This window comes from Candidatus Microthrix parvicella Bio17-1 (assembly GCF_000299415.1).
Taxonomy (GTDB): Bacteria; Actinomycetota; Acidimicrobiia; order Acidimicrobiales; family Microtrichaceae; genus Microthrix; species Microthrix parvicella.
Genome location: NZ_AMPG01000002.1, coordinates 970836 through 1028506, shown reverse-complemented (window position 1 = coordinate 1028506; position 57671 = coordinate 970836). Strand labels below are relative to the sequence as shown.

Annotated in this window: 55 protein-coding genes and 1 pseudogene (1 of these 56 only partly in view); 29 read left to right on the top strand and 27 right to left on the bottom strand. The window is 65.1% G+C overall.

All coding sequences use genetic code 11. From position 1 onward, the window contains the following. The first annotated feature begins 3 nt into the window (after nt 1-3). Nucleotides 4-252 (top strand): hypothetical protein, encoded by a 249-nt coding sequence (locus MPARV_RS0112990; protein ID WP_020378569.1) that lies wholly within the window; start codon nt 4-6, stop codon nt 250-252. Between the two features lie 357 nt (nt 253-609). On the opposite strand, the gene MPARV_RS0112985 is transcribed toward MPARV_RS0112990, so the two are convergent. From MPARV_RS0112985 to MPARV_RS0112950, 8 genes are all read right to left on the bottom strand, one after another. After that, complete coding sequence (locus MPARV_RS0112985; protein ID WP_020378568.1) at nt 610-1215, bottom strand: TlpA family protein disulfide reductase; 606 nt, start codon at nt 1213-1215, stop codon at nt 610-612. Then, entirely contained in the window at nt 1215-1793 is a 579-nt protein-coding gene (locus tag MPARV_RS0112980; RefSeq protein ID WP_020378567.1) for a MauE/DoxX family redox-associated membrane protein, read from the bottom strand. Before MPARV_RS0112980 ends, MPARV_RS0112985 begins: the two co-directional genes overlap by 1 nt. Continuing rightward, a complete protein-coding gene (locus MPARV_RS25580) occupies nt 1790-2596 on the bottom strand; it encodes a phosphoenolpyruvate carboxykinase (ATP) (protein WP_238538862.1) in 807 nt (268 codons plus the stop codon). The genes MPARV_RS0112980 and MPARV_RS25580 overlap by 4 nt, the downstream gene beginning before the upstream one ends. 137 nt (nt 2597-2733) lie before the next feature. After that, a complete protein-coding gene (locus tag MPARV_RS0112970; RefSeq protein WP_157789619.1) occupies nt 2734-3252 on the bottom strand; it encodes a hypothetical protein in 519 nt (172 codons plus the stop codon). Between the two features lie 46 nt (nt 3253-3298). Further along, nucleotides 3299-3853 carry a prolyl hydroxylase family protein gene (locus tag MPARV_RS22830; protein ID WP_020378564.1) on the bottom strand — a complete coding sequence of 185 codons (555 nt, stop codon included), beginning with the start codon at nt 3851-3853 and terminating at the stop codon, nt 3299-3301. A gap of 38 nt (nt 3854-3891) precedes the next feature. Beyond that, nucleotides 3892-4515, bottom strand: coding sequence for a hypothetical protein (locus MPARV_RS22825; protein ID WP_020378563.1), 624 nt, complete (start codon nt 4513-4515; stop codon nt 3892-3894). Then, complete coding sequence (locus MPARV_RS0112955) at nt 4508-5701, bottom strand: JmjC domain-containing protein (protein ID WP_020378562.1); 1194 nt, start codon at nt 5699-5701, stop codon at nt 4508-4510. Before MPARV_RS0112955 ends, MPARV_RS22825 begins: the two co-directional genes overlap by 8 nt. Beyond that, nucleotides 5692-6195, bottom strand: coding sequence for a hypothetical protein (locus tag MPARV_RS0112950; RefSeq protein ID WP_020378561.1), 504 nt, complete (start codon nt 6193-6195; stop codon nt 5692-5694). Before MPARV_RS0112950 ends, MPARV_RS0112955 begins: the two co-directional genes overlap by 10 nt. A 348-nt stretch (nt 6196-6543) precedes the next feature. On the opposite strand from MPARV_RS0112950, the gene MPARV_RS0112945 reads away from it, so the two are divergent. Together MPARV_RS0112945 and MPARV_RS0112940 are read left to right on the top strand one after the other, a co-directional pair. Further along, nucleotides 6544-7722 carry a hypothetical protein gene (locus MPARV_RS0112945; protein ID WP_157789617.1) on the top strand — a complete coding sequence of 393 codons (1179 nt, stop codon included), beginning with the start codon at nt 6544-6546 and terminating at the stop codon, nt 7720-7722. After that, nucleotides 7719-8951: a hypothetical protein gene (locus tag MPARV_RS0112940; protein ID WP_020378559.1), complete on the top strand. Its 1233-nt coding sequence runs from the start codon at nt 7719-7721 to the stop codon at nt 8949-8951. The genes MPARV_RS0112945 and MPARV_RS0112940 overlap by 4 nt, the downstream gene beginning before the upstream one ends. 27 nt (nt 8952-8978) lie before the next feature. Here MPARV_RS0112940 and MPARV_RS0112935 read toward each other — a convergent pair whose 3' ends face one another. After that, nucleotides 8979-10043 (bottom strand): glycosyltransferase, encoded by a 1065-nt coding sequence (locus tag MPARV_RS0112935; RefSeq protein WP_157789616.1) that lies wholly within the window; start codon nt 10041-10043, stop codon nt 8979-8981. Between the two features lie 231 nt (nt 10044-10274). Here MPARV_RS0112935 and MPARV_RS22820 point away from each other — a divergent pair, with 231 nt between their 5' ends. From MPARV_RS22820 to MPARV_RS0112915, 3 genes are read left to right on the top strand one after another with little or no spacing between them, the layout of a single operon-like run. Beyond that, the gene (locus MPARV_RS22820) at nt 10275-11429 is read left to right on the top strand and encodes a glycosyltransferase family 4 protein (protein WP_157789615.1); all 1155 of its coding nucleotides are present in this window, start codon (nt 10275-10277) and stop codon (nt 11427-11429) included. Next, on the top strand, nt 11429-12340 hold the full coding sequence (locus tag MPARV_RS0112920; protein ID WP_020378556.1) for a polysaccharide deacetylase family protein: 912 nt from the start codon (nt 11429-11431) through the stop codon (nt 12338-12340). The genes MPARV_RS22820 and MPARV_RS0112920 overlap by 1 nt, the downstream gene beginning before the upstream one ends. 34 nt (nt 12341-12374) lie before the next feature. Beyond that, a complete protein-coding gene (locus tag MPARV_RS0112915) occupies nt 12375-13388 on the top strand; it encodes a GNAT family N-acetyltransferase (RefSeq protein ID WP_020378555.1) in 1014 nt (337 codons plus the stop codon). Nucleotides 13389-13396: 8 nt separating this feature from the next. On the opposite strand, the gene MPARV_RS0112910 is transcribed toward MPARV_RS0112915, so the two are convergent. After that, entirely contained in the window at nt 13397-14464 is a 1068-nt protein-coding gene (locus tag MPARV_RS0112910) for a glycosyltransferase (protein ID WP_020378554.1), read from the bottom strand. Nucleotides 14465-14626: 162 nt separating this feature from the next. Here MPARV_RS0112910 and asnB point away from each other — a divergent pair, with 162 nt between their 5' ends. After that, a complete protein-coding gene (gene asnB, locus MPARV_RS0112905) occupies nt 14627-16561 on the top strand; it encodes an asparagine synthase (glutamine-hydrolyzing) (protein WP_020378553.1) in 1935 nt (644 codons plus the stop codon). 19 nt (nt 16562-16580) lie between these two features. Here asnB and MPARV_RS0112900 read toward each other — a convergent pair whose 3' ends face one another. After that, entirely contained in the window at nt 16581-17414 is an 834-nt protein-coding gene (locus MPARV_RS0112900) for a class I SAM-dependent methyltransferase (protein ID WP_020378552.1), read from the bottom strand. 244 nt (nt 17415-17658) lie between these two features. Between MPARV_RS0112900 and MPARV_RS0112895 the strand changes: the two genes are divergently transcribed. Continuing rightward, nucleotides 17659-18801 carry a glycosyltransferase gene (locus tag MPARV_RS0112895; protein ID WP_031278550.1) on the top strand — a complete coding sequence of 381 codons (1143 nt, stop codon included), beginning with the start codon at nt 17659-17661 and terminating at the stop codon, nt 18799-18801. A 9-nt stretch (nt 18802-18810) separates the two neighbouring features. Here MPARV_RS0112895 and MPARV_RS0112890 read toward each other — a convergent pair whose 3' ends face one another. From MPARV_RS0112890 to MPARV_RS0112880, 3 genes are all read right to left on the bottom strand, one after another. Beyond that, nucleotides 18811-19476 (bottom strand): FkbM family methyltransferase, encoded by a 666-nt coding sequence (locus tag MPARV_RS0112890; RefSeq protein WP_031278548.1) that lies wholly within the window; start codon nt 19474-19476, stop codon nt 18811-18813. A 426-nt stretch (nt 19477-19902) separates the two neighbouring features. After that, nucleotides 19903-21501: an FkbM family methyltransferase gene (locus tag MPARV_RS0112885; RefSeq protein WP_238538869.1), complete on the bottom strand. Its 1599-nt coding sequence runs from the start codon at nt 21499-21501 to the stop codon at nt 19903-19905. Nucleotides 21502-21990: 489 nt separating this feature from the next. Continuing rightward, on the bottom strand, nt 21991-23706 hold the full coding sequence (locus MPARV_RS0112880; RefSeq protein ID WP_157789612.1) for an ABC transporter ATP-binding protein: 1716 nt from the start codon (nt 23704-23706) through the stop codon (nt 21991-21993). 294 nt (nt 23707-24000) lie between these two features. On the opposite strand from MPARV_RS0112880, the gene MPARV_RS24820 reads away from it, so the two are divergent. The 12 genes and pseudogenes from MPARV_RS24820 to MPARV_RS25575 all read left to right on the top strand — a co-directional run bounded on the left by MPARV_RS24820 (nt 24001) and on the right by MPARV_RS25575 (nt 37698). After that, the gene (locus tag MPARV_RS24820) at nt 24001-24570 is read left to right on the top strand and encodes a GNAT family N-acetyltransferase (RefSeq protein WP_157789611.1); all 570 of its coding nucleotides are present in this window, start codon (nt 24001-24003) and stop codon (nt 24568-24570) included. Beyond that, on the top strand, nt 24567-25772 hold the full coding sequence (locus MPARV_RS0112870) for an ATP-binding protein (RefSeq protein ID WP_020378546.1): 1206 nt from the start codon (nt 24567-24569) through the stop codon (nt 25770-25772). Before MPARV_RS24820 ends, MPARV_RS0112870 begins: the two co-directional genes overlap by 4 nt. After that, on the top strand, nt 25769-26917 hold the full coding sequence (locus MPARV_RS0112865; RefSeq protein ID WP_020378545.1) for a glycosyltransferase family 4 protein: 1149 nt from the start codon (nt 25769-25771) through the stop codon (nt 26915-26917). Before MPARV_RS0112870 ends, MPARV_RS0112865 begins: the two co-directional genes overlap by 4 nt. Nucleotides 26918-26923: 6 nt before the next feature. Next, on the top strand, nt 26924-28045 hold the full coding sequence (locus MPARV_RS0112860) for a glycosyltransferase (RefSeq protein ID WP_020378544.1): 1122 nt from the start codon (nt 26924-26926) through the stop codon (nt 28043-28045). A 118-nt stretch (nt 28046-28163) separates the two neighbouring features. Continuing rightward, entirely contained in the window at nt 28164-29678 is a 1515-nt protein-coding gene (locus tag MPARV_RS0112855; protein ID WP_020378543.1) for a hypothetical protein, read from the top strand. After that, nucleotides 29675-31480 carry a polysaccharide biosynthesis tyrosine autokinase gene (locus MPARV_RS0112850; RefSeq protein WP_020378542.1) on the top strand — a complete coding sequence of 602 codons (1806 nt, stop codon included), beginning with the start codon at nt 29675-29677 and terminating at the stop codon, nt 31478-31480. Before MPARV_RS0112855 ends, MPARV_RS0112850 begins: the two co-directional genes overlap by 4 nt. 68 nt (nt 31481-31548) lie before the next feature. After that, on the top strand, nt 31549-32307 hold the full coding sequence (locus tag MPARV_RS21335) for a polysaccharide deacetylase family protein (RefSeq protein ID WP_157789610.1): 759 nt from the start codon (nt 31549-31551) through the stop codon (nt 32305-32307). After that, entirely contained in the window at nt 32304-33473 is a 1170-nt protein-coding gene (locus MPARV_RS0112840) for a glycosyltransferase family 4 protein (protein WP_020378540.1), read from the top strand. Before MPARV_RS21335 ends, MPARV_RS0112840 begins: the two co-directional genes overlap by 4 nt. An 11-nt stretch (nt 33474-33484) precedes the next feature. After that, nucleotides 33485-34144: a sugar transferase gene (locus MPARV_RS0112835; protein WP_020378539.1), complete on the top strand. Its 660-nt coding sequence runs from the start codon at nt 33485-33487 to the stop codon at nt 34142-34144. Nucleotides 34145-34463: 319 nt separating this feature from the next. Continuing rightward, on the top strand, nt 34464-35687 hold the full coding sequence (locus MPARV_RS0112830; protein ID WP_020376877.1) for an IS110 family RNA-guided transposase: 1224 nt from the start codon (nt 34464-34466) through the stop codon (nt 35685-35687). A 91-nt stretch (nt 35688-35778) separates the two neighbouring features. Further along, nucleotides 35779-36714 (top strand): annotated as a pseudogene (locus MPARV_RS26095) (acyltransferase family protein); the annotation flags it as partial. A gap of 129 nt (nt 36715-36843) precedes the next feature. Further along, nucleotides 36844-37698 carry an SGNH hydrolase domain-containing protein gene (locus MPARV_RS25575; protein WP_238538861.1) on the top strand — a complete coding sequence of 285 codons (855 nt, stop codon included), beginning with the start codon at nt 36844-36846 and terminating at the stop codon, nt 37696-37698. Nucleotides 37699-37738: 40 nt separating this feature from the next. Here MPARV_RS25575 and MPARV_RS24815 read toward each other — a convergent pair whose 3' ends face one another. Further along, nucleotides 37739-38356 (bottom strand): arsenate reductase/protein-tyrosine-phosphatase family protein, encoded by a 618-nt coding sequence (locus MPARV_RS24815; protein WP_020378537.1) that lies wholly within the window; start codon nt 38354-38356, stop codon nt 37739-37741. A gap of 83 nt (nt 38357-38439) precedes the next feature. Between MPARV_RS24815 and MPARV_RS0112815 the strand changes: the two genes are divergently transcribed. From MPARV_RS0112815 to MPARV_RS22805, 5 genes are all read left to right on the top strand, one after another. Continuing rightward, nucleotides 38440-40866: a DUF4012 domain-containing protein gene (locus MPARV_RS0112815; RefSeq protein ID WP_020378536.1), complete on the top strand. Its 2427-nt coding sequence runs from the start codon at nt 38440-38442 to the stop codon at nt 40864-40866. 9 nt (nt 40867-40875) lie between these two features. Further along, entirely contained in the window at nt 40876-41889 is a 1014-nt protein-coding gene (locus MPARV_RS0112810) for an NAD-dependent epimerase/dehydratase family protein (protein ID WP_051011983.1), read from the top strand. 92 nt (nt 41890-41981) lie between these two features. Next, on the top strand, nt 41982-42767 hold the full coding sequence (locus tag MPARV_RS0112805) for a hypothetical protein (RefSeq protein WP_157789609.1): 786 nt from the start codon (nt 41982-41984) through the stop codon (nt 42765-42767). Nucleotides 42768-42930: 163 nt separating this feature from the next. Next, complete coding sequence (locus MPARV_RS0112800; RefSeq protein ID WP_012231293.1) at nt 42931-44148, top strand: IS4 family transposase; 1218 nt, start codon at nt 42931-42933, stop codon at nt 44146-44148. Between the two features lie 511 nt (nt 44149-44659). Beyond that, nucleotides 44660-44848 carry a helix-turn-helix domain-containing protein gene (locus MPARV_RS22805; protein ID WP_238538868.1) on the top strand — a complete coding sequence of 63 codons (189 nt, stop codon included), beginning with the start codon at nt 44660-44662 and terminating at the stop codon, nt 44846-44848. On the opposite strand, the gene MPARV_RS0112790 is transcribed toward MPARV_RS22805, so the two are convergent. From MPARV_RS0112790 to MPARV_RS0112780, 3 genes are all read right to left on the bottom strand, one after another. Further along, nucleotides 44837-45640 carry a DDE-type integrase/transposase/recombinase gene (locus MPARV_RS0112790; RefSeq protein ID WP_020378532.1) on the bottom strand — a complete coding sequence of 268 codons (804 nt, stop codon included), beginning with the start codon at nt 45638-45640 and terminating at the stop codon, nt 44837-44839. The two genes, MPARV_RS22805 and MPARV_RS0112790, sit on opposite strands and share 12 nt — an antisense overlap. 42 nt (nt 45641-45682) lie before the next feature. Next, the gene (locus tag MPARV_RS0112785; RefSeq protein WP_012229955.1) at nt 45683-46087 is read right to left on the bottom strand and encodes a helix-turn-helix domain-containing protein; all 405 of its coding nucleotides are present in this window, start codon (nt 46085-46087) and stop codon (nt 45683-45685) included. Between the two features lie 545 nt (nt 46088-46632). Further along, a complete protein-coding gene (locus MPARV_RS0112780) occupies nt 46633-46887 on the bottom strand; it encodes a hypothetical protein (protein ID WP_020378531.1) in 255 nt (84 codons plus the stop codon). 3 nt (nt 46888-46890) lie between these two features. Here MPARV_RS0112780 and MPARV_RS24810 point away from each other — a divergent pair, with 3 nt between their 5' ends. Next, the gene (locus tag MPARV_RS24810; RefSeq protein ID WP_157789608.1) at nt 46891-47106 is read left to right on the top strand and encodes a hypothetical protein; all 216 of its coding nucleotides are present in this window, start codon (nt 46891-46893) and stop codon (nt 47104-47106) included. 108 nt (nt 47107-47214) lie between these two features. On the opposite strand, the gene MPARV_RS22800 is transcribed toward MPARV_RS24810, so the two are convergent. The 6 genes from MPARV_RS22800 to MPARV_RS0112730 form a co-directional block, all read right to left on the bottom strand. Further along, nucleotides 47215-48642, bottom strand: a complete 1428-nt coding sequence (locus MPARV_RS22800) for a hypothetical protein (RefSeq protein ID WP_157789607.1) — start codon at nt 48640-48642, stop codon at nt 47215-47217. A 68-nt stretch (nt 48643-48710) separates the two neighbouring features. Then, entirely contained in the window at nt 48711-48845 is a 135-nt protein-coding gene (locus tag MPARV_RS25825) for a hypothetical protein (protein ID WP_020378529.1), read from the bottom strand. Nucleotides 48846-49098: 253 nt separating this feature from the next. Next, complete coding sequence (locus MPARV_RS0112745; RefSeq protein WP_020378527.1) at nt 49099-50295, bottom strand: serine hydrolase domain-containing protein; 1197 nt, start codon at nt 50293-50295, stop codon at nt 49099-49101. 24 nt (nt 50296-50319) lie between these two features. Next, nucleotides 50320-51627 (bottom strand): alpha/beta hydrolase family protein, encoded by a 1308-nt coding sequence (locus MPARV_RS0112740; RefSeq protein WP_012228211.1) that lies wholly within the window; start codon nt 51625-51627, stop codon nt 50320-50322. Next, nucleotides 51620-53041 (bottom strand): WS/DGAT/MGAT family O-acyltransferase, encoded by a 1422-nt coding sequence (locus MPARV_RS0112735; protein WP_031278519.1) that lies wholly within the window; start codon nt 53039-53041, stop codon nt 51620-51622. Before MPARV_RS0112735 ends, MPARV_RS0112740 begins: the two co-directional genes overlap by 8 nt. Further along, entirely contained in the window at nt 53041-54633 is a 1593-nt protein-coding gene (locus MPARV_RS0112730) for an acyl-CoA synthetase (protein ID WP_020378525.1), read from the bottom strand. Before MPARV_RS0112730 ends, MPARV_RS0112735 begins: the two co-directional genes overlap by 1 nt. Nucleotides 54634-54739: 106 nt before the next feature. Here MPARV_RS0112730 and MPARV_RS0112725 point away from each other — a divergent pair, with 106 nt between their 5' ends. After that, the gene (locus MPARV_RS0112725; RefSeq protein WP_157789606.1) at nt 54740-56149 is read left to right on the top strand and encodes a wax ester/triacylglycerol synthase family O-acyltransferase; all 1410 of its coding nucleotides are present in this window, start codon (nt 54740-54742) and stop codon (nt 56147-56149) included. Nucleotides 56150-56193: 44 nt separating this feature from the next. Here the strand turns inward: MPARV_RS0112725 and MPARV_RS21325 are convergent, their stop codons facing one another. Next, complete coding sequence (locus tag MPARV_RS21325; protein WP_012228199.1) at nt 56194-56538, bottom strand: TSUP family transporter; 345 nt, start codon at nt 56536-56538, stop codon at nt 56194-56196. Between the two features lie 21 nt (nt 56539-56559). Here MPARV_RS21325 and MPARV_RS0112720 point away from each other — a divergent pair, with 21 nt between their 5' ends. Further along, entirely contained in the window at nt 56560-56934 is a 375-nt protein-coding gene (locus tag MPARV_RS0112720; RefSeq protein ID WP_020378523.1) for a UTRA domain-containing protein, read from the top strand. A 29-nt stretch (nt 56935-56963) separates the two neighbouring features. Here MPARV_RS0112720 and MPARV_RS0112715 read toward each other — a convergent pair whose 3' ends face one another. Then, the gene (locus MPARV_RS0112715; protein ID WP_012228195.1) at nt 56964-57341 is read right to left on the bottom strand and encodes a PIN domain-containing protein; all 378 of its coding nucleotides are present in this window, start codon (nt 57339-57341) and stop codon (nt 56964-56966) included. After that, nucleotides 57338-57565, bottom strand: coding sequence for a ribbon-helix-helix domain-containing protein (locus MPARV_RS0112710; RefSeq protein ID WP_020378522.1), 228 nt, complete (start codon nt 57563-57565; stop codon nt 57338-57340). Before MPARV_RS0112710 ends, MPARV_RS0112715 begins: the two co-directional genes overlap by 4 nt. A 103-nt stretch (nt 57566-57668) precedes the next feature. On the opposite strand from MPARV_RS0112710, the gene MPARV_RS0112705 reads away from it, so the two are divergent. After that, on the top strand, nt 57669-57671 hold the beginning of the coding sequence (locus tag MPARV_RS0112705; RefSeq protein WP_020378521.1) for a type II toxin-antitoxin system Phd/YefM family antitoxin. Its footprint extends 237 nt past the window's final position; the window shows 3 of its 240 coding nt (coding positions 1-3); its start codon is at nt 57669-57671; its stop codon lies off the right edge, out of view.

The following is a 57671-nucleotide window of genomic DNA, read 5'->3' as shown; positions in this document are numbered from 1 at the left end:
CTGATGGACCGCACCGAACGACTCCGCACCGACGCACTCACCGCCACCGTCCACGCCGCATCCGCCAAACAGGCTGCCCAACACACCCTCGACACAGCGGTCGCCCGGGCCCTCCACTGGGGCGCCAGCTGGGCCGACATCGGCGACGCTCTCAGCATCACCCGCCAAGCCGCCCACCGCCACTACCGGCATCATCGTTGGGACCCCGACACCCAAACCGTCTGGACCGAACCGCCCCTCCCACTCGGATGAATCTGACCCTCCCCGGACCATCCGGCCGGGGCCAACAGCGGGTCCATCAGCGGCTACACGCCGGGACCGGGACGGCGGTCGAACCGACCCACTCTTGACGTCGACCGCGCCACCCGCCATCATCACCCCGCCGACCTCAACGACCCCTCCCAAGTGGTCCCATGCAGCTGGCGCAGCCCTGGTCCATACGAGCTGGCGCACGACACTCAACGACGGCGCCGTCCTCTGCCACGCCCCACCACCTCGCGAGCTCCATGGGTGCAGGCTACCAAGCCGGTTCCGGCAAGCCTGGGTACTGACCGAACGCGTTACGCCAAAAGGCGTCGGGCACAGCAACAGCGGGGCTGTTGATGGAGATCAATCGCCTACACCGGCACGGCGGAGGAGGTGGTCAAGGTCGGTGGCCGAAACTGCTCGACCTTCGTCGACCACCTGGTTCATAGCGGGATCAACGATGACAAAGTGGGGGCCCACGGGCACATCAAAGTCGTCCCAATAGTCCGATGATCGCAGCAAGGGATAGTGCGGAGCGGCTAGCCCCCGTAGTTGCTCGGCATTGTCCAGGTCTCCGCCATGAGCGATCACGACGAGACTCACGCCGTTCGGCACACCCGACTCCGAAGCGAAGAGGTCCCAGAATCGCGCGCAGGTGGAACACCCAGCGGTAAGAAATGCAAGCAGGATCGGCTGTGAGACATCGATGGCTACGGTGATCGGGCTCCCATTCAAGTCGAGGCCGTCCAGAAAGTACTGCTGCCGGTCTGCGGTGTCGCCATCGTGGGGCGATTGTGGGAGTTCCTCGGCGGAGCGCTGAGCGGAGACCGATTCACCCAGCGCGCCTGGAACGTGATGTGGAGGACTTGGAATGGCATCCAACATCTGCCGCTGCGAGCGGGCGAGGACCGCCACCGCAGCTGTCAACAGGACCACACCGAACGAGAGCGCCCCTACGAGGACCTCCATTAGGACCTCCGCCCTGTCGCAATCGTGGCGTCGCTTGCAAAGCGAAGCCGACGGGCCGAGTCGGAACTCGATGGGGCCAGCACCGTATCAAGCAACATCATCAACGCTACCGCCGATACCACCAGTGCCCCGTACTGAATGCCCCCCAACCTAGCGCTCTCCTGGGCCTGAACTGCAGCGTCGGCGAAGTTGGGCGCCCCAAACCACACAAACAAAAGTGTGGTCGCGAACCCCATACAGTTGAGCCAGAGTTGGATCGAGCCGGGCTTTCCGGACGCGACGCCGAAGCAGCCACACGACACCTGCGGGGACCGAGTACGTAGAAACTGGACAACCACGATGAACGTTCCGTAGAGGAATGCGGCGGCTGTGGCAAACACGCGCCCGCTGATGATGAGCATCCCCGACCCCACGGCAATCTCGAATCCAAGTAGTCCGATCTCAGCAGATCGAGGAGCTGGAATCGACAACGCTCGCAACGCAGACGTAGTTGATCCGAGCCGCGTCAACTTGGAGATCCCGGCGACGATCAGCACAAGCGCGACCGCGTGGAATGGTCCAGCCAAGAAGAACCTCATGTTCCGCACCCGCCGGATCGGTGGGTTAGATTTCGAAGTTGGGTGCATGCCGTATCGAGGAAAACGCCGTAGCCGTCATCGAACCATATGTTGACTCCTGCCTCACTTTCGTCAACAGCAACCGAGTGTGGGTAGTAGTCCGAGCTTCGGACGGCCCGTAGCGCTCGGACGGCCTCATGGCGGTTGCTGTAGCCGAGCCGCACGACCGGCACCGACCCGACAAGTCGGCTGAGTACGGCCAGCGCAGCGGGCCCGTAACGCCGGAGATCGAACGTCTCACCAACTAGAACATGGAGCGCGTCACGCGGGTGGACTGGTTCGGCCTTGCAGCGTCGAAGCGTCGGGTCGTACTTCGGCAGAACGATCAAATGGCAAGCGGTCTCCGGAGCTAGGTCGGAAACAGAACTTGCTGGAAGCGCCGCCCGCCCTGTCGGGGATACCTCAAGTTCCAAGGTGGTCCAGTTTTCTGTGGCCCCTTTGAGTGTCAGTGGTTTCGGGTATCCGCTCAGGGTACCGTCGGTCGACACCGAGACCATCTCGTCGGTGAGGTAACGAGCCCCAGAGCTGATGAGGGTAAAGACGAGACTGGTCTTGCCTGCTTCACGAGGCCCAACGATGAGAACGCCCGATCCGCCGTCTTCAACTGCGCCCGCATGCAAGTGGAGTAGCTCAGGGGTCTCGTCCAGCTCCATCCGGGTGAGCGCCGCAACAAGAACGTCGGTAGCCGCAGAAGGATCCCCAACATTTCGTGCGATCGGAGCGTGCCAGGCGAGTACGCCGCCATCAGCCTTGAGATCGCACACGACCTCCCGATCGGGGGCACGAAGGGGCATCGTCAGGTCCTGGACGGCCCAGCGGGTGGCCGCCGATGCGGCACCGGCCAAGAGCAGTTCGGTTCGCCCAGCATGGACCCTCATCAGCGCGTCGGAGCCACAAGGACCTACCGGAACGATCTGCCGCACGCGTGGGTGACGTACACCTCGACATCTTGCACCCCCGTGATCTCCGATTCGAGAAAGGCGGGCCACACATACACGCTGCCGGGCGTCAGCGGCCGGCGCTTGCCGACAAGAGGCAAGCGTATCGTCGCAGCGTCGGGCAACGCCTCGTCAAGGAGATACATAACGGTGAGCTTGCGGGTCGCCGCATCAGCGGAGAGGACGCTGGTTGGAAGGGGCGTAGCCCCCTGCGGACCGCTGTGCAGGCGTGTGGTCGACGGACCACCGTCCTCGTGCAGTTCGGAGACGTCGAACCTGAAGAACTCGGAGTTCGCCTGAGTGATGATGGTTGCCAGAACCGAGTCGAACTCCGGAACTGAAGCAGCGTCCTCCCGAAGACGTTGATGGAGGGTGGTGATCGAAATTACCCCGGAGTCAGCACCGATCACGGCAGGCAGTCCAGCCTGTGCCAGACCAACCACGTGAGGATTGCCTGCCAACGGCATTCTGTCGACGATCATCCCCGCCATTGCAATGACTCCCGCTGCTCGCGAACCTTGGTTTCTATCACTTGAACGTCGGACCGTGGACCCAGCCGACGACGGCGTACCGGGTGCCCGCAACCACGGGCGTCACGGTGTGACGGAGAAACGTTGGAAACACGATCAGGGTCCCTCGGTCGCGAGGTGCCCTGGTGTTCTCGTCGGGGAAGACGAGGTCCCCGCCGATGTAGGAGTCCGGCGTCGAGAGCTGTACCACGAAGGTGAGCTTCCGCGTCGGTGTGCTGGGGCCGTAATCCCGATGTGGTCGGTAGTGGTCTTGTGCGTCGGATTGGTACCTCAAGATCGAGGTGTCGTCGCCTTCTGCGGTGCCCCACAGATCGAACTCGAACGTCTCGCTGTTCACTTCGGCGACGCCTTGGAGTATGCGATCTCGCAGCCGGTGGAATGGGGCTCCCAAACTGAGTTGCTGCACGCTTCGAACCGTCGGGTCGACCACGCCCGAGCCGTCGCGCCCCGAGACCCCTGCGTGTCGCCACTCAGCGCTGTCCATCGACTGTGCTGTCGTGATTGCATCACTGGCTTCCTGCGGGTTGAGGAGTTCGCGGGTGATCACGGACATCAGCGATGCGTTAGCAGGTGGAAGCAAGGCCCAACGGGTCACGCGTGAGTCTCCGTTTCTCCTCGAGGCACACCGAGCGTCGGGCGACGGTCGAACCTCTCGTCCTTGTGGGGCCCGTCAACATCGACGAAGTGCAAAAAGAGCTGGACACACCAGTCGACCGGGCAATCGTCTCGCCAGTGCGGTCGCTCCACCCCCTTGTAGAGCACACCATCTCCAGGCCGAAGCGCGATCTCTGTGTGTTTGCCGTCACTCAAGGACATGTGAAGCGGCCAGTGCGTGGCCGGGTCTGAGGAGGCCAGGTGCACCGACACGCTGTGCTCGCACGCCGGACGATCAATGTGTTTGTGCAAATTTGAGTTTCTCATGTACAGGCGCACGAAACTGTAGGTTGGGTCAACTCGGCGCCTAGTCAGTGCCCGGACCAGGGGGGCCATCGCGGCGAGGATCGTGTCGAATGCCGGGTCGCCGTACAGGCTGGCTGACCCATCCACCCTGCCGTCGGCCATCAGCCGTCCGGCTTCGCTGAGGGTGTGGACGTAGTTGGTGAGAAACCCCACCAGGTCGGGCGGAACAACTGCCTCCATCAGGGCGTAACCATCGGTCAGATAGCGTTGGCGTTCGCTTGCCAGCGCGGCCTCGTCGCCGAGGTGGTCATCCATCGCGATGGCACTGCACGAGTCCGGCCGCCGACAACACCGCAAGATCGTCGTTGCTGATCGTTGGTCCTTCGGGCGCCGTGTGAGCCTCCGAATAGGCCGTCTCTCCCGCTGCCAAATGGCTGAGTACTGGCAAGTCCGCCTTGGTGAACTGCACCATGCCACCGGGGCCGCCCAACGCTCCGTCGCATCCCGCGCTTTGGTCGGCGTCAGCAAAGATGGCACCACCGGGCAGGTCCATCGTCACCACGCCGTTTCCAGAAAGCGCTGTGGCTGCGGCGACCACGCCGGAGGAGCGGTAGGGAACCAGCTCGCGACGCTTGGCAGCCAGCGCCGACTCGACGTTGATGGGATCGGTGGACCACTCGCCGGGGTCCGAGTTGAAGAGCGCAGGCAGGAGGTCCACCAGCTTCGTACGGTGAATGCCGATGGTGAAATGAGCGGAGACGTCGCCGGTGAATCCCTTGACTGAATGCGGCCAACCTCTCGGAATGTAGAGGGCCTGCGCAGGATGGAGGACTCCGGCCCAGACACTGGCCCCCGACGCTTCCCTGCTGACGAGCCCCTTGGACGGGTTGAGCGCCCCTGGCCAGAAGATCTCCCAATACTTGCTGCCCTTCGCCTGCAAAATGATCACGTCGTGATCGTCCCAATGCTGGCCGAAACCGGGCGCGTCGGCCTCGCTCAGGTACACGTTGACCTGCACTCCGGCAACGAGGGCACGTTGCAGATCATTGCAGATCCCGTGTAGGGAAGCCAGGTCCGCACCAACGTCGTTGAGCGTCAGCGTTGTACCCTCGCTGAGTTCGGCCGCAGCCCGGACCGGGTCGAGCACCGGTTGCCCGCCGCGCCCCCGTTGGCTCATGGCCTCCAAGAGTCCAGGCGCATCGGCGCGGGCGTCCTTCGATGCCCGCACCCGAGGTCCGAGCGCAGCAACCCGTGCCACGAGAGCATCAAACTCGTCCAGCATGGGGCTGGAGTTGGAGTCTCGCCCGATCGTCAGGAGCGCCGCACCGTCGCCGTCAGCGCTGCGGGCGAGTGCGTCAAGGTTGAGCTCCGGAAACCAGGACGCGAGTCGTCTGATCGCCAGTTCCCGGCCAGCGGCCGCTGCGTCACACAGAACCTGTTCAGGATCGGTCGAGGCCGACAAGCGCAGCGGAACGCCGTCGGCTGGCTGCGTCAGTCGCACACGATGGAGATGTCGAGCCTCGCCCAGTCTGGAGTGGTGGGCCCACTGTTCTTGACACCAACAGTTTGAGTAAACGGGCTGGAGGTATTTGGCGTTGTCGTGGTGGTCAGCGGGGTCGACTCAGCCTCAGCGGGGTCACCGCTGGCGCAATCGGTGATGTTTGCGCTCGACACGCGACAGTTGTTGAACGGAGGGTCGACGTTGAACGTGAGAACCACTGCAGTGTTGTTGGCGTCGCCGTCCATCGGCACATCGTCTGGAGTGTTGAACGTGACGCTTCCCGCATTGCCCAGGTTGGCGCTACGAGTGATGATCGCGTTCTCAGCTCGGGCACCGCTCCCGCCGCCCCAACCCGTGTTGAACGAATCGTTGAAAAAGAGGTAGTCGTCGTAGATGGAACAACCGTTTCCATGCGTGCCGTCGTCATAAGCGGCATCAAATCTCAGATTCAACGCTACGTTATTGTCGGTTCCAGCCGACGCATAGTCGGGCACGACCGACAGACCGTCGACCCGGGGGGCGACCCATACAGCGCCTGCCGTCCCGGCGCCGATTGCCGCCTTGCGGATAGCACTCCGGCGATCTACCTGCGTCGAACTATGACTTTCGCCAGTATCTGCGGGTCTAGCCGCCTCATCATTGCTACCCACTGGTCTCCTTCAGCTTGCGTGCGGGGTGCTTCCAGTATGGTACCGGGTGAACATGAACACGCACCAGACGTCAACCCGGAACCAGCTATGACGACGCTCAGGGGAACAGACCCTTCGGTGACATTCGTCGGTTGGTTCGATGACACCCAGCTGACCGTAGGAGCCACGGTACCCAAGTCGTTCACCGCTGCGATGAGCGAGCACAAGCGTATCGCTGAGCGAACGCTCGGTGCGCTTTCCGACGTCCTGTGTCTGGTGTCGACCGGTGCCGGGCCGTCGACCGTCGAGGGTTGTGACGGGGGCGACCTGGCGCAGATGTTGGACGTTGACGTCCAGCGGGCGATGGGCCGGGCAGTGTCGCTGCGGGCTCCCGAGTTGACGCTCTTCTCGGGCAACGAGAGTGGCATCTCCGGCAACCCGATCGTTGAGCGCCACCACATTGAGAACGCGCCTGGACCACATCCGGTGCTTGTGCCCGAGACCCGGGCCGACTCTGCCACCGCCGGTGGGCTCTTGCGCCGGCTGGATGCGTGGTCCTCGATTGCGGACGACCTGTGCGTTGCTGCGTCCGCCCTCCTTGGTTGCGCAGTCACAGTCGTCGGGCTGGTCGGCGTCTCCACGGATCTCCGGCCAGATGAGGTGTCCGTTCCTCGGTTGCTGGTGCCTTTGGGGGGAACGGCCGAAGTGTTCGAAGCGCAGGCATCCAAGCACGGCCACTTCCCCCTGAGCATCGAGGCCGGTACAGCAGTCGTTGTCGACGGCCACGTCCAGATTCAGGGGTCATCGGAGTTCGTCGGGGTCGTCCTTACCCCTCTTCCGCTATCTGAACATGACGCAAAACGGTATGCGGCGCTGAAGGGCGCCCATTCGCCCATGCTGCGCTCCGATGTTCCCTTCGACGTCCACGAACCCGTGTCGCACTACGGGCAGGCGGCCTTGTCGAACACGGTGGAATTCCTGGCAGCGGAACTGGACCGGCTCGACCCTGAGGAAATTCTGTTCGAAGCAGACCTTCAACGTCGGCTGATGTGCTCGGTCGGTGGCTCGGGCCGCTGGGCTACCGTGGCGTTGACGTCGACTGCCGACCAGCTCGACCGACTCGAGTTTGTCGGGACCATTCCCCTGGGAGCTGCGGTGCTTGGTCGTGGCGAGGAGCGGGCACATGTGGCCGGGGACGGCAAGATCCTCAGTGTGCGCAACACCATGATCGAGGCTGTTGCCCTGTTGCTCTCTGGGCGCCGGTTCACGCTGGCGGAGCTTGAAGCACTTGACGACGGTGACGGACGGGATGCCATCACCGCATTCTTGTCGGCTGGCTGGGCCGACGTGGCCCGCCCGGCTCCGCGCCCCAGCGACAACATGTTGCCATGAGCGACGCCTATGGCGACTCGGGTCTGCTCGTAGCTGCACCCGGCTTGGCTGTGGCAACCGTCGATACCCACGCACTCGCGTGGGGGCGCGGCGCGCCCGTGTTGCTGGTGTCCAGCATGACTGCTGCCCTGGTCCCGTACCTGACGGGCACCGTAGCGCTCGCCGAGGTGGCCCGAGACGTGATTGATGAGGCTGGTGAGGGTACCTGGACGCGGTGTCTGAGTGAGCTTGGCCTCATGTTGTCCCGCGGGCTCCTCAGCGGCCACGACCCGGGGGTCGAGACAAACCGCGGGACGGATCTCTCGGCGAACCAGTTCGATACCCGGGTGGGAATAGCCGGGCCTGGCCAATTCACGTTGTCCATTCTGTCGGACCCCGACGCCGAACCCGAGCCCGGCCCTTCGGAGGTCGAACGACGGACCCTGACCACTGAATTCGCTGATTCTGAACGATCACTGGGAGAGTTGGTGGACGCCGACTCGTGTGTGGGCAAGCGGATCGACTCGGCAAGACGCGGTGAGTCGGTCTACATCGATCTCGGGTCGCGAAGCGTCGGTGTTCAAACCAACTCCGCCCGGTTGGCCGCCATGTTGCGGGCATGCGCGCCCATTGGCCGTCCCGAGGGTCCCGTCGAAGTGTTCTCCGTGTGCACCACACGGAACGACGGCTCCGAAGGCAAGACCCGACTCTTTGACGGCGCAGGCGAGCTGTTTGCTCTGGCCGACGATTTCATCGGAGCCGCCGCCAGTATCGACGCCATGCTCACTGCGCTCACTCCGGCGAGAGCCCGTGGTGTGCCCCTCATCGCCAGTGGGTTCGGTTTCGAGAACCGGGTGGTGCTCATTGATCGGGAGGTGGCGGCGAACCCTGCGCTCCTCAGGTCCGCTCGTCGTGCGGGTATCACGCCCTATCCTGCGCGTCGTTACGTGTTGACCGGTGGGCACATAGTTCTACCCGATGTGGGACTTCTCGATCTTACGGTTGTCGAGGCGCCGTTGGAGATTGCAGGTCTCGTGTCGTGGTCACCGGAGCCCGGCTCGTTGGCCAGTTCCACTGCCGCAGGGCTGCTGGGTCACCTTCGCTCCGATGATGACGGTTCTCGTCGTGCTGCGATGGAGTCGGTACTCGGCGTTGTGGGGAGCCATCGTCTGGTCTCTCCTGCTGCCGGCCTTGCGGCAATCGTGGACGACATGTTGGAGTTGCTCGGCCCGCAGTCTGGCGTTGGGTAACCGGATCGCCTCGGCGCCAGGCAGAACCTACGCCAGCCAGTCCGCAAGGAACGGGCGCCAAAGCTCATCGTACAACTCTGAATGGTCGAACCGAAGAGCGAAGTCGACAGCCAACTGTGACGGTGGGGCTGGGCGTTTGTAGGCCTCCAAGAGGGCCGCGCCGATCTCGTTGACGTCCGGGGTGAACTGCCAAGACCCGACGGGTGGAATCCACCGTCGCTGCCCGCCGACGATCCAGCCGTCTCCGACGAGCTCAGGCTGTGCCGAAAAGTCGGAAACGATCACCGGAACACCGCAGGCCTGCGCCTCGATCACGGGAACCCCGAACCCTTCTCCAGCGGACGGAGCCAGAAGCACGTCAAACGATCGGTAGAGCGCGACAAGCTGCTCACTGTCGAATCCCAAACGGTAACGCGCTGGGTTGGTCATTGCGATCGCCCCGCTTGGAATGCCTGCGCTCTCAGCGAGTCGGACAAGATTCATCCCGTCACCCGGGTGTCCATCAAGGCTCGAATGGACGTAGAGGAGGGCGTCGGAGTGGACGCTTCGCAATTCAGCGAAGGCACAGAACGCTTCGGGGAAGCTCTTGCGGCTGGTGATCCATTCGTTGTTGGCCGCCACCATGCCAACCACGAAGGAATCGGCGGGGAGCCCAAGGCGTTCTCGGGCTTGGACCTTTGTTGCAGCGTCAGCTGGCGTGAAGACGGTCGCATCCACGCCGTGGGGCATGTAGCGGCTCTCGACGTCTCGACGAGCGAGGGCGTCCTGGGCCCATTTCGACAAGGCGAGAACGTGGTCAACGCCGCATGCCAGTGCGTCGATGACCTGGTCCGGTACTGGGTCGAAGTTGAATGGCAGCCACCATGCCACCTCAATGTCGGACATGTCGTGGCGCCCCAACCTGAGGGCGTCGGTTAGCGCAATCACGCGTGGAGGGCCGTCGGAACCCTCAAACGCCGCCGTGGCATTCAAGACGAGCGACCTGGCCGACAGGTCGTCCGAGGGCCAGACCCTAAAGGGTCCGTGCTTGAAAACGCCTTGATCCATCGAGCCCGACAGGTCGACTCGATACCCCGACTCCAGCATAGACATTGTGACCAAGGATGCTTGGCCGGAGTAGCCTCCGACACTCCAGGGGGGTGGCGAGTGCCAGAGAACGTCGGGAGGCCCCATCGGTGGAGCGGCCGGGGGATTGGGTCGGGCTTCGGACACTGGTCAAGTGTAGGGCTTTAAATCACCGTAGAAGGTCGGTGTCGATGGCCATGTGGATCTCGGAGAACAGGTACCGTTGAAGTCCATGTTATTTGCCGTCCAGGTCAACCGTTGAGTCGTCGCTCGGGCCCCAACAGGGTGGTGTTGTTGACCTCGTCGCTGGCGCCGTCCGCTGGGTTGGCCCGTTGGTCGCGTGAGTTGGTGCGCGGTCTGGAGATGGTGACCACGTCCGACGAACTCACCATCGACGTGCTGGTGAGATACCGGCTGGACGTCGGTTTGGCGACGGTCGAACAGTTCGGTTTGCGGTGCACGCTCCACGATCTTCCGGACGTGGGAACGTCGATCACCGACCGGCTTCGGTCGGTTCGCCGGGTTGGTCGGCTCATCGCATCGCTTGACGCCGACGTGGTGCACGCACCGATGGGCTGGTTGTGGCTGCTGGGCGATCGCCGTTTTGCTCGACCAAAGGTCGTTGCCACCGCCCACGTGGAACCGTCGCCCGACGCGTTCCACGTTCAGGACCGTCTTCTGGCCCGTATCCTCACCATGCGTAACCGGATTCGGCTGGTCACCAACGTCCCCTCGCTTCGGCTGGCCCTCGACCGGGCAGTTGGCGTGCCAGCGGGCACGTCGCTCTGCATGCCGGTTGCTACAGATCGGACCGGCGTCTCGTTCGCTGACCTCGGGGCGCCGGACCTGCGCGCAGCCTTGGACGTCCAGGCGGACGAGTCCATCGTGATGACGCTGAGTCGTTTGGTGTCGGTGAAACGCCTGGACCTGGTGCTTGAAGTGATCGAGAAGGTGAAGGCTGCGAATCGACCCGTGCGGTTCGTCATTTGCGGAGACGGCCCGGAGTTCGGTGCCCTACTCGCTGATGCTCAACGTCGTGACTTGGAGGGCTGGATTCACTTCCTGGGTCATGTGGGGGATCCAGCGCCGCTGCTTACTGAGGCGGACATAGTGCTCAACACTTCCGACAGCGAAGGAGGCATGCCTCTCGCCCTGATCGAGGCGTTGTTGGCCGGGACGCCCGTCGTTGCGACAGAGGCCGGCGGTGTTGTTGATCTGCTGGAGGACCCCCGCGACGGGCGGTTGGTGCCCAGAGGCAATGTGGAGGCGCTCTTTCATGCGCTGTGCGTCGCGCTTGATGAACCAGTGGAACGAGAGGAACGAGCGGCCAGAGCCCGAGGCCGGTTCGACCTTGAGCGGATGGGGCGGGCGCACCTGGCGTTGGTCAGAGAACTCGTCGGAGACGTGACCTGATGACAACGTTCCAGAGCATCCTCGGAACTCAGCCGATTACTCGTTTCACCGTGAGGTTGACCCGACGGAAGCTGCGAGTGCTCGCCTATCACGGTGTATCCGATCAGGATCATTTCGGGCGTCAGCTGGCCTACCTCACGGAGAGATATGCGCTCGTCAGTGGTGCTGAGGTCGTCACGGCGGTGCGAGGGGGAGCGGAACTCCCAGACCGGGCATTGTGGATCACCTTCGATGACGGACAACGAAGTGTGGTCGAGCACGGCCTCCCAGTGCTGGAGCGGCTCGGAGCGGTGGCGACGATGTTTGTATGCCCGGGGCTCATCGCCGAGTCGCAGCCGTTCTGGTGGTCGGTGGTTGCAGCGGCAGTAGGAAGAAGGTCAGTGAGCTTTCAAGGACGAGCGTGGGTAGATGAGTCACTCGTCCGGCACCTCAAGACGGTCCCTGACGCCGCCCGGCGGGAGTTCGTCGCAACGCTGCCAACGCCGGCACCGGATCCGCTCGACCAGCCCCTCGATGAACCCGGTCTCCGCCGTTGGATCGACGCCGGTATGGAGCTGGGCAATCACACCTGGGACCACCCGATGCTCGACCAGTGCAGCCCCGAATCGCAGCGTACCCAGATCGAGCGTGCCCACCGCTACCTGGAACAGACCCTGGGTGCAGCGCCGACGATGTTCGCTTACCCCAACGGCAACATCGCATCGGCCACCCGCCAGGTACTGAAGGAGCTTGGCTACGAGCTCGCCGTCGAGTTCGACCATCGGTTGGCGGACATCAAGGGCGACCCGTTCAGCATCTCCCGGCTCCGGCTCGACAGCGACGCATCAATCGAGCGCACGGCCGCCATCGCCAGCGGCGCTCACTCGGCCGTCTTTGCTCTCAAGAACCGGTTGATGAGGCGATCGGCCTGAGTCGCCGAACAACCTTCTCCGGTATCCTCGGGCCGTGAACACCCCTAAGGACGCGCCCATCGACCTGCGACTTCGCCGTGCTACAGCCGACGACCGCCCGGCGATCATCGAGCTCTGTCGGCAGTCGCTCGGTTGGAAGGCCGGCGACCCCAACGAAGCGTTCTTCGAGTGGAAGCATGACCACAATCCGTTTGGGCCGTCGCCCACCTGGGTTGCCGAGGATGACAACGGCACGCTGGTTGGGCTGCGCACCTTCCTGCGTTGGCGTTTCCGTCGGCCTGACGGCACCACGATCAACGCCGTGCGTGCCGTCGACACCGCCACTCACCCCGACTGGCAGGGCCGTGGCATCTTCAGCCGGCTGACGCTGGGGGCACTCGACGACCTCCGAGACGACGGCGTGGACTGTGTGTTCAACACGCCCAACGACAAGAGCCGCCCCGGCTACCTCAAGATGGGCTGGCACGAGGTCGGCAAGGTCCCGGTGTCGGTCCGCCTGACCGGGTTGCGGTCGATCCCGAAGCTGGCCGGTGCGCGCACCGCCGCTGCGATGTGGTCGGACGAGTCCTCGGTGGGCCTTCCGGCCGACGAAGTGCTCGCAGATCGCGACGGGGTCGAAGCCCTGCTCACCCGGATTGGTAACGGGTCTCGCATCAGCACCGACCGAACCCCCGAGTTTCTGCACTGGCGCTACCGCTTTGCCGCGCTCCGTTATCGGGCTGTCAGCCTTGGGCGAGGTGTCGAGGACGGCCTGGTGGTGTTCCGGGTTCGACGGCGGGGGACGGCGACCGAAGCCACCATCTGCGAGGTGCTCGTCCCCAAGGGAACGTCCACGAGAACAGCGTGGAAGGCGCTCAAAGGCTCGGGGGTCGACTACCTACTCAAGGGCTCGGCCACTCAAGGGCGGTTGCATCTCGCCGATGCCCGCCAGGGGTTTGTGCCGGTCCCGGCGTTGGGCCCGATCCTCACCTGGCGTCCGGTCGCTCACCCGATGGTGCCGACGTTGGATCAGCTCGCCCTGGGTCTCGGCGACATCGAACTCTTTTAAGGCGGCCGTTACCCGCCGACCTGCAACACCACCTGCTCCCACCGATCGGCCACTGCCTCGATGGCGTGGTGCTCGAGCGCGGCGTCCCGATCGGGCCGGTACCCGCCCGGATCGGCGGCCACGCCTCGAACGGCCGCAACAAAGCCGTCGAAGTCGTCGACTGGAACACAGACGCCGGCACTCATCGTCGTGAGCGCATCACGCACACCGCCAACATCGGTTGCAACGGTCGGAACGCCGACGAGTGCGGCCTCGACCAGCACCCCGGGGATGCCCTCGGTGGCGCTGGGCAGCAGCAGCACGTCGATCGCAGCCAGAAAACGCTGCGGATCCGAAACCGGCCCCAGCAGTCGACACGCCGGCGTGCTCTCTCGTGTGCCGAGCGATCGGGCCCGTTGGTCCAGCTCGGCCCGGAGCGGACCATCCCCGGCCATCAGCAGCGTGGCGTCCTCGAGCGCCTCAACCGTGGCCAGCGCCCACCCCGGACGCTTCTCCTCGGACAGGTTGCCGAGGTAGCCGAGCACGATCTGGGTTGGCGGCAGGCTGAGCTCGGCACGCACCGATCGGCGCTGCGCCGAAGTGGCGGCGGCAAAGCGGTCGACATCGACGGCGTTGGGCGCAACGACCAGCCGCTCGTCTGGCAGTCGGTAGTGCTCCCGCATGTAGTCGGCGGCGTCAGGGTAGAGCGCCACCACCTGCGCGGCGGACCGCAGCGGCGCGCCGATTCGCAGCGCGGCCCCGCGGGACCGTCCCCAAAATGAGGGGTCGCCGATGTTTCGGTACACGAACGGGCGTCGTGCCAGCTTGGCAGCGATGGCCACCGGCAACAGCGTCGAGCCGCCGTGAGCGATCAGCACATCGCACGCCCGTGCCCTGCGGGCCAACTCGAGCACTGCCCGGGGCCCTCGCCCAGGCACCGCTAGCTCTTCGAATGCCAGGCCATGCTCGCCGTTTCGGTGTTCCAACGAGATCGTCGTCACCTCATGGCCGCGTCGACCCAGCTCGGAGCCAAGCTGGGCGGCGAACACCTCGGCGCCCCGTCGAAGGCTGCTGGTGGCGACCTGCAAGATGCGCATCAGGCCAGCCGTTGGGCGCCAGCGGCAGCGATGGAGGGGATAGTTGGCACGATTGCAAAGTCTGTCAGAATCACGGCGGTAGCAACACCGGCTGAGAGGTACGGATTCGTTCATGAGCGCAGGTCAGAGGCCGGGTAGGCGCACCATGCAGAGGTCCGCCTGATGTGCGGGATCGTCGGCGTCCTCGATCCCCGTCGGCGCCGCCCGTCGGAAGATACCGAGCGGCTGCTCGAGTCGATGGCCGAGCCGATGCGTTCTCGCGGTCCTGACGGCTCCGGTTCGTGGGTCGACGAGCAGGCCGGCATTGGCTTCGGCCATCGACGGCTGTCGATCCTCGATCTCAGCGAGCACGGGGCGCAGCCGATGGTCTCCGCCGACGGCAGGTGGACGATCACCTACAACGGCGAGATCTACAACCACCGGGAACTTGCTGCCTACCTGAAGTCGGCCGGGGTGAAGCTCAAGGGGCACTCCGACACCGAGGTGCTCATCGAGGCGATCGCGCGGTGGGGGCTGGACTCAACGCTGGACCGAATCGACGGGATGTACGCGTTTGGGCTGTGGGACCGTGAGGAGCGCACGCTCACCCTGGTACGGGACCGGATGGGGGAGAAGCCCATCTACTACGGCACCATCGGCAACGGAGAGGTGCTGTTCGGCTCCACCCTGGACGTGCTGGCGGCCCATCCAGGCTTCGACCGGCCGGTCGATCGCAACGCCCTGGCGCTGTACTTCCGGCACAAGTACGTGCCGGCGCCGTGGACGATCCGCGAGGGCATCTTCAAGCTGGAACCCGGCTGCACTGTTGAGATCGCACCCGACGGCGCGGTGGGGGAGCCCGAGCAGTACTGGTCCTACTACGACGTTGTCGAGCGTGGTGCAACCTTCGCCGGTACGGCCGAGGAGGCCGTCGACGAGCTGGACCGTCTGCTGCGTCGATCGGTAGAACGGCGCATGGTGGCCGACGTGCCAGTAGGTGCATTCCTGTCCGGAGGGATCGATAGCACCGCGGTCGTCGCCGTCGCCCAGCAGGTCGCTACAAGCCCGGTGAAAACCTTCACCATCGGCTCGACGGCTCGGGACTACGACGAGTCCTCGGACGCTCGCTCGGTAGCGGCGCAACTGGGGACCGACCACACCGAACTGATCGTCACCGACGCCGACGCTCTCCGAGTGGTCGAACAGCTCGGCACCATCCACGACGAGCCTTTTGCCGACTCGTCCCAGGTGCCGACCCGGCTGGTCGCCGAGCTGGCCCGCAAGGACGTCACGGTCGCGTTGTCCGGCGACGGGGGAGACGAGCTGTTCGTCGGCTACAACCGGTATGCGTGGGTGCCCGGCATCTGGAAGCAGCTTGAGCGAACTCCGATGGCGCTGCGGCGCCGCGGTGCCGCAGCACTGGCTGCCGTGCCGCCGAACAGATGGGACCAGGCCGCACAGCTCATTCCGGCCTCCCGGCGTCCCCGAATGTTCGGGATGAAGGTCGGCAAGGTCGCAGGCGTGGCCGATGCGTCCTCGGCCTACGAGGTGTACAACCGGTTGGTCAGCCACTGGCATCGGCCGACGGAGCTCGTGCCGGGAAGCACTGAACCTCCAACTCTGCACACCGACAGCGAACGCTGGCCCAACGTACCGGGCATCGTCGAGCACATGTCCGCCGTCGACGCCGTCACTTATCTGCCCGACGACATCCTCTGCAAAGTCGACCGGGCCACCATGTCGGTGTCGCTGGAGGGCCGGATCCCTTTCCTCGACCGAGACATCGTCGAGTTTGCAGCTTCGCTGCCAGCGGAGTTCAAAGTGCGGAACGGCACCGCCAAATGGCCGCTCCGGCAAGTGATCGATCGGTACGTTCCGACGGCGGACATGGATCGACCAAAGTCCGGCTTCGGGGTTCCGATCGAGGAGTGGCTGCGAGGCCCTCTCAAAGAGTGGTCGGAAGACCATCTCTTCGGAAGTGTCTCCTCCCAGCATCTCGCTGAAGCTCCAATCAGCCGGGCATGGAACGACCACCAATCGGGTAATCGCAACAACGCATATGAACTCTGGGACGTCATCATGTTCTCCGTGTGGGCAGAGCAGGGAAGGGCCGCCTGACAACTGGTGCTCGTGGCCGTCATCCAGAAGCGGAGGGCGCTGCGGGTGGCAGCTCGCTGAGCGGACCGCCCAAGCAGGCCACGCCAAGGTGCTTGCCGCCAAATTGGAATACGTGGCTCCCATGCGAGAGCTCGGCGGACCAGTCGCGAAAGTGGAAGTCGTCGTCGACGTCATCGAAGATGACCACGCAATCGTCGGTCAGGTGGCTCGATACAGCATCGAGCGCGAAGGCGCGACCAGAAGCCGTCTTGTCGGAGTCGTAGTGCAGAAGTTGGATCGGGCCGCACTCGTTGAGAATCTGCGGGAGGTTTGCTCTGTCGCCTTGCGTGAGCAGGGTCCAACGGTCCTTGAGGCCGGGGTCCACGAGGACCCCGATGTCAGCTTCCGGGTTGGCATGCCGGAAGTAAGGAAAGTCGCTGGACCATAGGTGACCCGAGCCGTTGCGATCCATCGCCGTGAGCACGGAGGACGACGTAAACCCGGCGGCGACTCCTGTTTCGAGCACGACTTCCGGCCTCAGATAGCGGGTCAGGAAGTAGAGAATGCGGTAGTCACCTCCGCCGCCCATGTCGACCCCCAGGCGATCCAGTTTCGAACGTGCAGCAGCGGTGAACTCGGCTGCGAACCCAACGGCCTCCGCCCACAGAACTGGATCCAGCGACCCAAAGAGATCATCGGCGCTCTCCTCTTGTGCCCGGCACCATCGTTTAACCGCCTCACGATCGGTGCGGTTGCCTGCCTCTTTCACACGATCGCTGACCTTGCGAACCATCTCGATGCCATATCGAGGTCGGAGCGCGTTGCGTGCGACATTTCGCACAGTGGTCAGTCGTGTCGGCATCTGATCGGTCACATGGTCGATACTACTTGAGCAAGGCACCACCCCCAGTGGAGCGTAAGAAGTACCTTGACTAATGCGACCCCGCCCACCACGACCGGCACGGAGGCTGCAGCTTGAAGTGGTACTCGCCACCGCCGCCGGTGGTGCAGTCGTTCCTCCAGCATGGTGCCCAGGCATTCTCAAGTATCGTGAGCGTTCGGGTTGCCCCCGGTGCGCACATTCGCTCGATGGGTCGACGGACGAGGAGTTGGATCGCGTGCTTGTCGTGATGGTGATGGAGTCCAGGTATCCCTTTGGCAAGGATTGGGCCGTCGCCGCACGGGCTGGAGGTGCTGACGTCGTCGAGGTCGAGGTGGTTCCGCACGCGGTTGGACCAAGGATCGCGGCCGGCGTTGCCGGATCTGATGACCACTTCCAAATCGAGCGGGTTCAAATCCGCCCCGATCGTGTGTTCCGGCCGCTGTCTGACTGGATCCTTGGTCGACGCATCGCCCGGGTCATCGAGGAAGTGCGCAAGCGTCGCCGAGTCGACATTATTCACACGCATTTCTACCGTGAGATGGGGCCAATTCTGCACATGAGAGGCCGCCCGGCGCATGTGCACACAGAGCACAGCGCTGCATTCGCAGCGCTTGACCTCGGCAGCGCCGCCCACTATCGCCTGTCGAAGGCAGGCCTCAAGGTCGCTATCAAGGGCGCAGCGGGGGCGCAGGGCGTCATCGCGGTGTGCCGGTACTTGGCGGATCAGATGATGAGGCACGGGGTCCCTGGCCCCATCCAGGTCATTCCCTGTCCGATCGATCCCGAGATGACCGGCCATCTCGTGCGTCCACCCTCTTCCCCACCAAGGCTCGTCACGGTAGGTCGGCTGTCCCCAGAGAAGCGCGTCGACCTCGTGCTCGGTGCACTGGCGTTGGCAAGGGGAATCGAACCCAAACTCGAACTGGACATCGTTGGTGGAGGGCCCCTTGAGCATGAGCTGCGGGCCCACGCCGACCGGCTGGGACTTGGGTCGGCTGTTCGGTTTCACGGCCCACTCAGCCGTGAACGAGTGGCTGAGGTCGCGGCACCAGCAGCCGCTTTCGTGACGGGGACGCTGTCAGAAATGTTCGGGACCGCGGTTGCGGAAGCGCTCTGCCTCGGGGTTCCTGCCGTTGCGCCAGCAGTGGGCGGTCTTGCAGAACTCATCGACTCAAGCAACGGCCGTCTTGTACCTGAGGCCGACGCGCCCAGTCTGGCGGAAGCGGTCCTTGAAGTCGTGGCCACCACGTACGATCGCGACGCAATTGCTCAGGCCGCTCGTGGCCACTGGTCGTTTGACCGCGTCGGCTCCGAACTCGCGGCGCTCTACTCCAGCGTGATTGACGTCACCGGTCAGGAGTTTCGAGGTGGCGCCTAACAGCTGGCGCTATGCCCTCTCGGCATACAGGTAGTCCCGAGCCCAATCGCGAGGATCGCTCTGATCACGCCGTTGCACATCGAAGCCAAGATCGAGCAGCATTGCCCAAACGTCCTCGCGCGTTCTAGTCCCCTCGTCCCCGCCACGATCGGCAAGGAAATCGTGGCAACTGACCGCTATCCGCCGGATCGAATGGTCCGTGCTACCAAGTCCACGAATCGCAGCGCGCTCGCCGCCCTCGATGTTGATGGTCAGCAGGTCCAAGTGATCGACATCGTGGTCGTCGAGGATCTGCGGGATGGACTTGCATTCGACCTCGACGCCACCGCCTCCGACGCCTTCGAACACACGGTTCAATTGGTGCCGGTCCATGTCCGATATCGACACCACCCCCTCGTGGTCAGCCACTGCGACGCAAATAGGGGTCACGTTCGACAGTTTGCTTGCCTCAACTCGCTTGGCCAGCCATTCGAACGTCCGGGGCTGGGCCTCGATCACGAGCACATGACCGGTGGGGCCGACGCTTCGCGAGAGCAGATTGACTTCCCAACCAGCTCCAGCGCCGATGTGCATCACCGTGTCGCCAGCCTTGGGCACGTAGCGATGGAAATACGCGTCCCGAGCGATCTCTTCCTTCTCACGGTATTCCGCTAGGTACGGGTACGGCTGAGCCACGACCGCGTCAGGGAAGTTCAGTTCCCAGTACCCTTGGCGGCGCCAACGAACAGAGACCCATTCTCGATGTTTCACCAGATGCCTCGCCGAATGAAACAGTCCGAGACCCGCCCGGCCTCCGGGCCGGTCAAGCAGGCGGTGGACTCGGGCGGCGCGTGTCGGACGTGTCGTTTGCAAGATCGGACTCCTAGGAGCTTTCGTTGCCTCGGATCAACCGTAGGACTTAACAGGAATGTGAGCAATATGCGTGGGTTTGGCCGGAACGAGTTGAGGGTGAAACGGGGGCGTGCTACCAGTATGATGGTGATGTTGCATCCAGAACCTCCGGCTTCGCGTGGGCGCGATGTCCGCTGGAGGCCGTGATGCGGGGACGGTCTTGAAAGCGATCAACAAGCCAGCGGGCAGACATCCGGCGGCCCAGTCGCCTCAGTCCGGCGTGGGAAGGTGGAACCCAGCCTTCCGAGCCGATGCGATAAACGTTTGTTCGTCAGCCTGGAGAACAAAGCAGAAGTTGTTGGCGTAACCGGGCGGTCGCTGACCGCCACCAACAATTCGGGTCTGGTCGGCTGCCGACTGGTGGATCTCGGCATCGAAGTGGGATGCGGGCACCAAGCTGTCGGACAGAACAGCCCATCCTTTGTAGCCATGTGTCCCCATCAGATCGATCAGGTCCGACACCGCTGATGGATTATTGCGGACCTCTGCCTCGATTAGCCAGGTTTGGACCCGCTGGCTCTCAAGCGTTGCCTCTGCGCCAGCCAAAACCTCCAACTCGTGTCCCTCAACATCGATCTTGACCATTGTACCTGCTTCTATACCGAGGTCGTCGAGGGTACCTAACGGCACCGTCAGCTCCCGACCTTTCGCCCCTCCATCAAGTGTGGCTCGGGTCCGTCGGTCCACTCCTTGCACCGCCGGAACGGTCAAGGTGGCCATTCCAGTCGTAGACGAGAGCGCGCGAACCACAACTTCAATCCGTCGACCAAAGGTGGCGCGGAGCCGCGCAGCAAGTTCAGGGAGTGGTTCCACAGCCACCACCGATCGGGCTCCAGATTTGAGCGCAATGGCGGTGTACAAGCCAGCATTGGCGCCAACATCGACGAAGGCTTGGTCCCCGCATCGTGCCATGACAAGCCGGAGTTCCGGCTCCGGTCCCTTGGACTTTGTCAGCGCGAAGCGCTGAGCTCGTGCGGATGACACGAACGTCAGCTGAGACGCTAAGTCCAATAGGGACTGGGCACGACAGCGTATCCATTTCGAAATCATGATTCCACGGAACCTAATCGGTCCGGGACCAACCAATCGTTCGATCATTCTCGTCGCCACCACGTCAGCGCGGTGTCGTTCTGCGGTGGCTAGGGCCTGACGCCGGGCCGCTAGATGTGACTCGGAGCCACGTTGTGCCGCCCACCGGTCCCACATCTCTGGCGTGACTAGGTCTGCCGGTGCTGTCAGCAGAACAGCGCCTGCGGAGACCGCTGCGATTTCGTTAAAGTAGGGAAGATCGGAGGCGATCGCCGGAAGACCCTCGCCAAGCGATGTGATGAGTGCGCCGCTGTTTGAGGTTCGCTCGTAGAAGAAGACGCTCCAGTCGGCAGACCAGAGCAGAGAAGCCAGGTCCTCGTCGGAGTGTCGCCAAAGCCGGAGCTCAACGGACCCTGAATTTGCAGCGGCATCAATGATGGCCGCCTCGTAGTTCAAGTCGACGGCTTGACCGGCCACGACAAGTCGTCGAAGGTGGAGGTCGGGGCTGTGCGCCGCAAACGAACGAATCGTCTCGACCACATTCTTGGCCCGTCGGAGGATTCCGAAAAGCAGGAAGGTGGCAACGTGATCGGATGTAGGCTGGCGGTCGTGAGAGTCGGGCTGCTCCCTGATGGCTGACTCCGTCGACACGGCGGGCAGCGGCGTCACTATCGCCTTACCACGCAACCGATGTAGCCAAGGGTACTTGAGGAAGAACGCCTTCTCGGCGGACGACGAGAGGAACTGCACCGTATTGGCCAGGGTGAAGGTAAGGGCCATTGCCACGGCAAAGATTCTGGAGTTGGGCCGATCGTGAGGTTCTACGTTGTGGACGGTCCACCACACGCGCCGTCCGCGACCACGGCCAAGCACCAGAAGTCCGATCAGCCTCATCAGCCAGGCAGCTCGCTGTGTAGCTTGCTGCCGACCGGCGAGGTGATCCAGCCAGTTGAGGTGAAACACCTCACACCGCGGCATCGTCCGGGCCGGAGTTAGGGCCCATGCCCGAAGAGTGCTGGTCCGAACCGACACCCCTTGCTCGGCCATCGAAATATAGAGTTCAGATAGGTGTGGCGCAGTGCGAGCCCACTCTGGCGTGAGAACCGTCAGCTGCATCGCTTGTCCTGACGGGTGTTTCCGACTCCGAAATAGGCGCCTCACTGCGTCTCCAGCCGTTTCAACGTCGTTTCCAAGCGGTTGCGCGTTTGTAGCTTTTCAGCAGGGGGCGCATCGTCAGATCTATTGGAAGCTTCGATTTCCTTGGGTTCCTTATGGATTTCGAACACCGTCGTTGACCATTGCGCGGAAGAAGTCGGATTTTTCAAGCACTTCTTCGGGTGAAGCATCGATCTCAATGCGACCTTCGTTGAGTGCAACGATTCGGTTGCAGGATCGCAAGGTGGAGAACCTATGAGCGACCACAATCACCAACCGCCCCGCGGGCAGCACTTCAAGGGTCTGGCGGATTGCAGCTTCTGAGAGTGCGTCGAGCGCACTTGTCGGTTCATCGAGGATTAGAACCTCTGGATCGCCTGCCAAAGCCCGTGCGATGGTAAGCCGTTGTCGTTGGCCGCCGGAGAGCGCCCGGCCATCAGTCCCGAGGCGAGTATTGATTCCGTCCGGAAGTTCGGAAATTTCTTTCTCGAGGTGGGCCTCTTTAATTGCCTGAACGATGCGGTCGTGGGGAAGGCCGCGGAAGAGATCGACGTTCTCCGCCACGGTGCCAGCGATCAGCACTGACTGCTGCGGCACGAATGCGACGCGCTTGGCGAATTCTCCTGGGTCGATGGATTGCCACTCGGTACTCCCCCCTAAGATCCGTCCGTTGGTTGGCTCACGCAAGCGCAACAGCAGTTCGACCAAAGTGGACTTCCCCGCTCCGGAGGGCCCGACCACGCCCACCAGTTGGCCTTCTTGTAACTCGATTTGGATATTGGTCAGAACATTGCTGTCATCTCCATAGTTGAAACAAAGCTGGTCCAACCGGATCGGGGTCATGGAAGCAGGCCGCTCGTTTCCGAACGCGTTTGGGTTGACCGACAACGTGTTGATCAGTTCGCTTACCGATTGGGCGTAAGCGGCGTTGTCGATAACTCGCTGATTGGCCGTCACGTACTGTTGAGCTGCGGACATTGACCTGATCAGAAGTAGAACAACCGCACCTACTGATGCCAATCGTGCACCGTCGACGCTCTCGACTATTAGCAACAGGCTGATCACAGCTGCAGCGAGCATGGCGGTCTGGAACAGCTGAGGTGTAGCCGTCGAAAGAATCCTGATCCGTCGAATGGAGTCCGTGAACGAGGTGATCTGTAGGTTCACTCGGCCAAGCGCCCGTTCGGCGACCTGAAAGAGTTCGATCTCCCGGTGAAGCAGCTCAATCTCCGAGACCTCTTGCCCGAGCAATCGGGTCGAATCGGCTAGCTCCCGAGCGTAGGCGCGGCTCCGCGCTCGAAGTGGCCGCATGAGGCCGAGCACTATCAGCCCGATTACAGCGATTCCAAGGGTCGCAATCGGATTGACGATCAGTGACGCCCCGCCGAACGCCAGTAGGCCGCACACACTCGCCGCCACCACGGTAAACCCGTTGGCGAGGCCGCCGGTGAGCTGTGCGTGGCCGGTCACGACAGCGTTCATGTCTCCGGGTGGCCGAGAACTTCGCGCTACATACGACCCCTCAAGGTATCTAGCCATTACTTTGTGCTGAGCGATTGCCGTGACTTCAGCAGTAAAACGAGCTGAGACAACGGCGCTACCCATGATCGTTACGATCCGTATTGCTACCATCACGAGCGCCAGCAGGACGGCATTTCTCCTTGCTAACGCCACACCAATGATTTGCACTGTGTCAGCGTTTCGGATCAGCCCGTCGGCGGTGAGGGTTAGCAATACCAGCACCGTTGACTCGGCAAGGCCGCCGACGAAGGACAAGCCGCCGACAGCAGCCACCTTGAACCCGCTGCGATCAGGCAAGAAGTTCTCCAAGTCCGACCAATTGTCACTGAGCCCCCCGCTGGACCGGCGAGAGTCCCGCGCCTTCGAGGGGTATCTGAGTGCCACAAGCAAACGGTACCCGAAGCGTCTCTTGCTGGACGAAGCGACCCAACCTGGTGCTGACGAGGAGTCGGGATCGCATCGGTCCGTGAAGGAGGCGATACCCGGCTATTCTCGGCCGGTGCTCTGGAAGATCGAATATGGACGGCGGGCAGGGTCGTGAGCCGTTTGGCGGCAAGGCGCGACCAATTGAAAGGGGTGTCTCCTCGGCAAGCGGTTCGCTTGGTGTATCGCAAGGCGGTGTATCGCAAGGTGGTTATGAGGCGGCTCGGGGCGTCGGCGGGCAGCCACGTACCCCCAAGGCGCCGAGTAGATTACCGAACGGAACTACTCGGTCCGGATCGCTTTGATCTGATCCTTGCTACCAACCCCCACCTGGAGCGGAGCGACCTGGATCATTTCCATCGGCAGCGTTCCACGTGCATCGCCGTCTATGACGGCGATCGCATCGCCTCTAGTTCGTGGATGACGGCCGGGTCGGTGTACCACCACGAGCTTCAACGGCAGATCGAAGTGCCCCATGACCAGCACTTCTCGTGTCGAAGCTACGTTGATCCTGACTATCGCGGTCAGTCGCTGTTTGCCCACATGGTGTACACCTATGCCCAGCGCGTTCCGGCCGCCCAGCTGGTTTGGGGCCTGGTCTATGCATGGAACAAAGCTTCGCTGAAGTCACTGGAATCGGTGGGGTGGGAGCATTTTGGTGAGGAATGGTCGACCTATGTGCTGGGCGTGCAGCGTGCGGGTAGCTCCGATGTGTCGATGAAATCGGATGGGGGGCCGCCGCAACCGTGAACGCAGAAGCACCGGCGTGCGTGCTGGTGACCGAACCAACATGGGGTGGCGTTTTGCACGCCGCCCGCTCGTTGGGCTCAATGGGTGTCCCGGTTTACGTGGCGACACTTGGTGCCGGTTCGAGCGTCTTTCGGCGAAGTCGTTGGGTGCGGGCCGCAGCGGACTTTCACAGTGACTCGGACCTAGTCGTCGGCGACATCCTTTCATGGCTGGGCCGGACGTTGGTGGGCGGCGGCCCGATCCCGGTGCTGGCACTCAGCGATCGGACCGCTGAGTTGCTCAACGCAGCGCGTGGCGAGATCCCCGATAAGTACAGACCGGTTCTGCCGTCGGTAGAGATACTTGAACCGCTGCTGACCAAGAGCGATGCGGCCGCAGTCGCCGTTGCAGCGGGGCTGCGGGTGCCTGAGTGGGTTGGGGTTGCTTCCGCCGATGACGTCGCCGCGATCACTCAACTGAAATTTCCCGTAGTGGTCCGGCCGGAAGCGTCAACAACCTCTGGGGGCGAGGCCTCGAAGGTTGAACTGCTGGGCGACCCCGTCGTCGCTGCCGCACGGATCGGTGAGCTCGTTGGGCATGGCGCCAGGTTGGTGGTGTCGGAGTTTGTGGAGGCCCCGGTGGAAGCCGTTGAGTTCGGCGTCGTGTGGCGCAGTCTTGACGGCACCTCCACGGCGGTGTGCACCGGCCGGAAGCGCCGTCAGGCCGGGCCCGACGGCGGGGTGATGGCCTGGGGCGAGGCGGTGGACCTGCCCGATGTGCGGCAGGGGGCCATCGACTTCCTGGATGCGTCAGGTTTCCGGGGGGTGGGTGGCATTGAGTTCATCCGTGCCGACGGCAAGTTGTGGTTCATCGAGTTCAACCCGCGGCTGGAGGCGATCCACTTCCTGGCCAGCAGGGCTGGCGTCGACACCGTGCTGATGGCCTACCGAGACGCTGCGTTTGATGAACGGCCCGCGTGCGTGCCGACACAGGTGGCCGCCACCGGCTGGGTGGGAAGCGCCTGGGCGCAGCGGCTGATCGCCGAGCCTGGCGAGTGGAGGCATGCGCTGCGCGATCGCGTGGCCTTCGCTCGAAGCCCCAACCGGGTCAGAGCTGTGATGGGCCGACGCGACCCGGCAGCGACCCTGGCTTTGGCGGCGTACTTCGGTGGTCGGGCATGGACACGCCTGAGGAGGCTTGCAGGACGAGCCCCTGCGCTATGAAAGTTCTCCACGTCATCGATGCGCTTGGCCTCGGCGGTGGTGCCGAGCAGGCGCTTGCTGTGATGCTTCCGCTGCTTCGAGAACGGGGGGTCGACTCGTCCGTGGCGTGCCTCATCCCGCGTGAAGGCGGCATCCAAGCACGACTGAGCGAAGAGGGCTTCCCCGTGCAGGTGCTGGGGCCCACCTCACTTCCAGGGCGTGTCAGGGCACTCCGTGCCAAGATCGCGGTCGAATCGCCAAATCTTGTCCACTGCACCCTCTTCAACGCGTCGCTCGTAGCCAGGTTGGCGCTGTTGGGACGCCCGGAGCGTTTGGTCAACAGCTTGGTGAACACGTCATATGACCCGGTGAGGGTGCGGCAGTTGGGCTTGTCGCCGCTGAAGCTGGGGGTGGTGCAGCGCATCGACGGGTTCACCGCCCGGCTTCGGGTCGACCGGGTGCACGCAATCACCCATGCCGTCGAGGACGAAGCGACGCGGTTGTTGGGGGTGAAGCCTGACCGAGTGGAAGTGATCCCGCGGGGGAGATCAGCGAGTGCTCTGCGTCGACCCGAGCCCGGTGAACGGAAGGCGATGAGGGCCAAACTCGGGGTGGGGCCCGCTACGCCGGTGGTACTGACAGTTGGTCGTCAGGACGCTCAGAAGAACCAGGCCGGACTCGTGCGCTCGTTCGCCGAGGTGCGCAAGCGACATCCTCAATCAGAGCTGTGGCTGGTCGGTCGAGAAGGCGATGCAACCGACGTGTTGGTCCAGGCGCTCGAGAACGTCAACCTTGGATCGAGTATCCGGGTGCTTGGCCACCGCGACGATGCGCTGGCGCTGATCGCCGCTGCCGACGTGTTTGCGTTTCCTTCCTACTACGAGGGGTTGGGCTCGGTACTGATCGAGGCAATGGCGCTGGGCACCCCGATCGTTGGATCGGATGCGCCCGCGATTGCCGAAGTGCTTGGCTACGGTCGCTACGGGCGGGTGACCCCCCGAGATGACGACCGTGCGCTAGCCCAGGCGATCTCCGGACTCCTGGAGGATGCAGCATTGCAAACGTCGCTCAGCGAGGCCGCACGACAACGATTTCAGGAGTACTACGAGCTGGACCTCGTGGCCGACGCCACGGTTGAGATGTACCGCCGGGTGATCAATGAGTGAGCATGTATGCGTCCGCTGAAGGTGCTGTGGGTGGCCAAAGGGCTCGGACCCGGTGGGATGGAGCGTTTGCTGGTTCACCACGCGCGGACCGGGGACCACGAACGATTTGAGTACCACGCCGCATATCTGGTCGACCGTCCCAGTTCGGTGGTGGCCGAACTCGAGGAGCTCGGAGTGGGGTGTACCCAACTCGAGCCCCGGAACGGCAGCGATCCGCGCTGGATCCGAGACCTCACGCGGCTGGTGCGTGACCGCGAGATTGACGTGGTGCACCACCACTCACCCCAACCTGCGGCAATGAGTCGACCCGCGTTGCGGGCCATGCGGGGCGGGCCCCACCTCGTATATACCGAACACAACACCTGGGACTGTTACGGAACGGCGACCAGGGCAGCCAACGCGTTGACCTATCACTTCGACGAAGCCCAGTTTGCTGTATCGGAATCGGTGCAGGCGTCGGTGCCGAAGGTGTTGCGACGCGGCCTCGAGCCTCTAACACACGGAATCGATCTGGGTGATGTGCGGCGGGCCGCCAACAATCGGGATGCCAAGCGAGAGTCGCTAGGTATCTCGCCAGATCAGATCGTCGTTGCCAACATCGCTCACCTTCGACGCGAGAAGGCCCAGGACGTGTTGATGTCGGCCGCTGCGGAACTGGTGGGCGAGTTCGACAACGTGACCTTCATTTCTGTTGGGCACGGTCCGATGGAGGACGATCTAGCAGCGCTGCACACAGAGCTCGGTCTTGGCGATCGCTTCCGCTTTCTCGGATTTCGAGAGGACGCAGTCTCAGTCCTGGCTGGATCCGACGTGTTTTGTCTGTCGTCCCGTCAGGAGGGCTTGCCAGTTGCCTTCATGGAGGCCTGCGCTTTGGGGGTACCGGCAGTGACGACGAACGTGGGTGGTCTCCCGGAGCACATCCAGCACGGCCGCTCCGGCTTGCTGGTAGCGCCCGAAGACTCGACTGCCCTCGCCGTCGAACTTGGTCGCATGATCGCCGACTCAGGTCTTCGACGACGCTTGGGTGTGGCGGCCGCGGCACACGCAGAAGTGTTCGACGCCCGAGTTGCAGTAAAGCGCCAAGAGGTCGTCTACGAACGGCTCATAACGGGAAGGCCCCGCCAGTGAAGCAAGATCAGTCCGTCATAATTGGCGACGGATCGTGCATCGGCGAATCCGGTAACGTCTTCGGCATGCGGAACCGCCGAATGTCTGAGAATCACTCCAGGCAGTGCGGGATCGTAAGTTGAGCGCCCGACGGCAGCCTCTGCTCACTTCCGCGCTCGGGCCTTCGGGCGAGGGGCTGGCGGCCCTGAGCGGGTTGCTCGCCATTCTCGTCATCGTGATGGGGGCGGCGGTGGGGCTGGACCGCTTGGCGTTCGATGCGTGGTCGGGGATCTTGACGCTCACCGTCCTGGTGGCGCTGACGATTCCGGTGCTGAATTGGCTTGCCCGCAAGGAGGGCGACCCCCGATTGGCCCGCATGCTGATGTGGGGGATGGTGGCGACCATCGCGGGCGTGTTGGTGCGGTACTTCTTCGTCACCGTCATCTACAACGACTCGGCGGACGCAGGCAGATACTCCGGAGGTGCCGCTCAGCTGGCCACCTTGATGAAGCAGGGGACATTCACGACCGTCCCTCCCGGCCTCGAGAGCTTCCCTGCGGAATCGCAGCGAATCGGGGTGGTGCTCGCCGTCGTCTACCTGTTCACTGGCACCTCAAGATGGGCGGGATCGATCGTTTTTGCCTGGTTTGCATTTGGGGGTCGCTTGCTGATGTGGCGGGCGCTCCGGCGGGCGGTGCCGGAGGCAGATGACAAGCGGTACCTGATGTTCCTGCTGTTCTTCCCATCGCTGCTCTATTGGCCAGCATCGATTGGTAAAGAGGCCCTGATGATCCTCGCGCTCGGGCTGCTGAGCTTCGCCGCCGCCCAGCTGTTGGCCGAGCGCGTGAGCACCGGCAGCATCGCATTGTTTGTTGCCGGATTGGCGGGCCTGCTGTTCATCCGGCCGCACCTCGCAGCGATCGGTGTTGCTGCGCTTGGCGTCGCCAGCATGGTGGGGACCCTTGGTGGCATTGGGCATGGTGCCAAACTCAAGTCGACAGCAGTTCGAGTAGTGGCGCTCGGGGTGCTTGTCGTGGCGGCGGTGGTGGTGTTCAGCCAGACGGCCAAGTTCTTTGGAACGGCCGATGAGGGCGGCGGGGTCACCGGTGTTCTCGATAAGACCCTGAGCCAGACCAGCATCGGGGGGTCGGCGTTTGATGCCCCGGCGGTCAGTTCGCCGCTGGACGTGCCCTGGGCCATCGTCACCGTGATCTTCCGTCCCTTCCTCTGGGAAGCCAGCGGGGCGAGCACCCTTGTGGCCGCTCTAGAAAGCCTGGCTCTCGTCGGATTGGTCGTGACCGGCTGGCGAAGGCTGGTGGGTGGCTTGAAGCTGTCGCTCCGTCGCCCCTACCTGGTGTTCGTTCTGACCTTCACCGGCGCATTCATCATGGCGTTCTCATACATTGGAAACTTCGGGATCCTCGCCCGTCAGCGGTCGATCATGCTGGCCCTGATTTTCGTCTTCCTAGCGACGCCTCCCATCGAGAAGGGACGAGGCCTTCTGCTGAACCGTTCAGGTCGCCGCCAGCAGTCCAGCGGCCTCAGAACTGACGATGCAGGTGCGCTGCCGGTACTGTCTGCGGTTCAACTTGGATCGTCGCGTCCAGAGCACGACCCGCCCCCAATTCGGTCGGCATCGAAAGTGAATTTATGATCTCCACCAAAGTGACCGCGGTGCTGCGGCGTCGCTGGCCCATCCTGGCCGTAGCGTTTGCGATCGGCGTGCTGGCAGGCGCCGTGTCCTCGCAGCTTGCACCTAGCGACATCGTGCAGCAGTACCGAGCCGAGCAGGTGGTGGTGGCCAACTCGTCCGGTACCGGCGGCGTGTCGGTGCAACAGGACAGCCTCAAGGTGACCCGCGGCGAGATACCGACTATCGCAGCAGAAGCGATCGGCGATGGGGAGCGAGGCGACCAGCTTGCGTCCGATATGACCGTCACGGTTGACACCGAAAGTCAGGCCATCACGATCGCCAGCGTGGATGTCAATCCCGACGTCGCTGCCCAGCGGGTGAACGCCGTGACCACAGCCTTCCTCGACGTGACCAACGGCCAGCGCCAGGAGGCCGAACGCGTTCGCGTGGAGCAGCTGGCCGAGGCTGCCAAGGCCGCTGAGGCGGACTTGGCGACGTTTGACGAGACCTATCCAGACCTGGTGGATCCCGACGCAGAAGTGACGGACCCAGAGACCGGCGGGGTCGTGCAAGGCAACGATGGGCCCGATCCGGCGCTGGTGTCGCAGCGGCAGTCGCTCTCCGATGCGGCAGCGCAGGCCCGTTCGGAGGCCACGGTGCAAAAGGCGCAGCTGGCCTCGACCCAGCCTTACCAGTCGCTCGGCGAACAGCAACCGAAACGGGATAAGCGCGGGGCCTTCGAGGTGCCCAACAGCCTGTTCCTGCGAGCGACATTTCTGGGACTGTTCGGTCTGTTGCTCGGAATAATCCTGGCGCTGATTCTGGAGCGGCTGAACCGTCGAATCGACACCCGGCCCGAGCTGGCCGAAGCCTGCCCGCTGCCGATCATCGCCGAGGTGGGCTTCGTAGCAGCCAACCGGCGGCCCACCGCCGATGGTTCGCTGATATTGACCGGCGTGTGGGCCGAGGCCTACCGCCGGGTGCGGTCGGCCATGCAGTTTGTCTATGAACGAGGAACGTTCGGAGCGACCGGAAAAGCGGCGGGCCCGGCACCAACCAAGAGTGATGGCCACGGCGGCGTGTTTATGTTCACCTCGACGGCGCCCGGCGAGGGCAAAACCACGTCGGCGCTTTTGACGGCTCAGGCGATGGCCGAGGTTGGCGTTCGCACGTTGCTGGTGGGCGCCGATTTCCGTCGCCCGGCCTTGGCCGACGTGATGGGTATCGACGCAGGCCCGACGATCGCCGACCTGACCGGTCCGGCGGAGCGGCGTCCAAAGGTGGACCAGGTGGTGCGGCCCACCAAGTTCCCCAACCTGTACCTGGCACTGTCGGGGCGTCCCACGCGTGACGTCAGCGAACTGATCGCCGCCACCCGGCAATTGGTTTCTCAGGCTGCGTCCCAGAACGCCACCGTGATCATCGATACGAGCCCACTGAACGCTTCGAGCGACGCGCTGGACCTGCTGCCGGTGGTGGACCACGTGATCATGGTGGTCCGCTCGGGGCGCAGCACAGAGGATGACCTTGTCCAGTCGATCGATGCGCTGGAGCGCGTGGGTGCCGACGTGATGGGCACGCTGTTGGTGGGAACGCCCAACGCCGGCCGTCGTCAGGCCTATTACTACGACTACTACTCGCACGAAGGCCTGAAAGATGCGGTGGGTCCGGCCAAATCGTTCGTCATCGACGACTCCGATGACAGCGATTTCGTTGGCGACCACGACAACGATTCCGAGGATGACGCCGACAGGGTTGGGGGCAAGCCCAAGGTGGCCGACGACTCCAAGCAGCGCGCCGAAGAGGTGGGCACCGCCCCTTGAGCCCGCGAGGGGCTGTGGCTGGCAGGGCACGCCAAGTTTTGAAGTGGGCTGCGGCCAGCGCCGACGCCGTGCTGCCTACCTCCGGCCTTGTGGTGCTTGCCTACCACCGGGTGGGCACCGGCGGCACTTCCCAGATGGACCTGCCGCTCGACCGCTTTCGGGCGCAGATGGCGGAGCTGGCCGACAGCTGCCGGGTGCTGAGCTTGGACGCTGCGCTCGCCGAGTATTCGGCCGGGGCACCGGCTGAGCCTGAGCCGTGCGTGGTGTTGACCTTCGATGACGGCACGGCCGACTTTGCCGATGACGTGCTGGCGGTGCTCGACGATTTCGACCTGCCGGCCACCGTCTACGTGGCCACCGAACCGGTGATCGCCGGCGAACCTTGGCCCGACGGGGCGGCACCCCTCAGCAAGGCGGCACTGGCCGAGGTTGCCAGCCACCCGCTGGTGACCGTCGGATGCCATACCCATTCTCACCTGCTGCTGGACCGGGAGCCCGCGTCGGTGGTGGCGGCCGACCTCGATCGGTCGATCGAGCTGCTCGCTGAGCTGACCGGCAGCCGGCCGGAGCACTTCGCCTACCCGAAGGCGCTGGCGCCGTCGGTCGAGAACGACGTGCTGATCCGCGACCGCTTCACCTCGGCCGCAGTGGCGGGAACCCGGCCCAACCGTGCAGGCCACACCGACCCCTACCGGCTGACCCGGTCGCCGATCCAGCGTTCGGACAGCCCACGTGATGTGACCCACAAACTTGCCGGGGGCATGCGCTTGGAGGACGACGTTCGGCGCCTGGTGCAGCGGGTGACCTATCGAGGCGCACGAACGTGAGCGACGCGGCGGCGCCGACGTTGGTGCACGTCACCACCACCGACATCAGCCTGGAGCTGTTGCTGGGGCCGCAGCTGGAGGCGTTTGCGGCCGCCGGGTGGAACGTGATCGGCGCCTCGGCGCCGGGAGAGCACGTGGCCGCACTGGAGGCCCGAGGGATCCGCCACGTGCCCGTCGAACACCTAACGCGCAGCATGGACCCCCGCGCCGACCTGCGCGCCGCCCGCGAGCTGTATCGGCTGTTCAAGGAGCTGAAGCCCGACGTGGTGCATACCCACAACCCCAAGCCTGGCTGGCTGGGCCGCCCGGCGGCCCGGGCGGCGCGGGTGCCGGCGGTGGTCAACACGGTGCACGGCCTGTATGCGCAGCCCAGCGATGGTCGAACCCTGCGGACGATGGTGCGGGTGCTCGAGCGGGGCGCCGCCACCTGCTCGCACGCCGAGCTGATCCAGAACCCGGAGGACACGGCCACCCTCGCCCGTTGGGGTGTGCCAAACGAGCGGCTGTTCAACCTGGGCAACGGGATCGACCTGGATCGGTTCGATCGCCGTGAAGCGATGGCGGGGGAGCGGCGCGAGCTGCGGGAGGCCTGGGGTGTGGCAGACGACACCCCGGTGGTGGTGACCGTTGGACGCCTGGTGGCCGAGAAAGGCTTTCGGGAGCTGTTCGAGGCGCACCGTCGCCTCCGGCGCAGTGGCTCGAACCACGAGCTGGTGGTGGTGGGCCCGACCGAGGCCGGCAAGGCCGACCAGCTGACCGATGCCGAGGTGTCCGAGGCGACCGACGACGGAGTGCGCCTGGTGGGCTTCAGCGACCGACCCGAGCGCTACTACGCCGCCGCCGATGTGTTTGTGTTGGCATCCCATCGGGAGGGCTTTCCCCGGGCCGCCATGGAGGCCTCAGCGATGGGGCTGCCCGTGATCGCGACCAGGATCCGCGGCTGTCGCCAGGTGGTGGACGATGGCGTGACCGGGTTGCTGGTACCGGTGAAGGATGCAGCTGGGTTGGAGAGCGCTCTTCGGCTGCTGCTGAACGATCCGGCACGGCGACACACGATGGGCGCTGCCGCCGCTCAGCGGGCACGCGACCGGTTTGACCAGCAATACCAGATCGACCTGACGTTGGACACGTACCGACGGTTGTTGCCCGAGCGGGCGCCGTCGTGAAGACTTCGCCCGTGGCGCCCGCAGAAGAACCCGACCCCGAAAGCGCCACGACCCCGCCGGACCTCAGCGCCCTGCCCGCCCCTCGGCCTTACCGGCTGCAACGGGCGCTCGACTGGGCGGTGCTGATCGCCGCGTCGCCGGTGCTGGTGCCCATCGGACTGCTGATCGGTGCCTGCGTCGGGCTGACCTCGCGGGGCCCGGTGCTGTTTCGTCAGGAACGGGTTGGGCTCAACGGCGACCCGTTTGAGGTGTACAAGTTTCGCAGCATGGTGGATGGCGACAACCCGCTGGTGCCCGACCCCACCCGCATCACCCGGGTTGGTGCGATGTTGCGCCGCTGGTCGCTGGACGAGCTGCCCCAGCTGCTGAACGTGGCGAAGGGGGAGATGAGCGCCGTTGGTCCCCGGCCGACCGTCGCCTCGCAGGTGGACCGCTACACCCAAGCGCAGGCTCGGCGGTTGACCGTGCGACCGGGGCTGACCGGCCTGGCCCAGGTGTCCGGACGAAACTCGCTGGCGTGGGCCGATCGCATCGACTTGGATCTTGCCTACATCGACAGCCGGTCGTTACGGCGGGACGTGGACATCCTGGTCCGGACCGTTTCGACCGTGCTGACCGGCGAGGGCGCCGATGGCCACGACGCCGACGACCCCATGCTGGCCGACGGCTGATTTGGTGAGTTACGACCTGGTGAAGTGCACTGCTCAGTCGGTGACATCGGATCGTTAGGATTCGCACGCTATGACGACCCCCTTACCTTGTTGGTAGGTCCTGAGCAAGACTTGGGGCTGACCGCTCGACATGGCGGGCAGGGCTCCTGCCCCCTGTCACTTTGATGGCCTGGGGGGTGTTGCCACCCGCCGTGTTCGGGTTGGGTTGACCTCTGACAGGAACATGCCTTGAGGGGCTGATTCGTAAGGTGGTTGACGGCGACCTCACCCATGAGTCGAGCGGTTTCCAGAACCGACAATCCAAGGGGAGCAGCGATCGATGGGAGACCAACCAACCGCCACCGATGTCGACGTTTTCGTCGGGGTCGACATGGCCAAAGAAGACCACTACGCCCACGCGATCGGGCCTGACGGGAACGAGCTGTACGCGAGGACGGTCCGCAACGACCAGGCTGATATCGAAGCCGCGATCGACACCGCCAGCGCTGCGGGTCGAACGGTTTTGGTGATCGATATGACAGCGTCGTCGGCGCACTTGTTGTTGGCGACCGCCGCAGCACGGCAGGTCCCGGTGGCGTATGTGACCGGTCTGCAGATGCGACGCGCGGCTGACTTGTACGCGGGTTCCGCGAAGACCGACCCTCGTGATGCGTTCATCCTCGCTGACTACGCGCGCCGTCATGTCGACCGGCTCGCGTGGCTCGATATCGACGACGAGCTGTTGGTTCGTTTGCGGGTGTTGAACGGCCGAGACGTCGATCTGGCTGGTGACGCCACCCGAACCATCAACCGATGCCGTGACGCTCTCGTGTCGATTTCTCCAGCGTTGGAGCGGGTTGTCGGCCCCAAACTCGGCCACGGAGGTGTGCAGGATCTGATGGGTCGTTGGGCTACACCGACCGCCCTCCGGGCAGCCGGGAAAACCCGGGTTCGGACGCTGGTCTCGAAACGGTCGCCGCGTTTGGCCGACAAACTCACCGACCAAATCTGGGAGGCATTGGATGCGCAAACGTTGACGCTGCCAGCCGAGGACACCTGGGGTGAGGTGATCGCCGATCTCGCGGGTGACCTCACCAAGATCGCTGCCCGGCGTGATGCCCTCAAGGGTGACATCGAGGAGGCGTTCCTTGCGCACCCTCTCGGGAAGGTTCTGGTGACCCTGTGCGGGTTCGGGCCCAGAACCGGAGCGAGGACCCTCGCCGAGATCGGTGACCCCCACCGGTTCGCGACCGGAGGGCACCTCGCCTCGTACGCCGCGCTCGCCCCAGTGAACCGGCAATCCGGACGGACGCTCGACACCGCCACCAGGCAACGCCGAGGGAACCACCGGCTCAAGAACGCCCTGTTCCTCGCCGCGTTCGTCGCGACCCAACACGACCCCGACGCCCGCGCCTACTACCAACGCAAACGAGCCGAAGGCAAGAAGCACAACGCCGCCGTCATCTGCGTCGCCAGACGACGCTGCGACCTCATCCTCGCCATGCTCAAGAACCGCGAGCCCTACCGGCAACCCCAACCCGAAAACCTCCCCCAAGCCGCTTGACAACAAGACAGGAACACCCCCCCTCAAATCGCGAGAACAGCTTGGGGAAGCTGGCGGCGGTGACGCCCAAAGCCCGAGCCGTCTTCCGTACATCCAGGCGATCGATGGGCTGCGTGCTCTTGCGGTCGTTGCTGTGGTGCTCAACCACATTGATTTCCCCGGCATGTCAAGCGGGTTCGTGGGCGTCGACATCTTCTTTGCCATATCGGGCTTCCTGATCACGCGCCAGATCGTCACGAAGCAGGCGGCTGGCTCTCCACAGCAGCTTCGAGAGTTCTGGGCGGGTCGTGCTCGACGAATTGTGCCGGCCATGGTGCTGGTAATCGCCGTGACCTGCTTGGGGAGCGTGATGTTTCTGGCGCCCCAGGAACTGGAGCGCGTCGGGTTCTACGGGTTTGCTTCGGATCTCTTCGGAATGAACATCGCTGCGGCGACTCGGGGTGGGAACTACTTCGACGGGCCACTTCGCGAGTCCCCGTTTCTTCATCTGTGGTCGCTCGGAGTTGAGGAGCAGTTCTACCTTGTCTGGCCGCTGGTCCTGGGTCCGTTCGCGGTCGTAGCCATGAAGAGACTCCGCTGGTCAAGGCAGCGGACGTTGGCGGTCGCACTAGCGCTCCTTGGGTTGGGCTCACTTCTGGCCAGCGTGGTCCAAACGACGTCATCTCCGCTGTGGGCCTTCTATGGACTGCACACGCGCTTGTACGAGTTCATTATCGGCGGTTCAGCTGCGCTTTTCTGGCAATGGAGCTTGGATCGACGGACTGGGCGGCTGTTCACAATCGGTGGGCTGGCCATGATCGTGGCCGCGTTCGTGTGGACGCCTGTCGATGTGGGGTTTCCAGGGGCGTGGCCGTTGCTAGCAGTTATCGGGAGCGTCGCCATGATCCTGGGGTTCACCCATGGCCCGAGGGAGCAGGGCTTCTCGGTACCTGGGATCTTCAGTTGGTCGCCAGCGCGACGAATCGGAAGGTACTCCTACTCGTGGTACCTGTGGCACTGGCCTGCATTCGTCCTCGCGCTGGCGGCGACCAACGGCAACAAGACCATCGCCCGGATTGCGTGTGTGGCGGCCATCGTTCCAGCAGCGGCGTCGTTCCATTTCGTTGAGCAGCGAGTACGGCTCGCCCCGAGTTTGGTCAAGTCGTCAACTCGCAGCTTGGCCTTTGGCGCAGCAGCGCTCGGGTTTGGTGCAGCATGTTCCATCGGCGTCGTGGTTTGGGGGCGAATCGGGGTTTCGGACCCCCAAGTTGCCGAATGGGTCCAGGCGGAGGAGAGTTACAGGCCCGATGGTTGCGAACAGAACAGCACGCTGCTGGGGGCAGACGTGTGTCTTGGTGGTTCCGACGAACCGGGCGCTCCGGTCGTGTTGCTCATTGGCGACTCCCACGCGGCGCAATGGGTCGGAGCGTTCTCCGATGCTGGTCGATTGAACGGCTTTGCTGTTGCGCTTCGAAACTATGGAAATTGCCCTGCGGCTCCGCTTGGGCCTTCGGCCGCCGAGAAGAGCGCCGACGATCAAAGCTGCGCCTTGTTTCAAAATGAGACCGTCGGCCTGTTGTCCAACGATCAAATTTCTGCGGTTGTCATGACAGATGCCGGTTCATCCCGACGGAAATTTGACGATGTAGCGGCATGGTCTCGCAGCGCCCTGGGTTTGGCTGAATTTATTTCGGATGCCAATGTGCCGCTCGGACTCCTCGTAGACAACCCCAACTCGGGCGATCCGCTGCAGTGCCTTTCGCGTGACTTCTCAATGGCGGAGTGTGCGATCCCGAAGGATGAGGCGCTGGTCGACCTCAGAAGTTATTCGGCCGCTGAAATCCAACTGGTAGAAGACGCGAACGTCGACCGCCTCGACCTGACAGCGATCACGTGCCCGGGTGACCCCTGCCCAATCAGAGTCGGTGGAACCTGGGTAGCCGCCCGGGGTAACCACCTCACCCGAGCGTTTACGAAGCTTCAGGCCGACCGGATCGGAAACTGGGTCGACGAGCTCCTCCGGAAGCGCTGAGTGGTTTGAGCGTCGGTCGGGCGTTCGGCCACTCTGCGGCTTAGGGAAACAGCCCGTCGAGCGAGGCGTCGATGAGGCCTGCCAACTGCTTGGCGGTTCGTCGGTAGTGCAACGCCCAGCGGCCCATCGGGTCGGCGACGTCGGAGCTCTCGTCGTCGATCAGGATGCGCACCGGATCCCGCGCCTGGTTGGCCAGTCCAATGCGCCGGCTGGCGCCTTCGAGCGGGGCGTCGGCCGACTGGAGTGACGGGTCGCCCCTGGTGGTGCGCAGCAGCGAGGGAAACTCGCCGAGCGTGAAGGCGTAGTCGATGGCGTCGGGCAGGGTCTGGTAGACGTCGGACAGGTGGCCGCGCTCCATCACCAGCACCAGGTGGGCGTCAGCCAGTACCTCAGGGCTGAGCTGGGCGCTGACGTGATTGGAGAGGTCGAGCTTGCGGCGAGCCATCGCCTCGGCCGCGCCGGGCGTGGCGCCGAGGCCGCCGTTGAGCCGGCCGACCGAGCACACCTCGGCCGGGATGTGTCGCTTCTCGAGCGAACGACGGGCCAGGTGCTCGGCCATCGGCGACCGGCAACGGTTGGCTGTGCAGACGAACACCAGACGGAACGGCTCTGCGGACCGGGCGGGTTGGTCCTGTCGATCCTGAGGGGTGGCGCCCATGGCGTGATCTTGCCATGTTGTTGCGCTGGTAGCGTTGCATTGCTTTTCTGAACCACCGTCGCAACCGCCGGAGACCTCCCCACGTGGCATCGAAGTCGCCTGACAACCAGACGTCTGACCGGGGTGCCGCGGGCGCGAGCGACGACGGCGTCGAGCCCGTGGCCCCAGAAATCGGGTCGTTTGAGTGGGAGGAGCTTGCCCTCCACGAGGACGACAGTGTCGACGAACCACGGCGGGCCCAGCCGGCAAGGGTGAAGGTAGGGCGCACGGCCCGCTCGAATCGTGGACCGCTGATGGTGGCCGCCGTGGCGGCGATTGCAACCGGGGGGGCGGTGTGGGGGGCGCTGCTGACCGATGCTGTGGCGCCCACCGGCAACGCCGGGGTTGATGCCGTGGAGCGGGCGGCGCTGGTGGCGCTTGGCGCGCTGGCCGGGTCGCGTGCCCGACGCTGGCCGTTGTTTGTGATCGCCACGCTGGCATCGCTGCTGGCGGAAGGGGTGGGGCTGGCCCTCGGCCTAGCCGCCGTGGTGGCCAGCACCGTGCTGCTGGCCACCGACCGGCGCAACCGGGCGGTGGGGGCGGTTGCGGGAGCCGCGGTGACGCTGTGCCTGATGCAGCTGCGGCCGGTGGGCCCCCTGGGTTTCACGGCGCTGATCGGCACCGTGCTGTTTGTGTCGATGTGCGTGTCGGCCTACCAGCGCATCGGACGGGTGGGGCGCCGACGCACCCGGCTGGCGGTGATCGGAACGGGGGTGGTGGTGCTTGCCGGGCTGATCGCCACCGGCGGAGTGCTGATCGGGCAGGTGAACACGGTGGAGTCGGCAGTGGACAACACTCGACGGGGCGCCGCCGCAGCGCGAGACGGCAAGACCGGGGCGGCCACCGAGATGTTGAACGAGGCGGCCGTTGGCTTTGGCGACACGTCGGACCGGCTGGGCGCACCCTGGCTGGCCCCGGCCCGGCTGGTGCCCGGGGTGGCCCAGAACCTTGAGGCGCTGCGCGCCGGCACGACGATGGGGCGGGACCTCAACAGCAGCGCCGCCTTTGCCGCAACGTCGGTGGACTACCAAGGACTGCGCCAGGAGGGTGGGGGCGTCAACCTGGCCCAGCTGAAGGAAACCGAGGTGCCAGTGGGGGCGCTGGCCTCGTCGCTGGACGCCGCCGTCGAGGGCCTGGCGGACATCGAGTCGCCGTGGGTGGTGGCGCCGCTGCGCACCCGCCTGGATGACGTGGCCGTGGAGGTGGGCGACCTGGCCTCCGAGACCGAGCTGGCCCAGCTGGCGCTGGCCGACGTGCCGCCGCTGCTGGGCGCCGACGGGCCGCGGCGCTACCTGGTGATGGTGGGCAACCCGGCCGAGGGGCGCGACTTTGGCGGGTTTATGGGCGGCTGGGCGTTGCTGTGGGTGAACGACGGTGCCATCGGCCTGGAGGAATCGGGCACGCCACGTGAGCTGTACGGGTCCGAACCCACCAGGCAACCGCCGTCGCCATCGTCGGACTTTCCGCCGGCGTTCATCGACATGGCACCGGGCCGCTACACCCAGAACTGGACATCGTCGCCCGACCTGGACGTGGTGGCCGCCGCCGCCGCCAACCTGATGGAGGCCAACGGGCGCGGGCACATCGACGGGGTGATCTACGCCGACCCGGCCGCACTGGCCGAGTTTGTGGCCCTCACCGGGCCGATCGCCGTGCCCGGCACGGTCGCCGAGATCAACGCCACCAACACCGAAGCGTTCTTCACCCGCGACCAGTTTCGGGTGCTGCCCCAGGACGGCGAGGACGACGAGGCGATCGGCGAGCTGACCGGGGAGATCTTCGACCGGCTGGGCTCGGCCGACCTGCCCGGGCCCCGTGAACTGGGCGAACGATTTGGGCCGCTGGTGCGCGACGGACACCTGGCGATGGCCACCGGGGTCGACGACGACCGGGCGCTGCTGGACCGCACCGGGCTGAGCGCACCCCTGCCGGCGACCGACGGCGACCTCCTCGGCATCGTCGAACGCAACGTGGCGCCCAACAAGATGGACGTATTTCTGAACCGCATCCACAACTACGACGTTGCCTGGGACGCAGACGACGGGGCACGCATCGCCACGCTGACGTCGACCTACACCAACGACGTGGGCGACCCCGCCCGCCTGCCGCCGGTGGTGGTGGGCAACGAGAGCGGGACCCCGATCGGCACCCAGATCCGGGAGGTGTCCATCCTCACCCCGTCGCTCAACGTCAGCCTGGAGGTGGACGGCGAGCGGACGACGGTGCGAACCGCCGTTGAACAGGGCATCTATCGCCACAGCGTGTTCGTGAGGATCCCGCCGGGGCAGAGCATCGACCTGCGCTGGCGCCTGGAGAGCACGCTGCCGCCGGGGCCCTACGACCTGACGCTGGTGCGGCCCGCCAACGGCGGCGCCACCGAAACCAACGTGGTGGTGCGCGAGGGCGACCGCAACGTGATCGACGAAACGGTGGCCCCTGGACGCACGGTCCGCCTGACCACCAACCCATGAGGACATCCGATGAGTGAGACCATTAGCCCACGAGACGACCAGCACGTGCTGGTGACCGGTGGGGCGGGCTTCATCGGCGGCAACCTGGCCAGGAGGCTGGTCGACGACGACCGGGTGACGCGGGTGACCGTGCTGGACGACCTGTCGACCGGACGCCCCGACAACCTCGACGGGGTGGGCGATGCCGACACCCCGGTGGATCTGGTGGAGGGCACGGTGTTGGACGAGGCGCTGGTGACCAAGTTGGTCGCCGAGGCCACAGCGGTGGTGCACCTGGCGGCGATCCCGTCGGTGCCCCGCTCGGTGGATCAGCCCCGGCCGTCGATGACCACCAACGTGGACGGCACGGTGAACGTGCTGGAGGCGATCCGTGCGGCCGGGGGACGGCCGTTGGTGTTTGCGTCGTCGTCGTCGGTGTACGGCGCAGCCGAAGTGCTGCCCAAGACGATCGACCTGGCCCCGGCACCCCTGAGCCCCTACGCGGTGTCCAAGCTGGCGGGGGAGTCGGCCGTGTTGGCCTGGCGCCACTGCTACGGCTTTTCGGCCGTGCCGTTTCGGTTCTTCAACGTGTATGGCCCCCGCCAGCGGGCCGGCGACGCCTACGCCGCCGTGGTGCCGGCGTTTCTCGACGCCGCCCTGGCCGGGCGGGACATCCCGGTGAACGGCGACGGCCTGCAGAGCCGAGACTTCACCTATGTGGGTGACGTGACCGACGTGCTGGCCGAGGTGGCGCTGGGCGGCCTGGATTCGGCCCGCCCGGTGAACCTGGCCTTCGGGCGGCGCTGGACGCTGCTGGACGTGATCGCCGAGCTGGAGACGCTGCTGGGCCGCAGCCTGGACGTGGCCTTCGGCCCCGACCGGGCCGGCGACGTGCGCCACAGCCAGGCCGACCCGGCCGGGCTGGAGCAGCTGCTGGGCACCCGCACACCGGTTGAGCTCGGCCCCGGGTTGGCCCGCACGCTGGCCTGGTGGGACCCCGACGGAGCGGAGGTGGGCGGGGCGGCGGCACCCGACCCCGCCTGACGTTTGTCCGCGCCTGGAAATGGTTCAGTGATTCGTGACAGCGAAGGTGCACACCCGATATGCTCTCGCTCGTTGCCACTATTGGAGGAAACATGAGAAACCCCCGCATGGGACGATCGAAGCGGGCCGGAGTTGCCGGCGTGGCGGTTGCCGCGTTTGGGCTGCTGCTCGGCATGACGTTCGTCGGTCCCGCCGGCGCCCAGGACGGTGGCGACAGCTACACCACCTCCCCGACCGATAATCGGGACAAGGATGGAAACGGCATCCCCGACGATCTCGAGGATGCGACGCTCGCCAGCGAGCTGGGAAGCTGCAGCATTGCGGACTACACGGTGAACGTACCCTTCACCATCGAGGTGCTTGCGCCGGTTGACGGCAATCAGAGCTTCGTGCTCAACCAGTACAGCCAGTCGATCCGCCTGTTCTCCGGCACCGCCCCCTCCGGTTCGGTCGAGGTGACCAGCCCGCTGGCCGGCAAGCACAGCTTCCTTTTCTACGGCGTTGACGCCGACGGCATGGAGGCCATCGCCGGCTGTACGGCGACCGGCGCCGAGGTCGGCGGCAAGTCGCAGCCCAACCCGCCCGGCACCACCGGTGGCGACACCGGCGGCACGACCGGTACCCCGACCGGCGGTGCGGCACCGTCCGGCACAGCCGGCTCGCCCTCCAGCCCCGGAGCGCCCGGTAGCGGGTCGACCGGCGGTGTCGGTAGCCCCGGCGGCGGTTCCACCGGCGCAGGCGCTCCCGGCGTGTCCAGCGGCCCGCTGGCCCGCACCGGCTTTGGTGCGACCCTGCCGTCGCTGCTGGCAACCGCCCTGGTCGCCGGTGGTGCGATGCTGGTGATCGCCGTCGCCAAGCGCCGCCGCACCAACAGCTGATTCTGGCAACACACCCGACACACGTCGGGTAAGCACAGGCGCATCGCCACGCTGGGCTTCGGCCTAACGAGGCGGTGCGCCTTCTGCGTTTTCGGGAGCCGAGTCCTCGGAGGGTTAGAGCCAATACCGTCCAGTTAGGGTCACATTGGTGTAGTTTGGGTGGATGCCACGTGCTGGACAGTTGAAGCCCGAGTCGGATCGTCGTTTGTCGGATTTGGTGTCGGTGGGGGTGTTGATGAGGGCGTTCCCGCCAGATGCTGTTGATCGGGTGATCTTGGAGGCGGGTGCGAAGGAGCAACGCCACCGGGCGTTACCGGCGTGGGTGATGGCCTATTACTCGATGGGCATGGCCCTCTACGCGGACGGCTCGTATGTGGATGTGTTGGCGTTGTTGACCGACGGGTTGTCGTGGACTTCGGGGTGGGAGGACGCCTGGAAGTTGCCGACGAAGTCGGCGATCTCCCAGGCCCGTCAACGTCTTGGGTCCGCGCCGGTGGAGCAGTTGTTCCGTCAGGTGACCGGCCCGCTCGCAACGGTTGATACGCCGGGGTCGTTTTTGGCTGGCCGTCGTTTGGTCGCGATTGATGGGACCACGTTCGATCTTGATGACAGCCCGGCCAACGACGGGTTCTTTGGGCGGCCGGGGGTGAACAAAGGCGAACGGTCCGCGTTCCCCCAGGCCCGGGTTGTTGCGGTCGCTGAGTGTGGCACCCACGCGATGTTCGACGCGGAGATCGGTGTGTACTCGGCTGGTGAACGCGAACTGGCCGGGCCGTTGATCGACCGGCTGGCCCCGGACATGATGCTGCTCGCAGATCGCGGTTTCTACAGTGCTGCGTTGTGGCAACAGGCCGCATCGACCGGTGCGGATCTGTTGTGGCGGGTCTCGAAATCGATCAAACCCCGCCCGGTTGAGGAACTCTGCGACGGGTCGTGGGTCGTGGAGATCCGCCCACCGAAAACCCCTGGGATCAGCCGGGGCAAGGCGTTCCGGGTTCGGCTGATCGATTACACCGTCGACAACCATACCGGCCAAGAACCCTCGGAGATCCGGCTGTTCACCACCGTGATGGACCCGGGCGACATCGGAGCCCAAGAACTCGCTGTGGCGTACACCCAACGATGGGAGATCGAAACAGCTTTCGACGAGTTGAAAACCCATCAGCGCGGAGCGAGGGTGGTCCTCCGGTCGAGGTCGCCGGACATGGTCCACCAAGAGATCTGGGGGCACCTGTGTTGCCACTACGCCATCAGAACGTTGATGTGTGAAGCCGCCCACCACGCCGGCCGAGACCCGGACCGGGTCTCTTTCGTTGCTGCCATCAACATCGCTCGTGCCACCATCGCTCAACCGGGCGACTTTCCCCCCTCAGCACACTGAAAGCCGCTGGACCCAAGCAATCCGCAGGCTCGCCCACCGGCTCAACCCGCCCCGACGGCTCCGCACCAACCCACGGGTCGTCAAACGCAAATACGTCAGCTGGCACGTGTTGAGCGCCAGGTGGCCTGAGGATGGGGGCCTGGGTTTGGGACAGTTTGGGTGAGGATGGGGTGGTCCTCAGTGGAGTTGTCGTTGGTGTGGGGGGTGGTTGAGGCTGGCCGGGTCCTGGACGCGCAAGGGCCCCCTCGTCAATCTCTTGGCCGAGCAAAACGAGAGGGCCCTTCACAATCGGTGCGGAGCACCAACGTTGTTGACTGTAGGGAACGATCGTGTTGCCGTCGAGGCGGCTCTGTGTTCGGGCGGGTTGGTGTGTCCCGGGTGCAGGGGGGTGTTGGGCCCGTGGGGGTCGGCGCGGCCCCGCCCGATCCGTGTCAATGGCGGGCAGGTGACCGTTGAACCGCGCCGGGCTCAATGCCGAGGATGCCTGGTGACACACGTGTTGTTGCCGGCGATGTGTTTGTTGCGTCGCCGTGATGGGGTCGAGCAAATCGGCTCGGCGTTGTTGGCGTTCGGTGATGGTGGGGGTCACCGGTCGATCGCTGACCGGTTGGGGGTTCCTGCGTCGACGGTGCGGGGCTGGTTGCGCCGCTTCAATGCGAAAGCCGCGTTTCTGGCTGGGCAGTTNCTGTTATCTCGATAACGGGTCGCCGTTTGTGTCTGCCCAGTTCGGTCGGGCTCTCGCCAATCTCCCGGCGGGTTCACCGGGTTTGGAGTGCCACAATCGGATCCCCATCTTGGCGAGAGCCCGACCGAACTGGGCAGACACAAACGGCGACCCGTTATCGAGATAACAGCCCGTCGGGACACCCCTTCGGGTGAGCCCCTCGCGGAGCGCGTTCCCGGCCCGAAGGGTGTCCTCGGCCAACGTCCATTTCCAGCCGACGATCAGCCTCGAGTGGTCATCGATAAACGCGAACAGGACCGGCTTGTGAGCCCCGGCGACAAGGAACCGGCCGTGCATCGCGTCACCGGTCCAGATCTCGTTGATCGTTGAAGCTTCGAACCGGCCGAACGCCCGACGTGTCGGGGCTTTGCGGTGCAGCCCGACCCGAACGAAATGGCGTTGCAACGTGCGTGCTGACACCACCATCTCCTCGACGGCAAGCAGCTCGACGATGTGGGCGGCGGTCCGCGCTGGTTGCTCACGGCGTAGCCGTTCAGCTGTTTCGATCACGACCGGTGGGATCTGAGGTGCCCGGGCCCGTTCTGTGGGCACCAGAGCGTCATAGCCGCCCGCGAGCCACAGGCGGATCCAACGATCCAACGTCGAACGCCCAACGGTCACCCGCTGGCCTGTCGGGCCGACGTGTTCACGGGCCGCCAGACGGCGGACCAGCGCCCCGCGTTCGGTTGGGGACAGCTCGGGGTCAGCAGCCTCTCTGATCAGCGAGTAACGAAACAACGCAATGTCGCGGCGGTGGTTGTCTTCCATGTGGGGAGGGCCCTTTCGTTGGTGTGGGCCCAGGTTTGCCGGTCAGCTGTTCGCCTGAAAGGGGGAGTTCGTGTTGCTCAACAGCCTCCCGCCGGAAACAGCCGAGACGAAGAACCAACGGTTGCCGGGACCGAACCGACGGACCGCCGCAGCAGCGGCCACACCAACGGCTTCCAACACTTTGCGGGCCGGGGAACCCCTCCCCCGGATATGGCCCAACGACGGGTCCAACCGGCGGGCCACCGCCACAAACTGCCCAGCCAGAAACGCGGCTTTCGCATTGAAGCGGCGCAACCAGCCCCGCACCGTCGACGCAGGAACCCCCAACCGGTCAGCGATCGACCGGTGACCCCCACCATCACCGAACGCCAACAACGCCGAGCCGATTTGCTCGACCCCATCACGGCGACGCAACAAACACATCGCCGGCAACAACACGTGTGTCACCAGGCATCCTCGGCATTGAGCCCGGCGCGGTTCAACGGTCACCTGCCCGCCATTGACACGGATCGGGCGGGGCCGCGCCGACCCCCACGGGCCCAACACCCCCCTGCACCCGGGACACACCAACCCGCCCGAACACAGAGCCGCCTCGACGGCAACACGATCGTTCCCTACAGTCAACAACGTTGGTGCTCCGCACCGATTGTGAAGGGCCCTCTCGTTTTGCTCGGCCAAGAGATTGACGAGGGGGCCCTTGCGCGTCCAGGACCCGGCCAGCCTCAACCACCCCCCACACCAACGACAACTCCACTGAGGACCACCCCATCCTCACCCAAACTGTCCCAAACCCAGGCCCCCATCCTCAGGCCACCTGGCGCTCAACACCTGTTCGCCCAGCCAGGCCGGCAGTCGAGTGAGTTCCGAAGAGCACTGTGGCGAGACTGGTTTGCATTCGATGACTGGTCTCTGCGTGACGGAAGTGGCGAGGTGACATCGAAGGCATCCACGTCGACAGCTACCTGCCGCACCAGTCCGAACTCGGAGACAAGCTACGCCTGAAGGTCGAGGTGCTCGCAGCCCACACCGACGATCTTGGGCATGGCAAGTGGCGCCTGCGCACCATCACCGCTTTCGAGCTGCTCGTACCTCCAGCTGGCCTGAACAAGCAGCAACGCAGGCAGATCGGCCGGACGCGGCGGGACTGGGACGACGCTGTCTCTGATGTCGTGGCCCCGATTGAACGCTCGCGGCCAGAAGTGCTGCTTCGGCGGGGGTGCTGACGAGGCGACGACGTCAGCTTCCATGCCATGGCAGACGACGTCGTGGTCAATCCTCCCGCCTTTACCGGCGAGCCAAGGCGACGCGGAGGACGGCCACCATTGGGGGAGGGAGCGTCCCGGGTCGCCCAAGTCCGCTTGTCTGCAGCCGACTACGAGGCGGTTGTCCGGGCGGCAAAGTCCCGGAGTGAGTCGCTCAGCGAGTTTCTCCGTCGTGCGGCCCTAGAGGCCACCCGGGTGACCTGATACACCGACACTGCATCCCGTCCAAGGCTTGATGTCGAGTCCACCTGGCCAGGAGGTGGTGCCGGAGACCTCGTCGGCGGAGACACGGCCGAACGTGTCGGCCAGCACCTACATCGAGTCGGGATCGCTCGGGTCGGTACCAATTTCGACCGCCATACGTTCCAGCCCGTCCCGGCGTGGCGGGGGAACCAAGTCGAGGTCGCCGGGCGAAGGGTGATCGTGGTCGTCGTAATCGTGGTCGTGTGCGTCAATCGTGGCCAGGCATTCGGCCGTCACCGACGCGGGCCACCCCTTGTGGCGATGACAGAACTTGACCCACTCGCTGAGCACCGGGTTGAGGAACTCGTCGGCCTCGAGGTTCTCTGTCGCCACGTCGCCAAAGCGGAGCAAGAACCCCTCGACCACCATGGGCGACCAGCGGTATCGATCGCCGCCGGCAAAGCGCTCGCTGTAGTGGATGAACAGCTCGCAGAACTCGCCGACATCGTGGGCAAAGCCGGGATCGCCTTCGAACCCGATGGCGGCGGCGACCCCGTCGGCGTTGAGGAAGTCGCGGATCATTGCCTCCTGCACCTCATCGTTCGCCGGGGTCGGTTCCGGCGGCTCGATCGACGGCAGGCCCGCCAGCGTCTGTTGGGCAAGCGGGGCGTACACGAAGTAGTCGTCGGCGATCGGGCGGTCCTCCAACACCTCGGTCATGGCCATGGCCTCGAGGAGACGCCCGACGACCTCCTCGACCGGCATGGGCTCGATGTGGCGGATCACGTCGGTCCGACAGGCCGGCTCGTCCGGGTCGGCGGGCCATGGGGTGCCGGGCGTGAACCAACTCCGGTACTCATCCATGGGGGTAACGATGAACTCCACTGCGAACGGCCCATCCTCAACGGCGATGCTGCCGAAGAGCACCTGGTCGGGCCACCCGCCGGGCCAGTGCAGCTCGACGCCCACGCACGACAGATCCCCCAGGTCGTCGTAGCTGTGCCACCCACCCGACGCAGTGGCGTTCCACACAGCGTCGGCCCAGTCGGGCCGGCCGACCTTGGCCTCCAACTGCGCCACCCGCACTTCCAGCTCCGGCCGAGCCTCCTCGGTGCAGAACGGCAGGCAGGGGCGGATGCAGTCGACATACCGCGCGTCGGGAGCGAGCCGTTGACTCTCGGTCAGTGCGAAGGCGACGGTAGTCAACATCTCGTCGGCGGCTCCCGGCGGGCCCTCGCCCAGCAACTCGCTCGGCCGCAGCCCGGTTTCTCCGCCAGGCATGGGATCATCGTCGGCGATCAGATTCACCAGGCCGACCAACTCACAGGCCAAGAACTCGACATCGGCAGGATGGTCGTCTCGCAGAGGGCTGAGCTGTGACGCGAACGTCGCGAACAGGTTGATGGCGGCCGCCTCGGGGGAGCCATCGTCCGAGTCCGGCATGGCCGCAAGCGGCGAGTTTCGTGCGAATGGTCCGGCCGGTTGGAGACCGTCGCCGTCGCCGGGGGGAGTGCCCGGCCCACTCTGTTGGGGTTCATCTTTTTGGCGTCTCGGCATGGACCGATTCTGTCAGCCGGCGTCCGTTTGGTGCGAGGGCGCTGGACCGAGGGGCGACCCGTTGGGGATCAACTCCAGTCGTTGAGTTCGGCGAACGCCGCCAGGGCGTCGCCGGCCAGGTCGTAGATGTACCTCCGGTTCCCGTCGGCATCGAGTAGCTCGCGAACTCTGGCGGTCTTGGAGGTCATCGAGCCCTTGGACACGCTGGGAAACGCACCGTCGACTCTTCACCGCCGCCCTTGTCCGGGTCGATGGAGCACCACAGGTGTGTCGCCGTAGACGGCCTCGATCTGGTGGGGGTGGGAGTCGACCTTGCTGGAGGTGAGCACCAGGTGAGCGTGATGGCCTGATCACCGTGCCCGAGGCTGAGATGACCGTGACCGACCCCACCCGACTCAATCTCGTCAGCGACCAGCATCGATCTGGCCCACCAACATTCTGGGAACTCGGGTCGGGCTACCGCGTGCCGGCCTCGAGCGTGACGGCGCCGGCCCGGTTGCTCAGGGAGGAGCCCCGGCGGCCCATGCGGATGGGATCACGATCGAGTCCGTTGGTGAGGTAGACGAACGACAGTCCAGAGGCCGGGTCGGCCCAGGCGACCTGACCTCCCGCTCCCATGTGCCCAAACGCCGCCGCCGACACCGTGCGGCCGAACCCTCGTAGGGCCGAGCAGCCATCATCGCCGGCGAGCAACAGGCCCAGCGTTCGGTTGGCCGTCACACCCACCATTGGGTCGGTGAAGGTGCACAGGACCTCACGGGTTCCCGCTGCAAGCACGCCGGGGTCCCACATCCGACCGGGGTTCGCCATGACGGCCTGCAGGAACATCGCCAACTCGGCCGCCGTGCCGACCGCTCCACCGCCGGGGACGCCGACCCTTCGACGGGCCACGCCGTTGAACTCCAGCAGGTGCTCCTCGGCGACGTTTCCCAGTTCGGTCAGGTCGAGCCCGGCGATACCCGTGGCCGATTCGATCTGTTCGGAGGTCGGAGGTTCACCGACGGCCACCAGGCCCTGGATGTCGCTCTGGGACTCCTCGGGTACGCCGAGCCGCAGCCGACTGAGCCCGAGGGGCTCGGTCAGCCGTTCGTGGATGAACCGGCGGTAGTCGGTGCCGGTGACTCGTTCGAGAATCTCGGCAAGTACCCAGTGGGCCGCCGCCGAGTGGTACTCGAAGCGGCTGCCCGGCTTCCAGTTGAGCCTCCAGCTTGAGAAGCGTTCCAAGCGCCTGGCGCGGTCCTCCCAGTCGTCGGGGGAGAACGGAGCGGAGGGAAACCCGGCCGTGTGAGTCAACAGTTGCTCGACGGTGACGACCTCCTTCCCGTTGGTGGCGAACTCGGGCACGACCTGGGCGACACGGGTGTCCCTCGACACCAGGCCCTCGCCGATGGCCAACCACAACGCACCAGCCATCAGAATTTTGGTGCAGCTGAACACCACGAAGCGGTCGTCGGGCTGGGCCGCACCGAGCGTTCGGTACGCGACCAGCCGGCCGTTGTGGGCCAGCGCCAGCTGACAGGAGGGCAACAGGCCCGACCTAATCTCTCGATGGGCCCGCTCGATCAGTTCGTCAACCAACGACGCCGGCACCCCGGCCTCGCTCGCCTCGGCGGCCAAGAGACCGGTGGTGCAGTCGATGTGGCGATGGCCCATGAGATCCTTCGGTAGTCGCGACCGTTAGAGGTCGGCGACCTGTGCGAGGGGTTCTGGTTCGGCCTGGGCATCACCGTCGGCCTCCTCCCCGACGATCCCCGCTGAGCGCATCGAGGTCATCACGAACTCGGGCACACCCCCGGACCAGAGGTAGCCCACGTGGTTACCGCCGTACCAATAGATTTCGGGCTCGTCCCAGTGCGCCCAGAGCCGGTGGGCCTGGGTGGGTCGGGCGAGACGGTCGCCCAGACCACCGTAAATGAAGCGCCGTTCGTGGGGGACCAGCGGGGCGAACGACAGCGGGGACACCACCCGGTGCACGGCCTCGGCGTTACCTCCCAGGATTCGGTGCTCGATCGCCCGCAACCGGATATTGGTGGGGCTGTGGCTCTGGATGAGTTCGGGGAAGTCGACCACCGGGATGCCCGCAACGACCGCGTCCAGGTTGGGATCGAGCCCGGCCAACAGCGACACCATGTAGGCGCCCAATGACACGCCGTAGAGACCGATCGCCGGCGCGTCCTGTTGTCGTACCCAGGAGAGGAGCCGGCGAACGTCCCACACGCCCTGAGAGAGGCCATGTACGGTATTCATTAAGTCGAACGACAGGAACGACTCACCGCTGATCCGAGAGATCTTGCGGGCACCGTGCAGCGGCATGACGGGCAGCGCCACGTTGACCCCGAGCTCACGGTGCATGCGCATCGCGTGCAGCCCGATGAAGTCCATGAACGCAGAACCGCAGGCGAAGCCGTGTACGGCGACGACCCATGGCCGGGGGGCGCCGGGGTGGCGGAGGACGACGGCCGACGCCGTGCGGTTGGCCTCGTAGCCGGCCCAGCGCTCGGCGCCCGGCTCCTCCGTCCGCGGTGACCAGCCGCTCGGGAACAACAGCCGCTCGTAGGACTGGCCGAGCGCCCAACCCTTTTTGAACGCAGGTTCGGTCAGATCGGGAGGGAGACGGTGATAGGAGGCGGGATCGTCGAGCCAGCCCCTCGTGGCGAACAACTCACCGGCGTCGGTGAGTTCGCGGCCGACCCGGTGGTAATCCGCGCGGGTCGGGAAGGCGTTGGGACCCATGGCGATGGCCAGGATCGCCTCGTCGATGGCCACCTGGGCGGCGAAGGCCGGTGAGATGCGGGGAACCGGCAACCCGGGTTCGTCGGCCCCGATCTTGCGCACCAGCGTCTCGCCGACCACCTTGGCGGTGCGAGGCGCCGCGACCAGTGCCCGTGTGGGCGCGTGGCGGGCCAGTTCCCGCTCCACATTGCGGTAGTGGCGGCCGGCGGCCCGCCAGGCTGCGCCTGGGGTATCGAGTAGGGCGTTACCCATCGTCGTTCTCCTCGGTGTTGACCTGGTCGGCCAGCCCGGCCAGTTCCTGAATCGCTTCCACAAATCCCACGCCGACCGCCTCGACGTCGTCGACCAGGTCGGGGCAGGCGATCACCCCGACGTTGAGCTCGTCGGATTGGCTGAGCACCGTGATGTTGAGGCCGTTGTTGGTGATCAGCGGACCCATCGGATAGGTGGCCGTCACCGTGGCGCCCCCCAAATACAGCGGGATCGGTGGTCCGGGGACGTTCGAGATCACCAGGTTGAACGGCGACGGGTGGATACCGCTGATCCCCAGGCTCGAGTAGGCCTGCGCCGTACCATGGATGAGCGCAGAGGACGTGAGGTCCACCCAGTCGGCAAACAGATCGGGACCAACCGCTTTCGGCGTGGCCTTTGCCTCTGCGGTGTAGGCGCGGATCGTCTGGAGTACCTCGACCGGATCGGTCAGATGCACCGGCAATGGCACCATGAGGTTGGCCGTTCGGTTCCCCAACCTGCCATCGTCGGACTCGGTGCGAACCGACATGGGGACCGAGGCCACCAGCGGCCCGGACGGAAGCGCATCCCGGTCGACCAGGTAGCGGCGAAGCGAGGCGGTCGCCGCGGCAAGCACCACGTCGTTCACCTTGGTGCCAAAGGCTGTGCGGGTGCGGCGGAGATCGTCCAGGCGACACTGGGTGAGCGACATGGCCCTTCGCTCGGTGAGCCGACCGTTGAACGGGGTGGACGGCGCGAAGAGCGGTGTGCCACCGGCAACCTGCCGCGAGATCGCCGAGCGGGCCGCCCCGGTCACCGCCCCAGCCGAGCGCACCAGCGTGGAGGGCAGACGCCGGGTCCTGGCCAGGGCCGCACCCAGCGCGTCGGCGACCAGGTCGCCGGAGCTGGGTGACGGCTTCGGGCTCCACTCGTGCTCGGGTGGAGCAACGGCATCGCCCTCCGGCGACAGGTCGAACAGCGAGGCCATCAGTTCCCCGCCGGCTGCCCCATCCATCAAGGCGTGGTGGACCTTCGAGACCAGCGCCACCGTGCCATCGGCGAGGCCGTCGACCAACCACATCTCCCACAGGGGACGGTCCCGGGGCAACGGTTGGCTTGCCACCTCACCGGCAAAGGCGGCGAGCGCCCTCATGTCGCCGGGGCTCTCGAGGGTGTGGTGAGCCACATGGCGGTCGAGGTCGAAGTCGGGATCCTCGATCCAGCGGGGGTGATCCAGCGCGGCCGGCACCGGGAGCATGCGGCGTCGGAACGGCTCGATGAGATGGATGCGTTCCTCCATCACGTTGGTCACCCGGTCGATCGTCCACCCGTCGACGCCCGTCGTGTCGAGCACCAGCACCCCGACCACGTGCATCATCATCGTCGGGGTCTCCGCCTCAAGAAACAGGGCGTCGGCACCGGTGATTCGTTCCATCAGTTCTCCTCGGCGACGCCGACCGCCCACCGGTAGTCGGGCTTTCCGCTGGGTTGTCGAACGATCTCGTCGACCACCACCAGATCTCGGGGCAGCTTGTAGGAGGCGAGGTCGGCTTGGCCGTGCCGGCGCAGGTCGTCGAGACTCACGCTGCGGCCGGCACGTGCGGAGGCGACGGCGACCACCCGGTGACCCCACCGATCGTCGGGCACGCCGACCACGACCACGTCCTCGATGTCGGGATGCCCCAAGAGGACAGTCTCGACCTCCTCCGCATAGACCTTCTCACCGCCGGTGTTGATGCACTGGGCGGAGCGGCCCAGCAGTTCGATGGTGCCGTCGGAGGCGATGGTGGCCTCGTCGCCTGGCAGCGACCAGCGCACGCCGTCGACCTCCACGAACGTGGCCGCCGTCTTGGCGGGGTCGCCGTGGTAGCGAAGGGGGACCCGCCCTCCACGGGCGAGGAGCCCGATGACGCCGGACCCCGGTTGCACCGGACGAAACTCATCGTCGAAGACCGTCGTGTGCTCGTTGGCCGTCAGCCTCGGGGCGCCGAATGGGTCGGCCTCGGGAGGCTTTCCCCCAAGCTGGCCGGTCTCGGATGCACCAAAGGCATCGACGATCACCAGATCCTTGAACCGCCCCCTGAGACGTGACTTGGTGGATGGAGACAGGATCGCTCCGCCCGATCCGAGCGCCATCAACGAGGACAACTCGTCGTCGCCACCAAACTCATCCAAATGATCCAGAAGGGGCCGGGCCATGGCGTCTCCGACGATGACCAGGATGTTCACGCCCTCGTCCGCCACCAGGCGCCAAATGGCGGCGGGATCGAACGTTCCACCCGGCGACAACACCAGTTTGCCGCCACCAAAGAACGTGTGGAAGGCGAGCCACTGGGCACTGGCGTGCATCAGCGGCGGCACCGGCAGCTCGACAAGACCCGGGCTGAGCACCCGATCGGCGAGTTCGCCGGGCTCGGCGATGACGTTGCCGAACTGCATCGGGTCGCCGCCTCCCATGGCGGCAAAGAAGATGTCCTCATGGCGCCACAGCACACCCTTTGGCATGCCCGTCGTGCCACCCGTGTAGACGCAGTAGAGATCGTCGGCCGAGCGTGGGCCGAAGGACGGCTCAACGCTCGAGGATGCCAGGGCGGCCTCGTAGTCCTCGCCGATGGGTGGGGCGTCGGTTCCGTCGTCGACGTCGAGCACCACCCGGGCATCGGCGATGGCGTCGAGCGCCCCACCCGCCGCCTCGCCGAAGCGTCGGTGCACGATGAGGCCCACCAGCCCGGCGTCCTCGTAGAGGTACCGCAACTCGGCGCTGACATAACGCCAATTGATGTTGACCGGCACCGCCCGCAGCTTGAAACAGGCGAGCATCGCCTCGATGTACTCGGTGCCGTTGGACAGGTGCAGGCCGACGAAGTCGTCACGGCCGACGCCCGCTGCGGCGAGGTGATTGGCCAGGCGGTTTGCCCGGTCGTCGAGCGCTCGGTAGGTAAGTCGCCGGTCGCCTGCGACCAGGGCGTCGGCCTCGGGCACCGTGGCCACCACGCTCTCGAAGAGATCGGCCAAGTTGAACTCCACGCCGGGGCCTCCTTGAGGTTTGGCCACCATGGTGACCGTCGCTCGACTATACCAATATGGGTGAAGCCGACGGATGGCGAGGGAAGCCGTCTCGGACTCGGCACTGATGCTCACACGTCGAAAGGGGGGCGACCTGGTGGAGGAGATCAGCGGGCTCGACACACGGTTCCTGTACTCGGAGACTCCCACCGCGCACATGCACACGCTGAAGATCGTGGTGATGAACGTGGCGGGCAGCCCCATCACGGTGTCGCTCGACATGTTCATCGACGCGCTGGAGAAGCGGCTGGACCGCATGCCGGCGCTGCGCCGACGCCGGGTGGCCATCCCGCACCGGTTGAGTCTCCCGGTGTGGGTTGAGGACGCCAACCTCGACGTCTCGGCACACATCGACTGGCGGGTCGCCCCAGCCCCCGGCGGCAATCGCGAGCTGGCGGACGCCGTGGCCGACGTGGCGGCGATCCCCCTCGACCCAGACCGCCCGCTGTGGCACATGACCGTGGTGGACGGCCTGGCGGACGACCGCATCGCCGTGATCGTCAAGCTGCATCACGCCGTGGCCGATGGCGGAGCAGCGGTCGCCATGCTGCTGAATGCGTTCCTCACCGACCAGTCGGACGCGATCGTTGTCCCGGCAGACCCCGAGCCCGAACCCTCCCGGCGGGAACTGTTCGGTTTCGCCGCCAGGTCGCGGGCCCGGCAGGTGCGACACCTACCGACCCTGGGACGGGAGATGTACACCGGCATGCGAGCGGCACAGCGGGCCGCCCGCGAGTCCGACGGGGCGATCGCCATGCCGTTTGATTGCCCCCGCACGCCGCTGAACGTGTCGCTGAGCGCGCAGCGCACCTTCGCCATGGTGGACCTGCCCATCGGCGACCTTCTGGACATCAAGCGTTCGTGTAACACCACACTGAACGTGGTGTACCTCGTGTTGTGCGGCGGCGCGGTGCGCCGCTACCTCCTGGGGCTTGGTGCGCTACCCGACAAGTCGTTGATGGCTGGGGTTCCGGTGGGAACGAGGATCGATCCAACGAGGCTGAGCGGCAACCACTTCGACAACATGTACGTGCCGCTGCGCACCGACCTGGCCGATCCGGTCGCCCGGCTGCGGGCGGTACACGCTGCCTCCTCGAAGGCTCGCGGAATCCGGGCGGCGATGGGTCACGAGATGCTGGAGCGGCGGGCCGCACTCACTCCGCTGCACCTCTATCCACTGGGTCTGCGACTGTGGGCCCGCAGCAAGCTGGCCGATCGGGTCCGACCTCCGATCAACCTGGTGGCCTCCAACGTGGCCGGACCTCGGGAGGCCCCCGAGAGCGAGGGTGGGGTCATCAGCGCGCTGTACTCGGTCGGACCCATCCTGGAGGGTATTGGGTTGAACATCACCGCCTGGAGTTTCTGCGACAAGTTGGGTGTCTCGGTGCTGGGATGTCCCGCGAGCCTGCCCGACCCCTGGGCACTGACGACGCAGTTCGAAGCGGAGTTGCACGATCTCCGGCAGCGACTCGGCTGAGCGATGAGTTTGCGTTGGTGCTCACCGGTCGCCAGTTGGCTCATCTAGACGAGCTGAACGATGGAGCTGGTGGCCCCGTAGGCCGCAAGAACGATGAGCAGAACCACGAGGTCGGTGGTCAACTTGGCGGCGGGTACCCGGTCGGCGATGCGTTTGCCCAAGACCTTGCCGATGATCGCAAACGTCAGGAACGGCAGGGCGTCGGCCCAGAGGATGTCGAGCGATCCGGCACGAAGCCCGAGTGCCATCGCCGAATTGATGGCGATGACCACCAGCGACATGCCCACCGCGTCGGGCATCGTAAAGGCCATGGTGAGCACCAACGCCGGGACGATGAGGTCCACGGCCTGGTTGGCGGCCGTGCCCAGGCAGCTCCCCCCGATGGCCACTTCCCGGGTGACGGCGAGCCGATGGCCGCCTACGAGGTCAGCCGCCACACCGTCCGCGACGCAGTACGGAGGCTCTCCGACTATGGCCTGGGCGACTTCAGCCGCACCGCCCTCTATGCCGAGTTGGCCGAGCGCGTCGGCGTGCAGCCGTGTTCCGGCTGGGAGCGCATCCATCCCGAACTCCCCACGCCGGACCAACGCAAGGCGCTGGGGATACGGGCCAAGCAGCCGGTGTTTGCGATCGAGCGGGTGACCTACGGGCCCGACGCCGCCCACCCCATCGAATGGCGTCACAGCATCGTGCGCGGCGACAGCTTCGCCTTCGTCGCCCGTTGGGACTCCCGGGATCAGGGCACGTCTGGCGCCATGGAGGCCGAGGTGCTCGATCCCGGGTAAGGCGTGATCTCTGCGAAAGATGTAGCCGGCTACGGCCAGGCGTGAACAGTTGGGGCGGTAGGTCCGACGACCTTCGCCAGATGCCCAATATCGGAGACGTCGCCAGTCAGCACGTCGTGTCCGAGCCGCAGGGCTGTGATGACGAGGTGCGCGGCCACCACGTCGTTCGTTCCTGACGCCTCGAGAATGAGTCCAACAGCGACACCGTTGTCGAGTGCGTGGGTGGTGACCGCACTCGAAAGAAGGCGTGCGAGCCGAGCTTGCCGGGCGCCGTTTCTCCAGACCTGAGCGACAACTGGATGGGTGGTGTGGAGCGCCCTGCCTGCACGCTTCGCCGCCTCCAGAAAGCTCCTCGCCGCTTCGTCCCCCCGGTCGACCGAGATCAGGAATCCAGCGTCCAGAATCACAGGTTGTATCGCTCGCTCATCGCCTCGACGGCCGCCTCATCCACCGGACCATCCTTCGCCTCCCAGTCAGCCAAGAACGAGCGAAGGGCTTCCTGACGGTCTTGCTCGACTGCGAGCTCCCGCAGTGCGTGCCGAATGGCGCCCGAACGTCCGTTGTATTCCAACGCGAGCCGATCCAGGATCCGCTCGTCGGCCTCGTCGAGACGGACGGTGGTCGTAGCCATGCCAGAGGTGTACTACGCGCGTGCTACGTGCGCTCCCCGTTGCCGCATGAGTGAGCGGCCAGCGGCCCTTTCCCATGCGACTTAGTCGGACTAGACTAACTGAGTG

Excerpts from the sequence above, each read along its gene's own strand:
- MPARV_RS0112850 (WP_020378542.1), top strand. The coding sequence starts at position 29,675 with ATGATCTCCACCAAAGTGACCGCGGTGCTGCGGCGTCGCTGGCCCATC.
- MPARV_RS22830 (WP_020378564.1), bottom strand. The coding sequence starts at position 3,853 with ATGTCCGTGATCACCCGCGAACTCCTCAACCCGCAGGAAGCCAGTGAT.
- MPARV_RS0112780 (WP_020378531.1), bottom strand. The coding sequence starts at position 46,887 with ATGGAAGCTGACGTCGTCGCCTCGTCAGCACCCCCGCCGAAGCAGCAC.
- MPARV_RS22825 (WP_020378563.1), bottom strand. The coding sequence starts at position 4,515 with ATGGATGACCACCTCGGCGACGAGGCCGCGCTGGCAAGCGAACGCCAA.
- MPARV_RS0112885 (WP_238538869.1), bottom strand. The coding sequence starts at position 21,501 with ATGGCCCTTACCTTCACCCTGGCCAATACGGTGCAGTTCCTCTCGTCG.
- MPARV_RS0112865 (WP_020378545.1), top strand. The coding sequence starts at position 25,769 with ATGAAAGTTCTCCACGTCATCGATGCGCTTGGCCTCGGCGGTGGTGCC.
- MPARV_RS0112805 (WP_157789609.1), top strand. The coding sequence starts at position 41,982 with ATGAGAAACCCCCGCATGGGACGATCGAAGCGGGCCGGAGTTGCCGGC.
- MPARV_RS0112970 (WP_157789619.1), bottom strand. The coding sequence starts at position 3,252 with ATGATCGTCGACAGAATGCCGTTGGCAGGCAATCCTCACGTGGTTGGT.
- MPARV_RS22800 (WP_157789607.1), bottom strand. The coding sequence starts at position 48,642 with ATGCCGAGACGCCAAAAAGATGAACCCCAACAGAGTGGGCCGGGCACT.
- MPARV_RS0112945 (WP_157789617.1), top strand. The coding sequence starts at position 6,544 with ATGAGCGAGCACAAGCGTATCGCTGAGCGAACGCTCGGTGCGCTTTCC.
- MPARV_RS24810 (WP_157789608.1), top strand. The coding sequence starts at position 46,891 with ATGGCAGACGACGTCGTGGTCAATCCTCCCGCCTTTACCGGCGAGCCA.
- MPARV_RS0112990 (WP_020378569.1), top strand. The coding sequence starts at position 4 with ATGGACCGCACCGAACGACTCCGCACCGACGCACTCACCGCCACCGTC.
- asnB (WP_020378553.1), top strand. The coding sequence starts at position 14,627 with ATGTGCGGGATCGTCGGCGTCCTCGATCCCCGTCGGCGCCGCCCGTCG.
- MPARV_RS0112790 (WP_020378532.1), bottom strand. The coding sequence starts at position 45,640 with ATGGAAGACAACCACCGCCGCGACATTGCGTTGTTTCGTTACTCGCTG.
- MPARV_RS0112735 (WP_031278519.1), bottom strand. The coding sequence starts at position 53,041 with ATGGAACGAATCACCGGTGCCGACGCCCTGTTTCTTGAGGCGGAGACC.
- MPARV_RS0112740 (WP_012228211.1), bottom strand. The coding sequence starts at position 51,627 with ATGGGTAACGCCCTACTCGATACCCCAGGCGCAGCCTGGCGGGCCGCC.
- MPARV_RS0112985 (WP_020378568.1), bottom strand. The coding sequence starts at position 1,215 with ATGGAGGTCCTCGTAGGGGCGCTCTCGTTCGGTGTGGTCCTGTTGACA.
- MPARV_RS0112800 (WP_012231293.1), top strand. The coding sequence starts at position 42,931 with ATGCCACGTGCTGGACAGTTGAAGCCCGAGTCGGATCGTCGTTTGTCG.
- MPARV_RS0112920 (WP_020378556.1), top strand. The coding sequence starts at position 11,429 with ATGACAACGTTCCAGAGCATCCTCGGAACTCAGCCGATTACTCGTTTC.
- MPARV_RS0112810 (WP_051011983.1), top strand. The coding sequence starts at position 40,876 with ATGAGTGAGACCATTAGCCCACGAGACGACCAGCACGTGCTGGTGACC.
- MPARV_RS0112745 (WP_020378527.1), bottom strand. The coding sequence starts at position 50,295 with ATGGGCCATCGCCACATCGACTGCACCACCGGTCTCTTGGCCGCCGAG.
- MPARV_RS0112980 (WP_020378567.1), bottom strand. The coding sequence starts at position 1,793 with ATGAGGTTCTTCTTGGCTGGACCATTCCACGCGGTCGCGCTTGTGCTG.
- MPARV_RS0112720 (WP_020378523.1), top strand. The coding sequence starts at position 56,560 with ATGGCCGCCTACGAGGTCAGCCGCCACACCGTCCGCGACGCAGTACGG.
- MPARV_RS0112710 (WP_020378522.1), bottom strand. The coding sequence starts at position 57,565 with ATGGCTACGACCACCGTCCGTCTCGACGAGGCCGACGAGCGGATCCTG.
- MPARV_RS0112860 (WP_020378544.1), top strand. The coding sequence starts at position 26,924 with ATGCGTCCGCTGAAGGTGCTGTGGGTGGCCAAAGGGCTCGGACCCGGT.
- MPARV_RS24815 (WP_020378537.1), bottom strand. The coding sequence starts at position 38,356 with ATGGGCGCCACCCCTCAGGATCGACAGGACCAACCCGCCCGGTCCGCA.
- MPARV_RS0112725 (WP_157789606.1), top strand. The coding sequence starts at position 54,740 with ATGCTCACACGTCGAAAGGGGGGCGACCTGGTGGAGGAGATCAGCGGG.
- MPARV_RS0112830 (WP_020376877.1), top strand. The coding sequence starts at position 34,464 with ATGGGAGACCAACCAACCGCCACCGATGTCGACGTTTTCGTCGGGGTC.
- MPARV_RS0112935 (WP_157789616.1), bottom strand. The coding sequence starts at position 10,043 with ATGTCTATGCTGGAGTCGGGGTATCGAGTCGACCTGTCGGGCTCGATG.
- MPARV_RS0112940 (WP_020378559.1), top strand. The coding sequence starts at position 7,719 with ATGAGCGACGCCTATGGCGACTCGGGTCTGCTCGTAGCTGCACCCGGC.
- MPARV_RS0112910 (WP_020378554.1), bottom strand. The coding sequence starts at position 14,464 with ATGCGCATCTTGCAGGTCGCCACCAGCAGCCTTCGACGGGGCGCCGAG.